48 protein-coding genes (2 of these 48 only partly in view) are annotated in these 57,671 nt (G+C 42.0%); 29 read left to right on the forward strand and 19 right to left on the reverse strand.

Annotated elements, in window-relative coordinates; all coding sequences use genetic code 11:
- The 3 genes from pstA to F0249_RS00770 form a co-directional block, all read right to left on the reverse strand.
- Nucleotides 1–244 carry the beginning of a phosphate ABC transporter permease PstA gene (pstA, locus tag F0249_RS00760; RefSeq protein ID WP_171755665.1) on the reverse strand. The gene continues 647 nt to the left of window position 1, outside the view, so the window shows 244 of its 891 coding nt (coding positions 1–244); the start codon lies at nt 242–244; its stop codon lies off the left edge, out of view.
- 44 nt (nt 245–288) lie between these two features.
- Nucleotides 289–1,218: a phosphate ABC transporter permease subunit PstC gene (pstC, locus tag F0249_RS00765; protein WP_113798463.1), complete on the reverse strand. Its 930-nt coding sequence runs from the start codon at nt 1,216–1,218 to the stop codon at nt 289–291.
- Nucleotides 1,219–1,300: 82 nt separating this feature from the next.
- Complete coding sequence (locus F0249_RS00770) at nt 1,301–2,122, reverse strand: phosphate ABC transporter substrate-binding protein (RefSeq protein WP_113798465.1); 822 nt, start codon at nt 2,120–2,122, stop codon at nt 1,301–1,303.
- A gap of 348 nt (nt 2,123–2,470) precedes the next feature.
- Here F0249_RS00770 and F0249_RS00775 point away from each other — a divergent pair, with 348 nt between their 5' ends.
- On the forward strand, nt 2,471–4,114 hold the full coding sequence (locus F0249_RS00775; protein WP_171755524.1) for a methyl-accepting chemotaxis protein: 1,644 nt from the start codon (nt 2,471–2,473) through the stop codon (nt 4,112–4,114).
- Nucleotides 4,115–4,189: 75 nt separating this feature from the next.
- Here the strand turns inward: F0249_RS00775 and F0249_RS00780 are convergent, their stop codons facing one another.
- Entirely contained in the window at nt 4,190–5,533 is a 1,344-nt protein-coding gene (locus F0249_RS00780) for a DEAD/DEAH box helicase (RefSeq protein ID WP_171755525.1), read from the reverse strand.
- 308 nt (nt 5,534–5,841) lie between these two features.
- Between F0249_RS00780 and F0249_RS00785 the strand changes: the two genes are divergently transcribed.
- On the forward strand, nt 5,842–6,111 hold the full coding sequence (locus tag F0249_RS00785; RefSeq protein ID WP_017054384.1) for an Lpp/OprI family alanine-zipper lipoprotein: 270 nt from the start codon (nt 5,842–5,844) through the stop codon (nt 6,109–6,111).
- Between the two features lie 26 nt (nt 6,112–6,137).
- Here the strand turns inward: F0249_RS00785 and F0249_RS00790 are convergent, their stop codons facing one another.
- From F0249_RS00790 to F0249_RS00800, 3 genes are all read right to left on the reverse strand, one after another.
- On the reverse strand, nt 6,138–7,052 hold the full coding sequence (locus F0249_RS00790; RefSeq protein WP_017054383.1) for a L,D-transpeptidase family protein: 915 nt from the start codon (nt 7,050–7,052) through the stop codon (nt 6,138–6,140).
- A 122-nt stretch (nt 7,053–7,174) separates the two neighbouring features.
- Nucleotides 7,175–8,038, reverse strand: coding sequence for a MerR family transcriptional regulator (locus tag F0249_RS00795; protein WP_171755526.1), 864 nt, complete (start codon nt 8,036–8,038; stop codon nt 7,175–7,177).
- Nucleotides 8,028–8,975: a DUF523 and DUF1722 domain-containing protein gene (locus F0249_RS00800; protein WP_113798475.1), complete on the reverse strand. Its 948-nt coding sequence runs from the start codon at nt 8,973–8,975 to the stop codon at nt 8,028–8,030. Before F0249_RS00800 ends, F0249_RS00795 begins: the two co-directional genes overlap by 11 nt.
- 312 nt (nt 8,976–9,287) lie before the next feature.
- Between F0249_RS00800 and deoD the strand changes: the two genes are divergently transcribed.
- The 10 genes from deoD to F0249_RS00850 all read left to right on the forward strand — a co-directional run bounded on the left by deoD (nt 9,288) and on the right by F0249_RS00850 (nt 22,258).
- Nucleotides 9,288–9,998 (forward strand): purine-nucleoside phosphorylase, encoded by a 711-nt coding sequence (deoD, locus tag F0249_RS00805; RefSeq protein ID WP_017054380.1) that lies wholly within the window; start codon nt 9,288–9,290, stop codon nt 9,996–9,998.
- A gap of 61 nt (nt 9,999–10,059) precedes the next feature.
- Nucleotides 10,060–11,529, forward strand: coding sequence for an IS1 family transposase (locus F0249_RS00810; RefSeq protein WP_113798477.1), 1,470 nt, complete (start codon nt 10,060–10,062; stop codon nt 11,527–11,529).
- A 206-nt stretch (nt 11,530–11,735) separates the two neighbouring features.
- Entirely contained in the window at nt 11,736–13,190 is a 1,455-nt protein-coding gene (locus F0249_RS00815; protein WP_113798479.1) for a hypothetical protein, read from the forward strand.
- A gap of 11 nt (nt 13,191–13,201) precedes the next feature.
- Nucleotides 13,202–14,788 carry a GGDEF domain-containing protein gene (locus F0249_RS00820; RefSeq protein WP_171755527.1) on the forward strand — a complete coding sequence of 529 codons (1,587 nt, stop codon included), beginning with the start codon at nt 13,202–13,204 and terminating at the stop codon, nt 14,786–14,788.
- A 247-nt stretch (nt 14,789–15,035) separates the two neighbouring features.
- Complete coding sequence (locus F0249_RS00825; protein ID WP_171755528.1) at nt 15,036–15,473, forward strand: DUF3302 domain-containing protein; 438 nt, start codon at nt 15,036–15,038, stop codon at nt 15,471–15,473.
- Nucleotides 15,473–16,603 (forward strand): HlyD family secretion protein, encoded by a 1,131-nt coding sequence (locus F0249_RS00830; protein WP_017054375.1) that lies wholly within the window; start codon nt 15,473–15,475, stop codon nt 16,601–16,603. The genes F0249_RS00825 and F0249_RS00830 overlap by 1 nt, the downstream gene beginning before the upstream one ends.
- Before the next feature lie 322 nt (nt 16,604–16,925).
- On the forward strand, nt 16,926–17,474 hold the full coding sequence (locus tag F0249_RS00835; RefSeq protein ID WP_017054374.1) for an ECF-type riboflavin transporter substrate-binding protein: 549 nt from the start codon (nt 16,926–16,928) through the stop codon (nt 17,472–17,474).
- A gap of 6 nt (nt 17,475–17,480) precedes the next feature.
- Entirely contained in the window at nt 17,481–19,184 is a 1,704-nt protein-coding gene (locus tag F0249_RS00840) for an ABC transporter ATP-binding protein (protein ID WP_171755529.1), read from the forward strand.
- Nucleotides 19,171–20,010: an energy-coupling factor transporter transmembrane protein EcfT gene (locus tag F0249_RS00845; RefSeq protein ID WP_171755530.1), complete on the forward strand. Its 840-nt coding sequence runs from the start codon at nt 19,171–19,173 to the stop codon at nt 20,008–20,010. Before F0249_RS00840 ends, F0249_RS00845 begins: the two co-directional genes overlap by 14 nt.
- A 259-nt stretch (nt 20,011–20,269) precedes the next feature.
- Nucleotides 20,270–22,258 (forward strand): bifunctional UDP-sugar hydrolase/5'-nucleotidase, encoded by a 1,989-nt coding sequence (locus tag F0249_RS00850; protein WP_171755531.1) that lies wholly within the window; start codon nt 20,270–20,272, stop codon nt 22,256–22,258.
- Nucleotides 22,259–22,388: 130 nt separating this feature from the next.
- On the opposite strand, the gene F0249_RS00855 is transcribed toward F0249_RS00850, so the two are convergent.
- A complete protein-coding gene (locus tag F0249_RS00855; RefSeq protein ID WP_171755532.1) occupies nt 22,389–23,576 on the reverse strand; it encodes an MFS transporter in 1,188 nt (395 codons plus the stop codon).
- Between the two features lie 129 nt (nt 23,577–23,705).
- Between F0249_RS00855 and F0249_RS00860 the strand changes: the two genes are divergently transcribed.
- A complete protein-coding gene (locus F0249_RS00860; protein WP_171755533.1) occupies nt 23,706–24,203 on the forward strand; it encodes a GNAT family N-acetyltransferase in 498 nt (165 codons plus the stop codon).
- An 82-nt stretch (nt 24,204–24,285) separates the two neighbouring features.
- Here the strand turns inward: F0249_RS00860 and F0249_RS00865 are convergent, their stop codons facing one another.
- Nucleotides 24,286–24,564: a GNAT family N-acetyltransferase gene (locus F0249_RS00865; protein ID WP_017054368.1), complete on the reverse strand. Its 279-nt coding sequence runs from the start codon at nt 24,562–24,564 to the stop codon at nt 24,286–24,288.
- 130 nt (nt 24,565–24,694) lie between these two features.
- Here F0249_RS00865 and F0249_RS00870 point away from each other — a divergent pair, with 130 nt between their 5' ends.
- Nucleotides 24,695–25,414 (forward strand): flagellar brake protein, encoded by a 720-nt coding sequence (locus F0249_RS00870; protein ID WP_136995067.1) that lies wholly within the window; start codon nt 24,695–24,697, stop codon nt 25,412–25,414.
- A gap of 78 nt (nt 25,415–25,492) precedes the next feature.
- On the opposite strand, the gene F0249_RS00875 is transcribed toward F0249_RS00870, so the two are convergent.
- Together F0249_RS00875 and F0249_RS00880 are read right to left on the reverse strand one after the other, a co-directional pair.
- Nucleotides 25,493–26,908 (reverse strand): diguanylate cyclase, encoded by a 1,416-nt coding sequence (locus tag F0249_RS00875; RefSeq protein ID WP_171755534.1) that lies wholly within the window; start codon nt 26,906–26,908, stop codon nt 25,493–25,495.
- A gap of 110 nt (nt 26,909–27,018) precedes the next feature.
- A complete protein-coding gene (locus F0249_RS00880; protein WP_171755535.1) occupies nt 27,019–29,379 on the reverse strand; it encodes a Lon protease family protein in 2,361 nt (786 codons plus the stop codon).
- A gap of 204 nt (nt 29,380–29,583) precedes the next feature.
- Here F0249_RS00880 and F0249_RS00885 point away from each other — a divergent pair, with 204 nt between their 5' ends.
- Complete coding sequence (locus F0249_RS00885; protein ID WP_017054364.1) at nt 29,584–30,078, forward strand: hypothetical protein; 495 nt, start codon at nt 29,584–29,586, stop codon at nt 30,076–30,078.
- Nucleotides 30,079–30,090: 12 nt separating this feature from the next.
- On the forward strand, nt 30,091–31,719 hold the full coding sequence (locus F0249_RS00890; protein WP_171755536.1) for an ABC transporter ATP-binding protein: 1,629 nt from the start codon (nt 30,091–30,093) through the stop codon (nt 31,717–31,719).
- Between the two features lie 119 nt (nt 31,720–31,838).
- On the opposite strand, the gene F0249_RS00895 is transcribed toward F0249_RS00890, so the two are convergent.
- Both F0249_RS00895 and F0249_RS00900 read right to left on the reverse strand, forming a co-directional pair.
- A complete protein-coding gene (locus F0249_RS00895) occupies nt 31,839–32,327 on the reverse strand; it encodes a hypothetical protein (RefSeq protein WP_171755537.1) in 489 nt (162 codons plus the stop codon).
- Between the two features lie 166 nt (nt 32,328–32,493).
- Nucleotides 32,494–33,393: a LysR family transcriptional regulator gene (locus tag F0249_RS00900; protein ID WP_017054361.1), complete on the reverse strand. Its 900-nt coding sequence runs from the start codon at nt 33,391–33,393 to the stop codon at nt 32,494–32,496.
- A gap of 222 nt (nt 33,394–33,615) precedes the next feature.
- On the opposite strand from F0249_RS00900, the gene F0249_RS00905 reads away from it, so the two are divergent.
- The 6 genes from F0249_RS00905 to F0249_RS00930 all read left to right on the forward strand — a co-directional run bounded on the left by F0249_RS00905 (nt 33,616) and on the right by F0249_RS00930 (nt 45,185).
- Nucleotides 33,616–35,307 carry an L-lactate permease gene (locus F0249_RS00905; RefSeq protein WP_017054360.1) on the forward strand — a complete coding sequence of 564 codons (1,692 nt, stop codon included), beginning with the start codon at nt 33,616–33,618 and terminating at the stop codon, nt 35,305–35,307.
- A 259-nt stretch (nt 35,308–35,566) separates the two neighbouring features.
- A complete protein-coding gene (locus F0249_RS00910) occupies nt 35,567–38,422 on the forward strand; it encodes an FAD-binding and (Fe-S)-binding domain-containing protein (protein ID WP_171755538.1) in 2,856 nt (951 codons plus the stop codon).
- A 419-nt stretch (nt 38,423–38,841) separates the two neighbouring features.
- On the forward strand, nt 38,842–40,119 hold the full coding sequence (locus tag F0249_RS00915) for a serine dehydratase subunit alpha family protein (protein ID WP_171755539.1): 1,278 nt from the start codon (nt 38,842–38,844) through the stop codon (nt 40,117–40,119).
- Between the two features lie 73 nt (nt 40,120–40,192).
- The gene (locus F0249_RS00920; RefSeq protein ID WP_017053805.1) at nt 40,193–40,846 is read left to right on the forward strand and encodes a transcriptional regulator; all 654 of its coding nucleotides are present in this window, start codon (nt 40,193–40,195) and stop codon (nt 40,844–40,846) included.
- A gap of 947 nt (nt 40,847–41,793) precedes the next feature.
- A complete protein-coding gene (locus tag F0249_RS00925) occupies nt 41,794–43,098 on the forward strand; it encodes a hypothetical protein (protein WP_171755540.1) in 1,305 nt (434 codons plus the stop codon).
- A gap of 320 nt (nt 43,099–43,418) precedes the next feature.
- Complete coding sequence (locus F0249_RS00930) at nt 43,419–45,185, forward strand: diguanylate cyclase (RefSeq protein WP_171755541.1); 1,767 nt, start codon at nt 43,419–43,421, stop codon at nt 45,183–45,185.
- Here F0249_RS00930 and F0249_RS00935 read toward each other — a convergent pair.
- A complete protein-coding gene (locus F0249_RS00935) occupies nt 45,182–46,057 on the reverse strand; it encodes a LysR family transcriptional regulator (RefSeq protein ID WP_040887283.1) in 876 nt (291 codons plus the stop codon). The two genes, F0249_RS00930 and F0249_RS00935, sit on opposite strands and share 4 nt — an antisense overlap.
- Nucleotides 46,058–46,225: 168 nt before the next feature.
- Between F0249_RS00935 and F0249_RS00940 the strand changes: the two genes are divergently transcribed.
- On the forward strand, nt 46,226–47,206 hold the full coding sequence (locus tag F0249_RS00940) for an aldo/keto reductase family oxidoreductase (protein WP_171755542.1): 981 nt from the start codon (nt 46,226–46,228) through the stop codon (nt 47,204–47,206).
- Nucleotides 47,207–47,304: 98 nt separating this feature from the next.
- On the opposite strand, the gene F0249_RS00945 is transcribed toward F0249_RS00940, so the two are convergent.
- Nucleotides 47,305–47,547, reverse strand: a complete 243-nt coding sequence (locus F0249_RS00945) for a hypothetical protein (protein ID WP_017053810.1) — start codon at nt 47,545–47,547, stop codon at nt 47,305–47,307.
- A gap of 173 nt (nt 47,548–47,720) precedes the next feature.
- On the opposite strand from F0249_RS00945, the gene F0249_RS00950 reads away from it, so the two are divergent.
- The 4 genes from F0249_RS00950 (at nt 47,721) to F0249_RS00965 (ending at nt 50,037) form a co-directional block, all read left to right on the forward strand.
- Complete coding sequence (locus F0249_RS00950; protein WP_171755543.1) at nt 47,721–48,257, forward strand: adenylate kinase; 537 nt, start codon at nt 47,721–47,723, stop codon at nt 48,255–48,257.
- A 101-nt stretch (nt 48,258–48,358) separates the two neighbouring features.
- A complete protein-coding gene (locus F0249_RS00955; RefSeq protein ID WP_171755544.1) occupies nt 48,359–49,120 on the forward strand; it encodes a ribonuclease H family protein in 762 nt (253 codons plus the stop codon).
- Between the two features lie 51 nt (nt 49,121–49,171).
- Nucleotides 49,172–49,654, forward strand: a complete 483-nt coding sequence (locus tag F0249_RS00960) for a GNAT family N-acetyltransferase (protein WP_017053813.1) — start codon at nt 49,172–49,174, stop codon at nt 49,652–49,654.
- A 137-nt stretch (nt 49,655–49,791) separates the two neighbouring features.
- Entirely contained in the window at nt 49,792–50,037 is a 246-nt protein-coding gene (locus F0249_RS00965) for a hypothetical protein (protein ID WP_017053814.1), read from the forward strand.
- Between the two features lie 113 nt (nt 50,038–50,150).
- On the opposite strand, the gene F0249_RS00970 is transcribed toward F0249_RS00965, so the two are convergent.
- Nucleotides 50,151–51,263, reverse strand: coding sequence for an NADH:flavin oxidoreductase (locus tag F0249_RS00970; protein WP_171755545.1), 1,113 nt, complete (start codon nt 51,261–51,263; stop codon nt 50,151–50,153).
- A 278-nt stretch (nt 51,264–51,541) separates the two neighbouring features.
- On the opposite strand from F0249_RS00970, the gene F0249_RS00975 reads away from it, so the two are divergent.
- On the forward strand, nt 51,542–51,871 hold the full coding sequence (locus F0249_RS00975; protein ID WP_017053816.1) for a DUF1840 domain-containing protein: 330 nt from the start codon (nt 51,542–51,544) through the stop codon (nt 51,869–51,871).
- A 140-nt stretch (nt 51,872–52,011) separates the two neighbouring features.
- On the opposite strand, the gene F0249_RS00980 is transcribed toward F0249_RS00975, so the two are convergent.
- The 3 genes from F0249_RS00980 to F0249_RS00990 all read right to left on the reverse strand — a co-directional run bounded on the left by F0249_RS00980 (nt 52,012) and on the right by F0249_RS00990 (nt 56,594).
- Nucleotides 52,012–52,164, reverse strand: coding sequence for a hypothetical protein (locus F0249_RS00980; protein ID WP_017053817.1), 153 nt, complete (start codon nt 52,162–52,164; stop codon nt 52,012–52,014).
- A 127-nt stretch (nt 52,165–52,291) separates the two neighbouring features.
- Nucleotides 52,292–53,443: a GGDEF domain-containing protein gene (locus F0249_RS00985; protein ID WP_171755546.1), complete on the reverse strand. Its 1,152-nt coding sequence runs from the start codon at nt 53,441–53,443 to the stop codon at nt 52,292–52,294.
- A 217-nt stretch (nt 53,444–53,660) separates the two neighbouring features.
- Nucleotides 53,661–56,594 carry an alkaline phosphatase family protein gene (locus tag F0249_RS00990; protein WP_171755547.1) on the reverse strand — a complete coding sequence of 978 codons (2,934 nt, stop codon included), beginning with the start codon at nt 56,592–56,594 and terminating at the stop codon, nt 53,661–53,663.
- A 262-nt stretch (nt 56,595–56,856) separates the two neighbouring features.
- On the opposite strand from F0249_RS00990, the gene F0249_RS00995 reads away from it, so the two are divergent.
- A protein-coding gene (locus F0249_RS00995) for a GGDEF domain-containing protein (RefSeq protein WP_171755548.1) crosses the window boundary here: on the forward strand, nt 56,857–57,671 show its 5' portion. It continues 382 nt past the right edge of the window; 815 of the gene's 1,197 nt are visible here — the first part of the coding sequence; its start codon is at nt 56,857–56,859; the stop codon falls past the right edge of the window.

The raw sequence follows: 57,671 nt of genomic DNA on the forward strand, positions 1-57,671 counted from the left end.
TCGTCGAGATAATCATCGGGAAAATTCCGTGTTCATCCCCTGTTCGCGTGTAGTCATCGGTAACAAAATTCCAATCAACATGCTGCAAACCATTTGAAAGGATGTACCACATGATCCAAAACAGGAAGCCTACGGTTAATGCTGAAGCGCCCCAAATAAAGACACTTAATACATTGTCTTTGAGCTGACGTTGTTTCTTGAGTTTTGCACTTTTCAACTTATCGGGTGCTGTTGACGCCGACATCGCTTTTTTCTCTGAGGTGGTCATATTTTGTGAAGTCATGATAGTTACCTCGCTTTTTCACGATTTAAATACAGTAAAACAGCGTTTAATGACATGATGAAAACCAGTAATACAACGCCAGTCGCATACAATGCATTCGCGTGGATCCCGCTGGCATAAGACATTTCGATTGCGATATTGGCTGTCAACGTTCGAGCAGAGTCTAAAATCCCTTCGGGCATCGCAGGCGCATTTCCCATCACCATAATGATGGCCATTGTTTCGCCTAGCGCACGGCCAATGCCAAGAATCACACCCGTCATGATCCCAGAACGAGCGGCAGGAACTAACAGTTTGAAAATAGTAAATATCTTTGATGCCCCTAGCGCCAAAGAGCCCTCTTTATAAACACTGGGAACAGCACGTATTGACGTCTCCGATACCGTTATAACGGTTGGCAGAATCATGATGCCCAATACAATAATTCCAGCCAAAATCGTATTACCCGCAGGAACTTGGAATATGTTTTGAATAAGAGGGACGATGATCACCAAACCAAAAAAACCGTATACAACCGAAGGAATACCTGCTAGTAACTCAACCGCAGGGCGAATAATATTAGCCAGTGGTTTTGGTGCAATTTCAGCAATAAAAATTGCAGTCAGTAAGCCAATGGGAACCCCAACCACCACAGCACCTAATGTTGAAACCACTGAGGCAACAATCATTGTTGCAACGCCATAAAGTGCAGGTGGGAGCCAGTTTTGTCCGAGAACGATGCCTGAAACACCTACCGCTTGAAATGCAGGGATACTCTCTTTAAAAATGAAATAAGCGATAACTGACAATGACACAATGCCAATAACCGCACTGGTTAAAAATAAACCGTGAAAAATACGTTCTTTCCAATCAACCCGCTTTTTCGTCCGTAATCCACGTTTCATTGAGATCGATGAGCTATTCATAAGCTTTTCACTATTTGTTGCGATGGTCATAACCAAATACTCATATGTCGATAATTCGATATGGGTAAAAAAGGCTCAGCCCGAAATGTGGGCTGAGCAATAATGATTTGTTTTAGTTGACTGAGATGTAACCTTTTTTAGCAACCAATGCTTGAGCTTCATCGGTAACCATCCAGTCAAGGAATTGCTGTGTTGATGCTGAAGGCTTGCCTTCTTTGTAAAGAACTAGGAATGGACGAGCCACTTTGTATGAACCATTCTTAACATTACTCACTGTCGCGTCAGTACCGTCGATAGGGAGCGCATGTACTGAGTTATCCACTGTACCTAAAGAGATATAGCCAATCGCATATGGGTTCGAAGCAACCATTGTTTTCAGTGCGCCATTACCATTAGCAACTTGTGCTCGTTGCGAAATAGCCGATACTTTTACACCTGAAATTTTCTTTTTCAATTTCATGATATCTTCAAATGCACCGCGAGTGCCTGATGCCGTATCACGAGTAATCGCAACGATTGGTTTATCTGCACCACCAACTTCTTTCCAGTTGCTCACTTCGCCTTTATAGATTGCTGTAACCTGTTCAGCCGTCAATTGTTGAATGCCGTTTTTAGGATTTACTACGACCGCAATACCGTCACGAGCTATTACCAGTTCTTTTAATTCAGGTTCCTTTTCAGAGCTTTTTAGATTTCGAGATGACATCCCTAAATCTGCTGACCCATTTTTTGCTGCTTTAACGCCTGCAGAAGAGCCAGGCCCCTGCACTTCAATATAAACATTTGAATTCGATTTCATGTATGTTTCAGAAAACACTTCCATAAGCGGTGTTACGCTACTGGAACCTACCGCAGAAATAGTTTCTTTTGCTGAAACTGAAGTCACTGTTAAAGCACCGAATAGAGCGATTGCGCCGATTACTGTTTTTTTCATCACAAATTCCTTTAGTGGCCTTATTGCCGTTGTGTTTCATTTGACGATGCTCACTTTAGGCAGGTTATGTGACAGTTGTGTTTCAGTTCGTTGAAGCCTCTATGACAACGATAACCTCTTCACCCTCTTAATTATTTTTTGTATTTATAGACCGAAACGAAAAATAACGAACATGAATGCGTTCAAATTATTGGGTACTGAACAAATTAGTGTTAGGGTGGCGTTTGACTTCAAATGGAAGCAAAATCACAGAGTTACCGCCGACAAAGACAAAGATCTTTGAGCCGATAACACTTTCGTTTCCAAACATTACACATATTTTTATTACAACGTTAAATAGAGGCTTTTATGCGTCAACTACTCAGTAATCTATCAATAAAGATACAGGTCATTGTTCCTGTTCTTTTCACAGTTGTTCTTCTGCTTATTGGAATCACGTTTGGTGGTCAAAAATTGGAAGAAGCATTCAATGACGTGACAACATCGACTGAAGGTGTCATCGTATATAAAGATGGGCTTAGTACCATTGTCGACAATACTTACGCCATGCGTATTAGCGCAATTTACAGCTTATTTGACCCAAATGAAGTCGAGTTGCTTTCAGGAAAATTGAAGACTAGTCAGCAAGCAAACTTTGAGCAACTTAATGTTCTAGACCGTATTTCATCTTTGAAATCAGAGGTTAAAGCTGTGCGAGAAGCGATGAATGCCTACGTCGATTACTCACAAAACACCATGATCCCTCTATTAAAGACCAAGCATTCCGCGACAAATTTATCGGATAGTTTCCAACAGCAATACAACCAAGCTTCTGCTGAATATCGCGATGCTGGTGCGAAGATGGTTAACGCGATTGACGCACTTTCAAATAAGTTAAACAAGATCTCTCTTGATGATTTACGCATCAATACCGAAAAACACACAAGTACTCTTAGCGCGATCACTATTGGCTTGATTGTTGTTCTTACCATTGCATTGATAAGCGGCTGGTTATTAGCAGGCATCATTGTGACTCCAATTCGCAAACTCCAAGATACGATGCGAGAGATCGCCAAAGGTAATCTTCGAGTGAAAGCCGATGTTGACGGTAAGAATGAAATTACCGACCTATGCCATGATGTCAATTCAACCGTTGAACAACTGCGTCATACCGTAGATTCCCTTATCCGCATCAGTGTTGAAGTGGCGTCTGCATCAACAGAGTTGGCGGCGGTCATGACTCAATCAAGTGCCAATTCAGATCAAGAGAAGCAAGAAGTGGAACAAGTGGCTTCTGCGGTCAATGAATTAGAAAGCACGGCATCTAACGTAAACAGCAATGCCGTAGATGCCGATGCAGCATCAAAACGAGCCGATGAAAGTGCTTCACACAGCATGAAGTTATTTGAAGAGAGTAACCGCGCAAATGTGAAAATGGCAGACCAGTTGGGCGACGCTGCGGGTGTCGTTAGCTCATTGAAAGAGCAGTCTGAAAAAATTGGTAATGTGATTGAAGTGATTCAAGGCATATCAGAACAGACGAACTTACTGGCGCTTAATGCGGCAATTGAAGCGGCTCGCGCAGGCGAAAGCGGCCGTGGATTTGCTGTCGTTGCTGATGAAGTTCGCTTACTAGCAGCAAGAACTCAATCATCAACACAAGAAATTCAGGCCATCATCGAAGAGCTCCAACATCAGTCTGGCTCAGCTAACGAGAGCATGATTTCAAGTTTAACCACGTTAGAAGAGAACCAACAGCTTGCAAATCAAGTGAACCACGCACTATCTGAGATTAGCGAATCAGTCGGTGATATTGCTTCGATTAATACTCAAGTTGCAACGGCAGCAGAAGAGCAAAGCCATGTAACAGCAGATATTAATCGCAACATTTCAAACATTTACGATTTGGTTAGTCAAAACGTAACTGGCGTCACTCAAGCAGCAGCGGCTAGCCATGAGCTATCCAACCTTGCTGAGAAGCAAAAACTGGAACTTGATTACTTTAAAGTTTAAGTAGTACACATAAGAAAAAGCTAAACACTAGAAACAAAAAAACCGCCAAATTGGCGGTTTTTTTTAATTCAAACTCTACTCTTCTGCTGGCTTATCTACCGCAGGCTTCGCAGGTTTTTTCTTTGGAATAAAGACAGAATCACCCACTGCAACATTCTTATGGAAGCTCTTATCACGTTGAGTTGGTTTTTTCGGAGTCTGTGCTGATTTCGCTTTCGCTTTACCTTTTGCAGGGCCACCTTTCTTAAAGGCAGGCTTACGCGGGCGAAGACCTTTGAATTTACCTTTCAATCCTTCTAGTACAGAGAAAGCTAAATCTTGTTGTAGGTAGGTTTCTACACGCTTGAAGCTATCCCAATCTTTTGGTCCAACTAGAGAGATAGCATCCCCTTTATTACCAGCACGGCCAGTACGACCTACACGGTGAACATACTCTTCCGTATGCTTTGGCATATCGAAGTTGATAACATGGCTCACGTTTGGAATATCGATACCACGAGAAGCGACATCCGTAGTCACAAGGATCTTAAAGACTGCACGCTCAAATTGGCTCATGATCACATTACGTTGAGTTTGGTTTAAATTACCACTCAGAGCGACGGCTTTAAGCTTCTTCTCGTTTAGCTTTTCAGTTAAACGATCAGTATCCACACGAGTTGCTGTAAAAATCATGACCTGACGGTATTCAGCTTCTTCAATAATACGGTCGAGGATTGCTTCTTTATGATCTAAGTGATCGCAAAGATAGAATTTTTGAGTAATGTCTTTATGTTCTTCGTTCGAAACACCAACAGAAATACGTTTTGGTGAATCAAGCATTTCAGATGCAATATCATTAACTTCCGCGTGATCCAACGTTGCTGAAAACATTAACGTTTGACGACGACGGTGTTTTGCCGCTTTATGAATGCGTCGTAATTCAGGTGCAAAGCCTAAATCTAACATACGATCCGCTTCATCAAGAATAAGCGTATCGACACCATCTAAATGCAAAGAGCGGTGCTCAAGGTGATCGGCAAGACGACCAGGAGTAGCCACAATAAAGCGTGGGTATTTGCGTAACGCTTTAACTTGATCGTTAAAGTTTTCACCACCAAGAATTAGGGTCGCATCATAAGACAATCCACCCAGCATTGAGCGCAACTCACCGTAAACTTGTTTCGCCAGTTCACGTGTCGGAGCCAAAATCACACCACGAGGATCTCTTGCAGAAAATGCTTTATTTTTGAGAGCCTTATGCAGCATAGGTAAAACAAATGCTAAGGTTTTGCCTGATCCCGTCTTTGACGAAGCCAACAAATCTTTTCCTGCAATAACAACAGGAATCGCTTGTTGTTGGATCTTTGTCGCTTTTTTAAAGTCGTAGTGTTTCAGATTTTTAAGTAAGCGATTGTCTAGGCTTAAATCTTTAAAGTGCAATGGACTCTCCAGTCTTAATGATTCGATATAAAAATTGGTTAACACGATATGATAACGCAAAAGCAGCCATTATAGATAGAGATCACATAAAAATTATATGGAATTGAAAGTACCGCCTTCAGCCTCCCTCTGTTGATTCTCAGATATAAGAATGTTCAATATCTGAACGATACTTACTTCAACTATTGAACTTTTTATCATCAGATAACTAGGTGTATTGATAATTAGTCGCTACAATCAAGGTGATGCGACTATATGATGAAGAATGTATAGCGCGCGATTCGATACTTATTGAACAAGGAGTTCCTATGAACAAAATGTTACTTGCTGCTGCAACAACATCAGTACTACTTCTTGCTGGGTGTGCTTCAGGGCCAGATGAAGCGAGCATGGCAAAGATGGATGAACTAAATAACAAAGTGTCTCAACTAAGCCAAGAAGTGGCATCTCTTAAAGGTGAGCAAGCTGACGCTGAAATGAAGTCAAAAATGGCAGCGGACGCGGCAATGTCTGCACAAGAAGAAGCGGCTCGTGCAAATGAGCGTATCGATAACATTGCACAGTCTTACACAAAATAAGCGTCCTTATTTTGTTCCAGCACCTGCTATTCAGTAGGTGCTGCTATTTCTACAGGCAAACCGTTTTGCGCCAAAATGACAGCCTTCGCTTTACTATCTGACAGTTGAAACTCTTCCAACCACCAATTTAGCTCAATAGGAAGGGTAAGAGGTTGTTGCGTTCCATCACTGCGAGTTAATGGCTCATGAGCCTCAATAAACACGCTCCGATCCGGTTCAAGGGCGATTTTAATCGGCTGATTGATCACTTTCACTTTCTCGCCTTTACTTACCTTTTCAAAAAGCCACTTGATATCTTGAGGTTCCATACGAATACAACCAGAACTCACTCTCAAGCCAATACCAAACTCTTTATTAGTTCCATGGATCAAATAATCTCCAGCGCCATACCCAAGCCTCAAAGCAAACTCCCCTAACGGATTGTTGGGACCTGCCGGTACAACCGCGGGTAGTTCAATGCCTTTTGCTAAGTACTCATTACGAATTGAAGTGGGAGGAGTCCAAGTCGGATTCGCTCTTTTCTGACTAATTTTCGTTTCCATTTCTGGAGTGTCGCGTCCAACCCTGCCAATACCAACGGGGAAAACATGGACTTGATTCAGGGAAGGTTCAAAATAGTAAAGCCTCAATTCAGCAAGGTTAATGACAATACCTCTTCGCGGAACTTGAGGAAGAATCAATTGTGAGGGGATAGTAAGTACATACCCTTCAAGGGGAAGGAAGGGATCAACGCCTTTGTTTGCAGCCATTAATGATAAAAAACCAACATCATATTGCTTGGCCACTTTGGCTAAGGTCTCGCCTTTTTCAACAACATGCAGTTGCAAACGACCAACGATATGGCTGTCATCTTCAGGTAACTCAAACGTGGCAGCATGGCTTCCATTTGTCACGCCTAAAATGAGTGTTAGTAGTAGCCCTAACGGTTTGAATCGCAGCATTTTTCGTTATTCCTTAGCACTTTATCTTTTACAAGGTTATCTCTCTTTCGACTGTTTTATCAACTATTGAGGCGAGATAGTTGATCTTACAAAGTGCTTCCCTGCATCCATACTGCTTAAATTCAGTCACTGCTCGCTATTTCTTCGGATGACAGATACAGCTTATCAATAACGTCAGATACCGAGACTTCCTGCTCAGCGTGACTCATCCACGCTGTCAATATTGCGACTTGTTTATCTGCCAATGCTCGATTAGAAAAAAAGTGTACATGAGAAAAGCTGGTAACGGTTTCATGCTTGAGTAAAGCAGATACACTTTCTACCCCATCTAGCATAACCATGTAAAAACCCATTTCACTCAATTTCAAGCACGAAAGCCATGCCGGTATACTGCCAATCGGATCCAAATTGACAAATAAACATTTCCCTTTATGTGCAGCTTTTCTCTCCGCCTCAATAATTGAGATCAATCGCGTGAGCATAATTGACTGAAACAGGCTTTTTTGAATGGTTCGCTGCGGGCCTTTGACAAGCTCCAGCGCATCCAAAATAGGGAATACAAATTGCTCGGTCACGATGTCTAACGGGTACTCTTTTAATACCATGCTAACGATCGATTCTGCCTTCCCATTATTTAAAGAGGCTAGTGCTGAGATCAATGTATCAACGTCTTCTAAAACCGGTGAGGTACTTGCTTGAGTTCCGGCCCCGGCATTATTTATCAGCTCAGATTCAAGCAGCGGTTTAACTTTCCCTATGGAAATGCCTTTCGCCAGCCAGCTTTGAATCGACTTAATAGTCTCTATATTACCCTGCGTATAAAGCCTATGCCCCTTTTCGGTTCGTTGGGGCTTAATTAAATTGTAGCGTCGCTGCCACGCCCGAAGTGTCACGGGTTTAACTCCTGTTAACTCAGACACTTCGCGTATGGCATACAACTTATGATCTTCTGTCTCACATTTTTCATGATCAGATTCATAGTGCATAGCGTAATCCTAGTTCTTGCGGATACGGTTGGAGATACTTTTGCTGTAGTAAATACGAGTCAGGAAACGCCTCTAAGTAGTGATTAATTAGAGTTAACGGTGCAAGGATCGGAAGCAAGCCGGTTCGGTATTGATCTATCACACGGCACAGTTCCGCTTTTTGCGTCCCAGTAAGCAGTGTTTTGAAATAGCCTTGGATATGCATCAGAACATTAGTATTGTTTTTCCTGCTTGCTCGATTTCTTATCGCTTGCATGAATTCAGTACGATAACGTTGGTAAAACTCATTCTCATCGTAATCTTTAATATGTGCCACCAAACGACCTAGTGATTTATATGACTCAGGATGGTGAGCCATCAAGCTCAATTTATAGCGAGAATGAAAAGCAACTATTTTTCCGGGCGTTGGATCGCCCCCCATCGAATCATAGAAATCTCGCAAGCTATAGACTCGTGTAATGAAATTCTCGCGTAATACAGGGTCTTGTAACCTTCCATCTTCTTCTACAGGCAACCACGGCATTTGCTCCATCAACTCTTGTGTAAATAAGCCAACACCATTTTTTTGCGCTTGGTTACCTTGGTAAACTTTTACACGCTCCATGCCGCATGTCGGAGAGTTAGCGCATACAACATAACCGCACAGCTCTTTTTTACCAAGATCTTGAACTTTCTGTTTCGAAAACTGAATCATATTGTCGGTATGGTCTTTCGAACTGTCTTGACTTTGCAGTAAGCGAATTCGCTCTTCGTCAGAAACCAACCGTATTGCCGGTCTTGGTGTCGGCATACCTATAGAAACTTCAGGACAAACGGGCACGAAAGAAAAATAGTCAACAAGATCCCGAGCAAGAAAATGATTTAATTTACTTCCTCCATCAAATCTGACTGGATTTCCAATGATACATGCACTCACTCCGATCTCAATATGCGACATAAACACCCCCAAAACTATACAAAATTAACCTACGTATAACTTATAGCATGCCAAAACTGATTGTACAAAAAATATTTTCGTACAACCACTATTAATAATTCACATAGCAAATCGATTGCCTTACAACTTTCAACAAAAAGAGTTATCAATATTGGCAATGTAGTGCACCTTGCACTATTCTGTGATGAATGTCTCAAGGTAGGCCGTGATATCTAGCTATTATTGCTTCAACAGACAGAAACAGATTCAACAGAATTGGTGATTTGAATTTTAAATCCTTGTCACCACGATAAAAACTTTGGAGATACAACTATGGCAACCCCTCATATTAATGCTCAAGCTGGTGATTTCGCTGAAACAGTACTAATGCCAGGTGACCCACTACGCGCTAAATACATCGCAGAAACTTTTCTTGATGATGTAAAACAAGTATGTGACGTTCGTAATATGTTTGGTTACACAGGTACTTATAAAGGTAAAAAAGTATCAGTAATGGGTCACGGTATGGGTATCCCATCGTGCTGCATCTATGTTCACGAACTCATTGCAGAATTCGGTGTTAAAAATGTAATCCGTGTAGGTAGCTGTGGCGCTGTACGTGATGACGTTAAACTAATGGACGTTGTTATCGGTATGGGTGCTTCTACAGACTCTAAAGTGAACCGTATTCGTTTCAACAACCACGATTTCGCTGCAATTGCTGATTACGGTCTTCTAGAAGAAGCAGTAAGCCAAGCTCGTGCACAAGAAGTTCCAGTTAAAGTTGGTAACGTATTCTCTGCAGACCTTTTCTACACTCCTGAAGCTGACCTATTCGGCAAAATGGAAAAACTAGGTATCCTAGGTGTTGATATGGAAGCAGCGGGTATCTACGGTGTTGCTGCTGACTTAGGTGCAAAAGCACTGACAATCCTTACCGTTTCTGACCACATCATCCGTGGCGAAAAACTAAGCTCTGAAGATCGTCAAAAGTCATTCAATGACATGATGAAAGTTGCTCTAGAAACAGCAATCAACATCTAATAAAAATTCATTTTGCTGCTGAGGTAAAACTTGGCAGCCTGAATATCCCGAGGGGGCGATCGTGTCCAACGGCAAACTGCCAAAAGACGCAGATGGTTTACAACTCAACTTTTGTAAAACATTGGCGTGTGACAACTTTGGATTGAGCGACGCAAAACGTTACGTTTTGCAACATGCGAACCCTAAGCGTCCGGCGATGGTTTGTCGTGAGTGTGGAGCTTTCCCCCCCTTACTTAACAACCAAGAAGTTCTTAACGAGTTACATAGGTTAAGACAACTTCATAGTGATGGCCTTCCCGCTTGTCGTAACGGCGAGTGTGAGAATTTTGGTCTATCCGTTCACACCCACAAACACCTCTACCATGCTTTTGGTTTCAGTGGTGATCGTCAGCGATACCGTTGCAAACAGTGCCAATCCACGTTTGTTGACAAGTGGTCTGGTATCAACAAAAAATTAGCCTTTCAAGAAAACTTACTTGGGTTGCTCTTTATGAGTTACTCCGTACGTGAAATCTGCCGAAAACTCTCAATCAACCCAAAAACGTTCTACGACCATGTTGACCATATTGCAAGTCGCTGCCGTCGTAAACTGGCGATGATCGATGCTCGTTGGGTAAATCATGCAGAATCATTTGAATTTGCTTCTCACTATATGCCACTGCAACCTAAAAGCAGTAATGGCGTATTATGGATTGCGACAGGCGAAGCGCACTCTGGCTACATTTTATGTCAACACGTAAACTACTCTTCTGGTGAAGAACCTGAAGGTTCAGTCGATCATGACCCTTACAGCACACCTTCACGGTTTGTCTCTCGAGACCACTCTTCAGAAGCGAATTTACCAACACCAGCACCTTCACCTCTATTACGTGAAAGAATAGACCAACAGTATCAAACCATTTTGGCTCGTGGAAATGTCGAGGACCCAATGGGGAACCTCACAATCTTCAACTACCCATCGAAAGGGGCGCTTATTCGACCGCCTTATACGTCATATGCACATTTTTTACATGTGCTAGATATGTGTAACGAAAATAAACGTGTTTCGATTTATATGCCACAAGATCCTGTTCTTCGTTCTGCCGCTCTTAGCGTATGCTTACCGCGAATATTGAGTCAAAACGTTGACTTAATGTATGTGGAAGAAGATAACGGCTGGAGCAACGATACTGAATTTGAAAAAACAGATATCGTGCATATGGGATGGTGGCGAGATCGTTGGGCAATATCCAATCAAGGCTCTGCTCATAAAGGCATTTGCTATCTTGCGGGTGAAAACCATGCGCCAAAACATTGGCTTAGCAAGGCGTCAGTAAAACAGACTGAGTTTTACCAGCAACGCTTCCAACTTCTTTTTGATAACTTCATAAACGAGCCGAGACGCAAGCTGCGCCCTGGAGGATTACTTCCTCTTCTCGATATATTCAGAGCTTGGCACAATTTATGCTACCAAGATAAGCATGGGCTTACAGCGGCACAAAGATTAGAGCTTACAGAGCATCCTCTTACATTAAAACAGCTCCTGTCTTAATACTTTAAGGCTAGAATCTAATGATATGGCGCAAGATTGCCGCTATCTCAATTCGTCACTTTGCTGTATTAAGTGTGAGTCGGCACTAATTATTGTTGCTTAGACATCAAACTTTACCTTTATAAGTCCATAAATAGTGCTAATCGAGGAGCACGCTAATATAATGATCACATTATCAATATGTTCGGTAGTCATGGATATTACTTTTGGATAAAAATCAGTCTCTTTTAGAAATCGAAATAGAACAACTGAAATCACGCATTGATTCAGAGCCTAAAGATGCATTACGTATCGCTGAACAGTGCCTAGTTCGTTCAGAGCAGATTCTTTTTCAAGAAGGCGCTATCCAGTCATTAATGATTATGGCGCGATGCTATTGGTCTTTGATGGATTATAGGAAAGGCTTGAAAACCATCAAAGAAGCTTATTCTAAGCAAAGTCGCCTCGATACTGATAACTACCTCCCTGAAATCCTACACGTACATGCCTTGCAATATTGGGGGCAAGCCAAATACTACTCTGCGCAACAATTTTGGATTAATGCGTTAGAGCAATCTGCCCTTGTTGATGAAGTCGAAATTCAAATTGAATGTCTTATTGGGCTGGGCAACGTATGGCGAATCACTAACGAACATAAACTGGCCAGCTCAACCCACAAGCTTGCTGTCACCGTTGCAAATAGTGCTCGAATTGGCTGGCTTGAAGGTAAGGCTCGCATTCTTCTCGCATGGGACTATTACCTACTCAATAATTACGTTGAAATGCTATCAGTACTTGATGGTGCCCAGGATGCTTTGGAAGGTCATCAAGACAAAACATGGCAAGCTGAAGTATGGGATTTTAGAGGCTTAGCTTTACTTGGTCTTGAGCGGCTAGATGATGCTGAAATTGCAACGAAAAAAGCTCATGACCTTGCTCTGAAACACAATTTAACATGGATTAAAGCTCACTCATTTATCAGCAGAGCAAGGCTTGAACTATTAAAGAAGAAACCAAAAGAAGCTACAAAATTACTTTTGGATGCTGAACAATCGGCCTCTCTTTTTGATAATGGTGAACTTCTCAGTCAAATTTGCTTTCAACAATCTTTAGTCGCTGAAAAACAAGGTGATTTTGAAGCCGCACTGATCGCCTTTAAAAAATACCGCCAGCACTCTATTAAAATGCTGAATGAACAAACCATTCGAGTCAGCTTAGATAAAGCTCGAGGTTCGAAGCGCCAACTTGAGCAGCGTGCACGTAAGCTAATTAACAGAATCCGTGGTCAATACGAATATGACCCACAGAAACATTATTCAAACGTTGTTTCTGAAACATTCTGGTGGGAGCAATTGGTTCTATTTAAAACAGAACTTAAACACTCCAATCACGCCATAATTATGCTTCAACACTCTGATCCGGCTTATTTAGACGTATGTACAGAGATTGCTCATACACTGTGTAACCACAATGATCTGCTCTCTCGCTTAAGTAGCAAGCGCATTGCGATGCTAGTCTCGGAGAAAGGTGACGCGGCACACCAGCTATTTCTCGTTCTCAGTCAAATGATTGAAATCTACCCTTGGCATCGTAAAGGTTTAACAGGCGAACTACCAAAATTGACACTACAAGACATTCTCACTTTTCCATTCACCCTTGAGCAATTAGAAGAAAGCCAATAGAAGGTACTATCATGGAAACGCTACTCAACAAAATTTCCGATGCTGGCTTAGATCCTTCTTCCGTGTCTGGTGAAAATGCCATTATATTTTGGGAACATATCTGTAAACATATCGCAACGACAGATAAAGAACGTGCTCATTGCTATTTAATCAGCGCAGAATACCGCGCAAAGTTAAAGCAACATAGCACCAGTATTGATGAACTTCGCCGTGCGCTTAACTTACTCAATATTCCCGAAGACGTCGATGATATCCTGACAATAAAAGCGAGTCTCAGTGAACGTTTAATGGATATTGGTGATTACACTTCAGCACTATCTGAATACATCAGCATCTCTAATATTGCTGTAGAACATGGTTTTATTGACGATTATGTCGCATCAATTTTAGGTATGGGGAACTTGTGCGATGCTTATGGTGACCACAGCCGCGCACTACGTTATTACCAAAAGATTGACAGTATTGATCATGCAATAAGTAGTCGCTCATTGAGACTTCGATACAAACTTCATATCGTTGCCTGTTACATCAACCTAAAACGCATCAACGCAGCCAACGACTTACTCTTAGAGTGTGAAGAGCTCAGTATTCTCGTCAGTGACAAAATTTTAGCCGGTCAAATTCGTCTCTACCAAGCCAAAATCTGTCGTCAGAAAAAACAGTATCACGATGCATTGCTCGCCCTATCAAAAGTCCAATACTCGATAAGCAGTGCTTCATCTAGTTGGTTATCCTTGATGATTCGTTTAGAGTTAGCATTATGTTTAAACTGCATAGATGGTAAGCAACAACTGGCCACTATCGTATTGAATACCACTCATAAACGTATAAAAATTCAATCTTCATCGGCGGTTGTAAAGAAGTTTTATGACACATTAAGCCACATCAGTGCCAGCCAAAGTGAGTATCAAGAAGCACTTGAATATGAAAAAAAAGGCTACCGCATTGAATCTGATTTAATGAAGCATATTCCTATCAGTGAACTGGGAGCGACTCAGTTACGAAGGCTGTCTCGCTTTGAATTACAACTCAAGTTGATTCTTTCTGAGCAAGAAAACCGTGAGTTAAAAGAAACCACTGAAAATCAAAAGAATGCCGTTGCTCAACTACAGCAAGATGTATTTACAGACCCTCTGACAAATTTACACAACCGCCGTTGGTTAGATGTAAAACTAAAAGATTTACTCCTACACGACACTACGTTTTCATTAATGGTTGTCGATATTGACCATTTTAAGTCCATTAATGATGAGTTGAGCCACTTAGTCGGAGATAAAGCGATCGTCAGTGTTTCTAATGAACTCTCCTCCTACTTTAGATTCAGCGGTGCATCATGCGTTCGTTTTGGTGGAGAAGAGTTCCTTGTGATTTTAGAAAACGTCAACATGCAACAAGCCGAAATGCATGCCGAGAACTACCGTGAACGTATTTTCCAGTATGGATGGCATGAGATCCTAGGTGAGCGAGGACTCACTGTCAGTATCGGCATTACCTCGCACCGTGAAGGTGAAAATACACAACGCACCTTCTATCGAGCAGATAAAGCGCTATACAGAGCGAAAGCGAATGGGCGTAATCAAGTCTGTTTAGAAGAGTAAGGCTGGGCCTAGGATCAACTGGGTTCTAGGCCTTTCATTCACATTGCTCCGTTTCACTGATTATCTCCATACTCCGCCCCCTAAGCACCCACTGACATATCACCGTTACTATTTTTCTTCTACCCAAAATATGAATTAGCGCATATGTCACAGTTCTTTTTGTTGATTATTTATATTTTACAACAAATACTTAACTAATATTATGTGAGACGTTTTCTTACTGTTTCACTAAACACAAGGATGCTGTATGTTTTTAGACTATTTTGCCCTTGGGCTCTTGATTTTTGTTGCTCTTGTGATTTTTTATGGTGTCATCGTCATACATGACATCCCATATGAGATTGCAAAAGAGCGAGACCACCCACACCAAGATGCGATTCATGTATCAGGCTGGGTAAGCCTATTTACCCTACATACGATTTGGCCATTTCTTTGGATTTGGGCAACATTATGGCGCAAAGATCGAGGCTGGGGATTTGCAAAAATAAAAGAAGAGCAACAAGATATTCATCACCGTGTAGACGTGTTGATAGATCAAGTTGCGGCACTTGAAAAAGAGCTCTCTGATATCAAAATCGCCCAATTCGCACCCTCGCAACCTGACTCGCAAGAGCGAGCCCAAGATTCTAAGCAAACGACCTTAGCATCATCTCAAACCGCACAACAAAATCAGGAGGATAAATAATGGACTTACTTCTGATAATGACCTATGCCGCTCTGTGTATCACGATATTTAAAGTATTTAAAATCCCACTAAACAAGTGGACGGTACCCACCGCGGTACTCGGCGGTGTCGTATTAATCGGTACTCTAATTTTGTTGATGAACTACAATCACCCTTTCACCCAAGTTGGTAACCAAGTGTTCACCACCACACCTGTCGTGTCTGGTGTTCGTGGGCGAGTTGTGGAAGTGCCAGTATTGCCGAACCAAGAGCTTAAACAAGGAGATGTTCTATTTAGAATCGATCCCATTCCTTTTGAGGCTGAAGTGGCGAAAATTGAAGCCCAGATAAAACAAGCAAGCCAAGGTGCTCTGGGGCTAAAGTCTGATGTCTTTGAAGCCGAATCAGCAAAGATCAAAGCCGTTGCTGAAAAAGACAAAGCCAAGCGGGAGTTCTTACGTTATCAAAAAGGGTACGATAAAGGCGCATTCACTGAACAACAACTTGATACCCGCCGCCAAGCTTATAAAGCGGCCGAAGCGGCTGTAAACGTCACACAAGCGAAACTTGATCAAGCTGAAATCGCGCTTAGCTCAGAGATTGGTGGTGAAAATACCGCTGTTGCAAAATTACTGGCCGACCTTCAGCAAGCAGAGTTCAATTTAGATCAGACGATAGTCAGGGCACCCACAGACGGATATGTGACTCAACTGGCCCTAAGACCTGGTGTAATGGCGGTTCCTCTGCCTTTGGCACCCGTTGCAACCTTTGTCCACACTGAAGACAAAATCTATACTGCCGCCTTTAGACAAAATTCATTGCAGCGCCTACAACCTGGTTTTACTGCTGAGTTTCTATTCAGAGCGCTTCCTGGAAAAGTCTTTCAGGGTGAAATTATTGATGTGCTCCCAACTATCGGAGAAAGCCAATTTCAAGCTCGTGGAACTTTGGTAGGAACGGAAGCCTTACGCACCAATGGCCGCGTACTGGTGAAATTGAAAGTCAATGATGACCTGTCAGATTACCATTTACCGCTCGGTACCGCGGTCGAAGTGGCTGTTTATTCCGATAGCTTTACTCATGTCTCCATCATGCGGAAAGTGTTAATACGAATGAAAAGCTGGCAAAACTATTTGTATTTAGACCATTAGTTGCATTTAGACCATTACTTGTATTTAAGACATTAGTGACGTCTAGACCACTAGCGATGCCTAAACTACTTGCTACGCCTCTCGGTAACTCAATCGGTTTAAATACAAACATTCTGAAAAAATGTATACGGCAGCTGACATTCAGCTGCCTTTTTTTATTTTTAGACATCTAGACACATAGGTTCCCTTGGGTGTCAGTTGTCCTGTATAATGCGCGGCTTATTTTTCTATTTGTTTATTATTTAATCTCAATAGAAAAATGCAAATAAAAGCAGATCCATTCCGCTCTTTAAAAAGAACATTTTAGTAATTAAGGTTATCTATGAATCTTTCAGCAAAAACCGTGGTTGTTATCGCAATTGGCGCAGCCCTTTACGGTATTGGCGGCTTGCCAATGTTTGGCGTACCAGTCTTTGCCAACACTACACTTAAACCAGCAATGGCAGTTTTAGCCCTTTTCTCTGTACTTTTTGGGCCATTAGTCGGTTTTTTAGTTGGGTTCATCGGTCACTGGGTCACTGACCTTTTTGCAGGTTGGGGCGTCTGGATCACTTGGGTTCTTGGCTCAGGCATTGTTGGTTTAGTCATTGGCTTTTTCCCTAAATTGACTCAAAACCGCATTGAGAAAGGCGACTTTAATCATAAAGATTTCATTCTATTTGTTTTACTTGCTCTAGTTGGCAACATCGCAGGCTACGGATGCTCAGCATTCCTCGATACCATTTTATATGCAGAACCATTTACTAAAGTGTTTACTCAGTTATCGATTATTGCTGCTGGGAACACCGTTCTTATCGCTATCGTTGGTTACTTCATACTTAAATCTGTGGCGAAAAGAAACAAACAAAGCCGTAACCTAACTGAGGCGTAAACGGCAATGACAATAGAATTTTCGAACTTCTCTTTTAGATATGAGTCGCTGGATAAACCGACGCTAAAAAATATCAATCTACGGATAGAGCAAGGGGAGAAAATCGTCATTATTGGTCCAAGTGGTAGCGGTAAATCAACACTTGGCCAATGTTTAAATGGTCTGATTCCACATGCAATAAAAGGCGAGATCTCGGGCAAATTATCGCTCAATAATAGGGATACTCGTCATTTCGACATGCATGAATTTACCGAACAAATTGGAACGGTATTACAAGATACGGATAGTCAGTTTGTAGGTCTTAGTATTGGTGAAGATATCGCATTTGCTCTGGAAAACCAGCAGATGGCGACCAATGAAATGCACAGTGTTGTCACCAATACTGCGAAAATGGTCGATCTCGATGAGATGCTCGATCACTCTCCACATGACCTTTCTGGTGGGCAGAAGCAGCGAGTTTCACTTGGTGGTGTTCTCGTTGACGATGTCGACACGCTTTTGTTCGATGAACCATTGGCAAGCTTAGATCCAAAAACGGGTAAAGCGACGATTGAAATCATTGATCAACTGCATAAGAGCACTCACAAAACCATCATCATTATTGAACATCGCTTAGAAGATGTCTTACATCGCCATGTTGATAGAATTATATTGATGGAGCAAGGTGAAATCGTTGCTGACTGCACGCCGAATGAGCTGCTTGCTTCACCTCTTTTAGGGCAACATGGTATCCGTGAACCGCTCTATTTATCAGCACTAAAAGCGGCAAACTCTTCAATTAGTGCTGACGAAAACTTATCGTCACTCGTGTCATTCAATATCGAGAAACACCAGCAAACACTGAATAATTGGTTTAATGCTCGCCCAGAAACAACACCTACGCCCTACACTGAGCCACTCCTATCGATTCAAGATCTGACTTACTCTTATGATGGTGAGAAGAACGCCCTTCAAGACGTTTCCTTTCAAGTCAACAGAGGCGAGTTTGTCTCCATCTTAGGCAAAAATGGATCAGGGAAGTCCACGATAACTAAGCTTATCATGGGGGTTATCGATCCAGATGAAGGCAACATATCACTTAATGGGATCAATCTAGATACGCTATCTATTTTTGAGCGAAGCCAGAAAGTTGGCGTAGTCATGCAAAACCCAAATCATATGATTTCGCACCATATGATCGTCGATGAAATTGCTTTCGGTTTACGTAACCGAGGAGTGAGTGAAGAGCAAGTTCAAGAGAAAGTCATGCACATATTAGAACTATGTGGATTAAGCAAATATCGCAATTGGCCAATCGAAGCTCTGAGTTACGGACAGAAAAAGCGTGTCACTATCGCGTCTATATTGGTTCTTGAGCCTGAACTTCTGATTTTAGATGAGCCAACCGCAGGTCAAGATTATCGAAATTACACCTCAATGCTGGCATTCATTCAAAAGCTAAACCGTGAGTTGGGTATTACTGTGGTTATCATTTCTCATGATATGCATTTAGTTTTGGAGTACACCACCCGCTCTATCGTATTTTCTGACAGCAAACTGATAGCAGATGCTCCAATGACACAAGTGTTCAGCCAACCAGCGCTACTGGATAGTGCAAACTTAGCAACAACGAGCTTATACGAACTCGCACTTAAGGTGGGTATCACCCAAACGGACGCATTTATGCAGCACTTCATTCAACATGAAAGAGGTCAGCATGAAAGCATCTAAAATGAAATTTGGTATTAACTACATTAATACCAACTCCCCTTTGCATGCTCTAAATGGCATCACTAAATTCATCCTATTTTTGGCATGGGTAACGGTAGTTCTCACTACATTTGACTTGCGTATGATCACAGGCTTGTTAGTGGTTGGATTGGGGTTATTAAAAATGACCAAAGTCCCAGTACAAGTATACAAACCACTTCTCATAGGCACGGCGAGCGTATTGCTACTCAACGCCCTATTTATGTATTTGCTCGCACCGAGTCAAGGGACTGAATTCATGGGCAGTGAAACCATACTGCTTGCTCTACCGGGCGGTTATTCGCTGACACAAGAGACACTGTTTTATTTATTAACGGTGACTCTAAAATACTTCAGCATGTTCCCTATCGCTTTGGTGTTTGTGTTTACAACCCACCCAACGGAATTCGCGGCAAGCCTAAATCGCTTAGGTGTGCCATACAAGATTGCTTATGCCGTGAGTTTAACGCTGCGTTATTTGCCAGAAGTAAAGAAAGACTTTGTCAATATTATGCATGCTCAGCAAGCACGTGGAGTGGAGTTATCGAAAAAAGCCCCCTTTTTCACTCGAATGAAAAACGTGGCCAAAATTCTGGGTCCGCTGATTTTTTCTAGTTTAGACAGAGCAGATGAAATATCGAATGCGATGACACTACGTGGGTTTGGTCGTCACAAGTCACGGACATGGTATAGCCTGAAAGCCATGACTAAAACCGACTATATTCTATTGGCTATAATCGGCATTACCGTTATGTTAGCCATTACCAAACGAGTTATCGATCCAACCCTATTTTGGTACCCATTCTAATGGCGTTCGCTCCATCCTTATAAGAACGAAAACAGGCCGTATAAACATGCGGCCTTTTTCATACGCCTTCACTTTGCATGCCTCCTTTAAGACTGTTCAAACATCATCCAATGCTTACTCTTATTATTGAAAGCAAAACTTTCATCGCATTTATAAATGAAAAATAGAGTAAACAATCAAATTTTTACTACCTCGATCACTTTTTAATGTAACTAATTGATTTATAAAAACGCCATTATTAAATCAATAAGGTTCTCTGATGAAACTCAATCACACTCTTCTTGCATTATCTGTTGGCTTTTGCCTGCATGGCGCACAAGCTATTGCCCAAGACTCTTTTGAGCTCACTGTCGCGCACGTCAACGATACTCACTCTGCATTTGATGCGGTTAAATCAAGCTTCAAAGTAAATGAAGAACTTGTTTACAATGAATTTGGTGGTTACCCACGAGTTTACCAAGAGTCACTCGCTTATAAGCAACAAGCAAAAGACGCTAACGATAGCTTCCTATTTCTTCATGGTGGTGATGCATTCCAAGGCAGTGCTTACTTCAAGCTTAACCACGGTGCGATGAATGCCGATTTGCTTAACAAGATGGGCATCGATGCAATGGCTATGGGTAACCATGAATTTGATCTTGGTACTGAAAAGCTCGCTGAGTTTGTTTCATCAATCAATTTTCCAATGCTAGCAGCCAATATCGATATCGAAGGTGACGAGTATTTAAACGGCAACAAAAATATCCAGCCGTACCTTATTTACCAATTCGATGGTAACAAGAAGACTCAAATCACGGATATGGCAACCATTAAAAGTGGTGACAACTTAGTCGGTGTTATTGGCCTGGCTCTCGATGATATGAAAGATATCGCCAGCAAAACGGGCGGCGTTGAATTTTCAGACATGGTGATATCGGCTCAAGCAAGTGTCGATAAATTGAAAGCGATGGGCATTACTAAAGTCGTCGCGATCACTCATATTGGCAATGCAAAGGATGTTGAATTAGCGTCAAAAGTTAACGGTATTGATTTAATTGTCGGTGGTCACTCTCATACTTTACTTGGTGATTTCACAAACCTAGGTAAAGCCGATAACGGAACATACGCAAACCTTGTTGCTAACCCTGATGGCGGTAAAACATGTATCGTTCAAGCGGGTGAATCAGCGCAGGCTATCGGTCTTGTAAAGGCAAACTTCAATGATCAAGGTGCCATCACCAGCTGTAATGGCCACAATACTCTATTAAGTAACGATGAGTTCTATGGCGATAAATATCGCACCAACAAACTCGCGGCCAAAGAGACGAAAAAAGTTGAAACATTCATCGATAACACCAAAAACATTACGATCACAGAAGAGAACAGCGAATTACGTAAGCTGATTGATCAAAAATACCAACCTCACCTAAATGAAGCTTATGGTGATGTGATCACTTTTGTTCCAGATACAATTAACCACGAAAGACGTCCAAATGATGGCGGAACCGATGCTCATGGTTCAGATGTCGCACCGATTGTAGCGTGGGGTCAATACGCTTGGGCTGCTTCTGATAAAGTCGCTAAGGTTGCTGGCATCAAAGCTGATCTATCACTAGTCGGTGCAGGTGGCGTACGTCAGGACATCGCATTTGGGGATTTACGCGAAGGAAATATCTCTCTTGAACTGCTTCCTTTCTCTAATGCTTTATCTATTGTTCCAATGAGCGGGGAGAACATTAAGGCATTGATCAGCTCAAGCATTACAGCAACCCTTCCTGAAGGTGCACATGCTGGTAAATTCCCTTACGGCGGTAACCTTCGTTACACCTTCGATGAAACCATCTCTGGTGTTGAAGGAAAGCTGAGCTCAATTGAAATCAATACTGGTACTCCTTCTTCACCGAAATGGACAGCAGTGCAAGACAAAGAGACCTATAACGTCGCGATGGATGCTTACCACGCTACAGGTAATGACGGATGGGGCATTGTATTTGATTCTCAAACAGAGAAATCAGGGCGTGTTGATCTCGCTTACGTAGACGGCAACTTAACCGCTTTCCCTGTCACCAAACTAGAGCTTAAAGAGAAGATGAAAAAAGGCAAAATGGTCATGAGAAAGTCAGTCGTGTACCAAGGCCAAGCTCTTAACTGTAAAGCTGAGAACGTGAAGTGTAATACCGATGCTCAATCGGTTGTTGAAACCCTAACACCACTCAAATCATTAACGCCATTAAGCTACGAAACCGTAACTTTCAATCGCGCTAAATAACAATACAGTCACCACGCGGAATAGTTTCACTTTCGCCATGCATTGACTGTTTGATACAAAAAAACCAGTGGCATAGGTCACTGGTTTTTCTTTGCTCAAATAGTAATTGAATCGCAGCCACCCGATCTATTTAATTCCAACTAAACCGTCTTACTTCATTACCTACTTTGGGGTGTACAGGAATATTCAAAGAAAGAATCAGTGACAAACCAGCCATAACCGCACCGATATAAAAAACACTTGATGGCGATACCAGCCAAATTAAACCAAAAGTGACAGGAATAACTACCGCTGCAATATGGTTTATCGTAAACGACACCCCTGCCGTCGAAGCCATGTCTGCTGGATCAGCAATTTTTTGGAAGTACGTTTTAATCGCTAAAGCCAAAGCAAAAAAGAGGTGATCGACCACATATAAGGCCGCAGCCCACTCAGCGCTCTTAACTAATCCATAGCCGATGAACACAAAAATTAGCCCTATATACTCAAACATTAGCGCTTTTCGCTCGCCGACAATACCGATTATTTTACCGATTTTCTTAGCAAACAGAAAATTGAACAGGTAGTTAATCAAAAATAGAAGCGTAATATCAGCCGCGGAGTAACCAAACTTTTCGACCATCAAAAATCCAGCAAAAACGGTGAAAATTTGGCGGCGAGCCCCACTCATAAAGGTTAATGCATAATAGAGCCAATAACGCTTTCTCAAAACCAACTTCTTATTCTGTGGTGTTTCTGTTTTAAACTCAGGAAAACTAACGGCAATCACAACCACCAGAATGAACGCGATGCCACCAGTGATCATATAAACCCACTTAAAATCTAGCTGAAATACTTCAAGCATCACCCATAGCGCACCATAAGTGCATAGCGAAGCCAAAGCCCCAATAGAGATGAGCTTACCCAACATTTCGGGAGCTTCCTCTTTCGAGAGCCATTGCAGCGACAACGACTGTTTCAATGTTTCGAAATAGTGAAAGCCCACAGACATCAGTAGTGTCGTACAGAGCAACCCGGTCACCGATGGAAAGAGCCCTGTAATCGCAACGCCAACCGCTAACATCATCAATGCGATGATCATAAATTTCTGTTCACGTAGAAATAACAGCACAAACACTGCGGTAAAAGCTAAAAAACCTGGGATCTCCCTGACACTTTGCAACAGACCAATATCAGCGCCGCTAAAGTTTGCACGTTCAATAACAAAATTATTCAGCAGCGCCATCCAACTAGCAAACGCGATAGGGACAATAATTGAGATGATTAAGAGGAAATTTTGTGGCGTTTTCCAAGTGGCCTGTTGAGGAGGGCTATGCATGACTCTTCCTTGCTTTAAAAAAATGATCATACTCTCAGTAACGAATAATTAACAATGCTTATTTAACGCTATTCATTTCATCAAGTTATCGCTACATTATTGGTTATTTGATCACTTTGGAGCAAGAATATGGAAATAATAATTCGTCCTAGCGACATCAAAGATGCATCTGGACTATGTGAACTTTACTCACAACCGCTTGCTCAGAGCCAAACCTTACAATTGCCACTTCCAACACTGAGTTCATGGCAAAAAAGGCTGACCGATATACCGGAAGGCATTTACAGCTACGTTGCAGAAATTGATGGCAAGATAGTAGGTAATATTGGATTCCAACACTCCCAAAGACCTAGGACTAAGCATTGTGCGAGTTTTGGACTTGGTGTGCATGATGACTATCACGGCTTAGGGATTGGACGACAACTCATTGAAACCGTCATTGAGCTGGCAGATAACTGGCTCAATGTTCATCGAATTCAGATCGAGGTCAATACTGACAACGAGAAAGCCATTGGCCTATATAAAAAATTAGGCTTTGTGATAGAAGGAAAAGCTATCGATTCTTGCTTCCGTCATGGGGAATATATTGATACTTACTTCATGGCAAGAGTAAAGAACAAACTCTAGCCATACTTTATCCCCCCGTAGGTCATCCTATCGGGGGGAGCACTCATTTTTATTACTTCAGTTCTTATTACTTCGGTTCTTATTACTTGGCTAGCAAGTGAGACCACTGAGTGTGCTTATTCATATAATGAACCACATAGCTACATTCAGGAATCACCGTCAGTCCTAAACGCTCAATTTCCGCCAGTACACTTTCCATCATCACCTTGCCATACCCCTTGCCTTGTAGCTCATCAGGGACTCTTGTTGACGTGATCGTGATGACACTATTGTCTCGTTTGTACTTAACCGTTGCGTGCATTCCTTGCTCTAAATCGACCAAAAAGCACTCACCATCAATATTATGTGTCACGTTATGCATGCTAAACCTCCAAGTTTTATAATTTATCGAATGCGCTTATTGTAAATATTCGTGTCAAAACTTAATATCAATCAGCTTGAGTATATAAAAATGATAATTAAAGCGCATAGCAAAAATGGAGACAGGCTAGATGAATTCACCGCTAATGAAACCGCAAGTTCACAACAAGACAGTATCAACACTCAATAGTACCGATGCGCTTGGGATGGTTGAACATAGCAGTGAATTAACGCTTAATATTTCCACCCCGGTTGGGACTAAGTTTCTGACGACCACCAGCTTCATAGGCACGCATTCCGATCAGTGTATCCTTATTGAAATACCCAAAGTGTCAGATGATGATTTAGAGTTCTTTTTCCAACCAGGATTTTGGGTCAACGTTAGAGCCCTTTCTCATCGTGGTGAAGGTGCGATCATTCATTTTCGCTGTCAGCTCTTGCATAAGATATTAGAACCTATCCCACTCATTATGCTCAGTATCCCGAATACGATGCAAGTAACTCAGTTACGAAAAGAGATTCGATATGACGTTAACCTTGCTGCTAAAGCGTTTGTAAGTGGACATAAAGTTGAGTGTGAAGTCCGTGATCTGTCGAAAAGTGGTTGTCGGTTTGTAACCCCACCGGTAGGAAGACCAATTCAAATCGGTGATGACATCTCAATAGAAATCATGGTAGGTGCTCGCAGAGGTCAAGTATTTGCGCCATTAAAAGGGCGGGTATGTAACTTACAAAAATCGACTCACTACTCGAAATATGGCCTAGAGTTTGATGATAATGGCAAGGTAAATGCCAAAAACCTATTGAGCCAGCTCAAGTTCGATGGGGCTAAATTAGTCTTGCGTAAATAACCTTCAGTTAAACGTCGTTAACGATTGATCGTGATAACGACGTAACTCCCCTATAAAAATAGCAATTCCAAAAGATCATTAACCCGTTTCAATACAATTTTTTCCTCGCCGCTTCGCTTGGTACATTAGCTTATCCACTCGCATCAAAATATCTTCAAAGCGATCATTCGGATGAAACTCCGTAATCCCCACACTTAGAGTTAGATTAATCGCGGAATCGGTTTGTATTAGACAACTATTTTTCAAGCTGTCTTGTATTCTTTTAATCTGTAGCGATGCGCCATGAAGATCAGTCTGAGGTAAAACAGCCAGAAACTCTTCTCCCCCCCATCGTCCATAGCAGTCATTTTTACGACAATGGCTTTTCGCAATGTCAGAAAATAGCCTTAATGAGTCATCACCGACGGTATGCCCGTAAGTATCATTAATTGCCTTAAAATCGTCGAAATCAATCAATGCCACCGACATATTGGATCCAAGCGACTGACAATATGATAATTGTTCATTAAGTACCTGTTCGATACTTCGTCGGTTTGCCAATCCCGTTAATTCGTCAGTGCTTGCCACTTTAACCAACTTTGTATTGGCAACTTCCAGTGCAAATAGATCTTTATTTCGTGCAATTTCATGTCCAACCCATTCAGAAAAAAGACGTATTAATTCGTAATCTTGACGAATAAACGAACGTGTTTTTGTCACGCTAGAGAAATTCAATGTACCGTAACGCTCCCCATCAACAAAAATGGGAGCCCCTAAATACGCTTCTAATCCAAAATTTTCATAACAAGGGTGTTTTGCAATGGAACTCTGCGCGACATGATGGAAGCCTTGAACATCATTTGCCTTAAATACGTGGCAACAATAGGTTCCCGTCAAATCGAAAACCATTCCTGCCGACAAGGCGTCATCGGGGTGAGTGGCATTTTGCACTTCGTAATGGTTGCCGGAAATCTTACTCACAATACCAATTGGCAGTTGAAAGTGCGTACACCCTAATTCCAAAATGGCCTGAACCCTTTCGGAATAGTTTAAGTCACGAGATGAGGTCACTTTATGCAGCTGGTTCAATGTCTCTTCAGCACTAAGCCGATAAGATTCATCTAAAATAATACCAATGTAGAAAGCGTTATTCCCTGAAATATTTTTTATCGCACCACCAGAAGTTTGCCCTTGAAAAATACGCCCAGACTTACAACGGTACTGCACATGAGATGCTTCATTTTCTTTTTTGGCCGTTGGGTTAAAACGGTCTTTACCTGTTTTGTAAAAATTACTTTCGTCTGCATAGAGCATCCGCGTACTTTGGTTTAGCAGCTCCTCCTCGGAATAACCAAAAAGCGATGTTGCCGCCGCATTGACCATTACAATTTTCCGAGAAAGATCCGCCACAATCACCGCAGAGTTGATATGCGCGAAAGCTTGATTCAACATAAAAACATCGAGATCATCCAAACGACTGCTTGGTAAATTTTCACTGATAGAACCTTTAAGCATTACAATTCCTTTTGATTGCTCAGCTATTATCTATAGCACACTATACGCATATAATGTAATTCACAGGCTCAATTATGCCGTCCCTTGCATTTTAAACCCTTTACTTTCTATTACTTACGCAGTGCATTGAGTTTAGCTTGTGCGATACCAAAGATAGTATTAATCGGATAGCTACCCTCTTCGCTTGCGATACCTGCTTCTTTACCAGTGAAGATCTCAATCGCTTCCGTCACATGCTCAATTGCCCAAATATGGAACTCCCCCTTCTCAACCGCTTTTACAATGTCAGGTCGTAACATCAAGTTATGAATATTAGATTGAGGGATAATCACCCCTTGCTCTGCTGAACGCCCTTTGATCACACAAACGTCAAAGAAACCTTCAATTTTTTCATTTACGCCACCAATGGGCTGAGACTCACCAAATTGATTCATTGAACCCGTGATCGCAATATCCTGTCGATTTGGCTGCTTTGAAAAGGCGGACACTACCGCGCAAAATTCAGCCATGCTGGCACTGTCACCATCGACTCCACCGTAAGACTGCTCAAACGTAATATTGGTAGTCAGTGGTATTCGTGCCGTTTTACCAAATACTGATGAAAGATACGCAGACAAAATCATCACACCTTTAGAGTGGATACTTCCTCCAAGATCAACGTTTCGCTCAATATCGATCACTTCACCCTCACCATAGGCAGTAGTTGCGGTAATTCGGTTAGGCGCGCCAAACATATGATCACTGGTACTTAGCACCGACAATGCATTCACCTGCCCTATCGCCTCGCCGGAGGTGCGTATAAGCGTTGTGCCATTGACAAATGTCTCCATCACGCTGTCTTGCAACCTACCGACTCGCAACTGCTGATTATCCAGCGCTTGTTCTACATGACTAGAGCGGATCAGATTCGATTTAGCGGTTTTAGCCACATAATTAGACTCACGCAATAGATTGGCAATGTGAGCAGAATGAAGTGATAACTTGCTTTGATCACCCGCTTGGCGAGAGCTGTGTTCAATGATCCTTGCGATAGCTTTACGATCACAATGCAGCATATTGTTGTCATGAACGATACTCGAAATGAATCGCGCATAGTGAAGTTCAGAATCCGGTGTACGCTTCATTTCATCTTCAAAATCAGCCGTCACTCGGAATAGCTCACCAAATTCTGCGTCATAATGTTGAAGTAATTGATAAGTGCGGTAATCACCAAACAGAATAATTTTCACATCAAGCGGAATAGGCTGAGGATCCAATGAGACCGCTCCAGTCAGCGTGACCTCTTTCTCTAATGAGGTAAAGCTTAGCTGTCTTGAACGTAGCGCGCGTTTCAGCCCATCCCATACATATGGTTGCTCAAGTACTTTGACCGCATCCATCAATAGAACGCCACCATTTGCTTTATGCAGGCTCCCCGCACGAATCAATGAGAAGTCGGTAAATACCGTCCCTTTAAACGTCGCGGTCTCAACATAACCAAACAGAGAATGATAATTTGGGTTCTCTTCGACCACGATAGGATACTTGCCTTCGGCCTGACTCACGAGAACATTCACCTTGTAGCGTCGAGGCAATTTCTTATCCAAAGAAGCGGTGGCAATTTCAGCTTGCTCATTCCCCTCTTCAAGGAAAATATCGGCATTTTCAACAATGTCTTTTTGCAGTTCAGTGAGGTGTTTTTTTATCTCTGGATACTGACTGTAATCGGCTTTTAGCTGCTTAATAAAATGGGTAATCACATCGAGCGTTACATCGTCATTCAGCTTTTGAATTTTTTCAGAGAAAGTCTCTTCAAGCTCCGTTAAATCACGAGACATATTGCGTAAGCTGACTTCAAGGAAATCAATGGTCTTATCAAATTCACTTTGCTGCTTAGGCGATAACTCATCGAAGCTCTCTTCAGTATGTAACTCCTCACCATTCATGGCGACAAACTGGTAGTCCCCTTGGTTCGTCAGAGTTAAACTCACACCTTTGTTTTTGGCTTCATTGCTGATCCCTTCCAGAGCAACTTGTTGTTTTTTATCAAGTTGTGTTTTCAGTTTATCCGCACGACTGAAGTACATTTCATTATCAAAAGCCAAAGGCATCGCCTTGACCAGTTTGGTCATCAACCTTTCAATATCTTGCTTCAGCTTTTTCCCTACGCCTTGTGGAAGCTTCAATACTTTCGGCGTACGCACATCATCAAAATTAGTGACATAACACCAGTCAAACAGCTGCTCGGTTTCATGTGGATGACGATTCAAGTAACGCAAAATCATGGTGCGTTTACCGAGGCCATTTTGCCCAATTGCGTAAATGTTATAGCCTTTCTCTTTGATCGACATCGCGAATTCAACCGCTTTTTGGGCGCGTTCTTGTCCTACGATTTCATCAATGGGGGCCAGTTCTTTGGTCGATTTACACGGTAGCATTTCAAGATCTGCTACTTGATATAACTGCTCTGAAGATAATTGTTTAATCGCCATTACCGCCTCCTACATCCTGTAAAAATACTTCATATAAGTTCAGTGTAGATGCAATTCATAAGTATTTTAGTGACTTAGGCAACATTCGCGTTTAACTGAACATTAATTAGACAATTCACTTTCAATAAATGTAATGATAACCATTTGCAATTGAGATTAATTTGCATTCTAATAAGCGCAGAATGAACGATGGAGAGACTCAATATGGAATTGCAACAGTGCTGGACTCGCTACTTAAAAGCCGAGCAACTTATGGAACAGGGACACTGGCCCGAAGCCCATTATTTGTATGAAGATGTCCTACACCACCTGCCGACTCATATTCAAACTGCGGTGAATGATCACCATGTTAAACCTTGTCAATTTGCTTGTTTACTTTCAGGTTTAAAAGATGCCGCCGTGTCTCAATCCCAAATATATAATCAACTTGGGCGTCCTAATCAGGCCTTTACATCACTCAATCAATCCTACGCTCTGTTACAGTTTTTATCGATAGAGCCTTCGAGAATCATTGCTAGCGTCCACTCTGCCCTTTCTAAACATTGTGATGATCTACTCCATCATATGGCCGTGTTCTGCCATGCCCAACGAGATGCTCAATGGTTAGTGACGTTCGGCGAAATTGAACAGACACATCAACAATTTAATAAACTCAAAATTTACTCAGACCTACCACCCCGCTCATGCGTGATTAATTGATAAGGATATTCAATGCTGTCTCATGCTCTCTTAGAAGTTCGTAATCTCTCCGTAAGTTTTACGACTAATGATGGTGTAGTTAACGCTGTAAATCAGATCAGCTTCGACCTCAATAAGAATGAAACACTCGCGATCGTCGGGGAATCAGGATCGGGGAAATCGGTGACCAGCAGTGCGCTTATGCGTTTGTTGCCAGGCAATGCCATTGTCGCTCCTGAATCGAGCCTTATGTTTGAAGGTGAACCTTTACTTGCAAAAAATGATAAGCAGATGCAAAAGATACGCGGAAACCGAATTGGGATGATTTTTCAAGAACCCATGACATCACTGAATCCGTATATGCGCGTTGGTATTCAGGTTGCAGAGGCGATCATGTGTCATCGTTCAATCAATAAACGCCAAGCAAAGATCAAGGTCTTAGAACTGTTTGAACTCGTACACCTCCCTAGGCCCGAGCAAGCTTACAGTAAGTATCCACACGAGTTTTCTGGCGGGCAACTGCAACGAATCATGATTGCGATGGCCTTAATCAACGAGCCTGATTTGCTCATTGCAGATGAACCGACAACGGCACTTGATGTAACGGTGCAAGCTGAGGTTCTTAATTTAATCAAAGAGATTCAGCAGAAAATGGGAATGGCGATTTTGTTCATTACCCATGACTTAGGCGTCGTTAAACACTTTGCCGATCGAGTGATCGTGATGTGTAAAGGGGATGTGGTTGAAGAAGGACACACTCAAACTCTATTCCAAAACCCCACCCATGAATATACGGAGATGTTAATCAACTCGATCCCAAAAGGAAATAAATCTCCAGTAGAAACAGGGGCTCCAATGTTGCTTTCTGCTGAAAATATTCGAGTTAAATTTCTCATAAAACCTCATTTCATCGAAAGTAGAAATCAATATTTTGAAGCGGTTAAAGGCATCTCGTTAAATTTGAAGCAAGGCGAAACTTTAGGCATTGTTGGCGAATCGGGTTCAGGTAAATCAACACTAGGACGAGCTCTCATTGGCTTACTCCCCTCTTCAGGAAAGATTCAATTCAAGGGTCAAGATGTCAGTTTATTAACAGACAAAGAGCGTTTTTCTCTGAAAAAAGATATTCAAATGGTTTTCCAAGATCCATATGGTTCACTGTCTCCACGTATGACTGTAGGGGAAATCATCACTGAAGGTTTAATGGTTCACCAGCCACACCTGTCAAAATCGGATCGTCTATTAAGAGCATGCAAAGCCCTAGAGGAAGTTCGCCTCGAAACGAGTGCCATCAATCGTTATCCACATGAGTTTTCTGGGGGGCAGCGTCAACGAATCGCCATCGCACGCGCACTCATTCTAGAACCCTCTTTTATCTTGCTTGATGAACCAACATCAGCCTTGGATCGTTCCGTTCAACTTACCGTGATCGAGCTACTTAAAGAGATTCAATTGAAACACAATATTGGCTTCTTATTCATCAGCCATGATCTTAGTGTCGTAAAAGCACTGTCCGATCGTGTATTGGTGATGCAAAAGGGAGAGGTCATGGAGCAAGGAACAGCAGAAGATATTTTCAATACGCCTCAGCATGACTACACCAAACGCTTGATTGATGCGTCATTTGATCTGGATGAAAGCACGAATGAGGATGCTGCGTAATCGGCAATATTTTGAATCTCGATCTTACTGAATTCTCGCCACTATTCTGTTAACACTCGGTTTGGCCGCCGACCAAACCACCGCATGGACGCGGTGGTTTTCTCTTACAAAAACTTAACTCAAAACGCAAACACATACCCGTGAGCACCCGCTACCGCGCCAACTACCGCCACTAAACTCAACGTCAGCAGTACCTTATGCATTAAATGCAGCATGAAAAATGATTTGTCGCTGTCAGTTTCTGCTTGTTTATGAAACCACTTATGCAGCACTAAAGGCTCCAACACAAACAATACCAGAGTGAAAATAGCCCAGACAAACGTCATAAGATGCATCCACCAAAATTGAAGGTGCAAATATCGGTCCCACGCATTCATCACTTCAAGCATGTAGTAACCCGATAACCCGGTTAATAATGTGGTGATCTTAGCTTGAAAACTAAACTTGCCTTCCAACTGCTCAAACAAGGCTAGCCTGCTCTCTTTCTCTGGCATTTTTCTAAGAGCTGGGATTAAAACGGTAGTAACAAATGCTACGCCTCCAATCCAAAGCACAACCGCAAACACATGCAGCGCCCGAGCAATGACAAAGCGGTCAAATTCATTCATTTCCTGTTCCTATATTATTAAGTCAGTGAGGATCTCAGAGCACCTTCGGCTCTCGACAAATCCTTATACCCTCACAACACACAAGGGTAAATGAGTATAATTATCATCTAAATGCAAAATGATAACTATCAACAAGATCAATTAACAATAAGAAACCACCTAATTTCTAGAAATAGTGCGAAATGGTGAGGTATCGTGTCCGTATATGCTCAATCAGTAGCTTTACCTTATTAGGCGGTTGTCGCGTAAAAGGGTATACCGCGTAAATCCCAAGTTTTTTACCGACAAGATCAGGAAAAATATCCACCAGCTGACCGTTACGAATGTCGTGATACACCAAGCATCGAGGTACGTACGCCACGCCATGGCCACCAAGTGCCGCTTTTCTTAGCGCAGTCGCATTATCGGTCGAAAAGCTCCCTGATACATGCACAATGTAATTGCCCTTTTTCCCTTTAAACTCCCACTCTGACGCTCCCGTGGTTTGATAAGCATACTGAAGGCAATTATGTTCCACCAAATCTTCTGGCTTTAATGGTTTTCGGTTCTTCGCAATATAAGAAGGTGAAGCACACACCACCCATTGAGAATCAATGATATGCCTTGCTTTTAAACTTGAGTCTTCCAAGTAACCTGTTCGAATCACTAAATCGAAGCCACCATCAATAAGATCGACAAACTTATTATCTAACGACATGTCTACACTCAAACCTGGGTGCATATTGCAGAATTCAGCTACTGCATCCGCCAAGATCAAATCTCCCGAAATACTTGGGACAGACATTTTAATATGCCCTGTCACATTCTCCCCAAAGCCTGAAACTGCTTCCATAGCCTCACCAGCGGCGAGCTTCACAGTTTTCGCACCATGCGCCAGCGCTTTACCCGCTTCGGTAAGCGTTAATTTACGCGTTGTTCGGTATAATAATTGAACCCCTAAATCTTCTTCAAGCCGCGCAATTCTTTTGCTAACTACTGAATTTGTAAGGTTATTCTGCTCTGCCACCCTACTAAAAGTGCCCATCTCTACCACTTGGGAGAAAAGGATTAAGTCATCTGCTCTCATTCTATTACATCACTTTTGGAATCAATCTTTTTCATTATTTCCCTATATCAATAAAAAATAAAGGGGTAATGTCACCTGAAATTAACAACCCAGTCACATTTGTTAAATTAAGTGTGAATAATTCAACAATAAACATTTTGCCCATAACGACAAAAATTAGATCTACCCATAACGATAAAAACAATAATAGTCCGATAGGAAATGTTGTACGAGGAAGTACCCATGAGTGAAACAATATTAGCACTACTCGCCTTTTCGCCAATTGTCATTGCGGCAATTTTACTTGTTGGCCTTAATTGGCCCGCCAAAAAAGCCATGCCCGTCGCCTTTGGTTTGACGGTTATCATTGCCCTCGTCTTTTGGGATATGTCCGTTAACCGTGTGTTAGCGTCTGTCTTTCAAGGTTTAGGTATCACCGTATCAGTACTCTGGATTGTGTTTGGCGCTATCTTTTTATTAAACACTTTAAAACACACCGGAGCCATCACCACCATCCGTAACGGTTTTACTGATGTCTCAACCGACCGACGTGTGCAAGCCATCATCATTGCTTGGTGTTTTGGTTCGTTCATCGAAGGGGCTTCTGGTTTTGGAACCCCTGCGGCTATCGCAGCACCTTTACTTGTCGCGATTGGTTTTCCAGCTCTTGCAGCGGTATTGATGGGCATGATGATCCAATCCACCCCGGTTTCATTTGGGGCAGTTGGAACACCAATCATTGTTGGGGTAAACCGTGGGTTAGACACTCATGGAATTGGGGAAGTGCTGGTTGCAAATGGCTCAACTTGGGACATTTATCTGCAACAAATCACCTCTAATGTCGCGATGATTCACGCCACTGTCGGGACATTAATGCCAGTACTAATGGCAATGATGCTGACACGATTCTTTGGTAAAAACAGAAGCTGGACGGAAGGATTAGACATTCTACCGTTTGCTCTTTTCGCTGGTCTTGCCTTTACGATTCCATATGCGTTAACGGGCGTTTTTCTTGGGCCAGAGTTCCCTTCTCTAATCGGTGGATTGATCGGCCTTGCGATCGTCGTTACCGCAGCTAAAAAAGGCTTCTTAGTACCTAAATCAAAGTGGGATTTTGAAAGCGAAGATAAATGGCCAGCAGAATGGTTAGGATCACTTAAAATCGACCTTAATGATGACAAAACAAAGCCAATGAACATTGCTGTCGCATGGGCACCTTATGTTCTTCTAGCCGTCACGTTAGTCGCGAGCCGCGTCAGCCCTGAGTTCAAAGGATTACTAAAAAGTGTCAGTTTATCCTTTAGCAATATTCTTGGTGAAACAGGGATCAGTGCAGCCATTCAGCCTCTCTATCTACCCGGTGGAATCCTCGTCTTTGTCGCTCTTGTCGCGGTGATATTCCAAGCTCGTAGTGCTGCGCCACTGGCTAAAGCATTTGGCGAGTCGAGTAAGACATTGATCGGTGCCGGCTTCGTTCTTGTGTTTACCATTCCTATGGTGCGAATCTTCATTAACTCGGGTGTCAATGCCGCAGATTTAGCCAGTATGCCTGTGACAACCGCCAACTTTGCTTCAGGGCTAGTGGGCGAAGCGTTCCCAATGCTCAGTGCCACCATTGGTGCATTAGGTGCCTTTATCGCAGGCTCGAATACCGTCTCTAACATGATGTTCAGCCAATTCCAGTTCGAGGTAGCTCAAACCCTGTCTATCTCAAGTGCGGTGGTTGTTTCATTGCAAGCCGTAGGTGCCGCAGCAGGTAACATGATTGCAATTCACAATGTGGTAGCCGCATCGGCAACCGTTGGACTGCTTGGTCGCGAAGGTGCCACTTTACGCAAAACCATCATCCCAACCTTCTACTATTTAATCGCAACAGGGTTAATTGGTTTAGTGCTTATTTATGGCTTCCACTTAACCGATGCATTAATGAACTAATCGAGTCATTGGCACATAAGCTGAGAAAATGACATTAGGGCCTGTTTACCCCGACACTTGTTTTGTTTCTTGCTTTAACCAAGTGAAGACACAAGGCAGACCTTAGGCCTTAATGTCACCCCTTTTGGACTTAACGACACGCGATCATCGGGGCGACTTGCGGGGCTCACGGATTTAACTCACAGACCGTGTTATTACTAGAATATAAATAAACAACAATCAGTCTTTAAACTGAGAAACCAATACACAGGAACTTAGCATGAACAAACCAGAGACGAATGAGCAACGAGATCGCTATTTGACTTTAGAAGCGTTGCTTGCCACGCAAATAGACTCTAAACGAATTATCACTCAAGAAGCGAAGCGACTCGCTTATGGCACTGATGCCAGTTTCTATCGTCTCATCCCAAAAATTGTTCTGCGGTTAACCCATTTAGATGAAGTTATTTTTGCTATTCAAAGCTGCCGTGATTTAGACATCAGTTGCACATTTAGAGCCGCAGGCACTAGTCTCTCAGGCCAAGCTGTCTCCGATTCCGTTTTAATCACACTAACTGACGACTGGCGAGATCACAAGATCCTCGACAATGGGAACAAAATCATCCTCCAACCTGGCGTTATCGGTGCTGATGCAAACAAATACCTTGCGCCATACCAGAGAAAAATAGGCCCTGATCCGGCCTCAATTAATACCTGTAAAATTGGTGGTATTGCAGCAAACAACGCCAGTGGTATGTGTTGCGGTACTGCACAGAACTCTTACCGAACGGTCGATAGTATGAAAATCGTATTTAGTGATGGCTCCATCCTAGATACCGGTTGCAAAGAGAGTATTGCCGCATTTAAAGCGATTCGTCCTGAGCTTATTGAAGGACTAGAAAACTTATGTGCGGAGACAGAAAATAATCCCGCGCTAACAGAACGCATTCGTCATAAATATCGTTTAAAAAATACCACGGGTTATGCGCTTAACGCATTAGTCGACTATAGCGACCCGATTGAAGTCATCGAACATTTGATGATCGGTTCAGAGGGCACTCTCGGATTTATCGCCGAAATCACTTATAACACCGTCATCGAACACTCTCACAAAGCATCAGCTTTATTGGTATTTGCGAATATAGAAGAAGCAAGCCAAGCCGTAACCAAACTTTCTCACGCCCCTGTCGCGGCAGTTGAGATGATGGATGGTCGAGCAATGCGTTCGGTAGCAGACAAACCGGGAATGCCAGCATTTATTCAACACCTAGATATAGAAGCGGCCTCTATTCTTGTGGAGTCTCATGCCAGTGATCAAGCAGAGTTGGATTTACAATGTAAATGCATCATGGAATCTCTGACTGAATTTTGCATCATCGAATCGATTCCATTTACCTCCCAAGCTTCAACCGTTGCTACCTTGTGGGGGATCCGAAAAGGCATGTTCCCTGCGGTGGGGGCTGTTCGAGAAGTAGGCACAACCGTTATCATTGAAGATGTTGCCTTCCCAGTTGAAAACCTCGCCAATGGTGTGCGCGATCTACAGGCTCTATTTGATAAGTACTATTACAATGAGGCGATTATTTTTGGTCATGCTCTAGAGGGAAACCTACACTTTGTGTTCACTCAAGGCTTTGACTCACAAGAAGAGATCGATCGCTATGGTTGTTTCATGGATGATGTTGCTGAATTGGTTGCCGTGAAATATCAAGGCTCACTGAAAGCAGAACATGGCACCGGTCGTAACATGGCTCCTTATGTAGAATTGGAGTGGGGAAAAGATGGTTACTCGCTCATGCAGCAGATCAAAGCTTTATTTGATCCACAAGGCCTCCTGAACCCAGGCGTTATCATCAACGAGGACCCGCATTCGCACATACAAAACCTTAAACCCATGCCAGCAGCCGATCCACTTGTCGACCGCTGCATCGAGTGTGGTTTCTGCGAACCCGTATGCCCATCAAGAACTTTAACTCTCTCTCCTCGCCAACGTATTGTTCTTTATCGGGAGCTTCAGCGCAGACGAGCGGCAGGAGAGACGGTTGAAGCCAGCGAGCTCGAAAAGATATTTGAATACCAAGGTATCGATACCTGCGCAGCAACTGGACTTTGTGCCGAACGCTGTCCAGTAGGAATCAATACTGGTGATTTAGTCAAACAACTACGCACCGCCAAATATCAAAAATTTACACCTATTGCAAAATGGACTGCCGATCATTTTGAGACCACCACCACGTTAACTAAAGCGGGTCTTAAGAGTAATCAAATTGCGACTAAGATCATCGGGAAAGCTGCCGTTGGTAAGCTAACCAATGGTGTTCGCTCCCTGACTAACGGTAAAACACCGGTTTGGCTACCAGAGTATCCGCAATCTAACTCTCATGATATTTCAAAATCAGCATTTCAGCAGAAAAACACGACGGAAGAAAACGAAGATAAGAAAGTCGTCTATATGCCCTCTTGTGCGAGCCGAACCATGGGGCAACAACAAGATGCGAGTGATCAACGCCCTCTCACAGAGGTTACACTGTCACTACTTAAAAAAGCCGGCTTCGAGGTTATCGTTCCAAACCAGCTTAATGATCAATGCTGTGGTATGCCCTATGACAGCAAAGGAATGAACGATGTCGCGCAGCAGAAATCTCAGCAGTTAGAAGCGTCGCTATGGCAAGCAAGTCAGCAAGGGAAATACCCAGTATTGATGGATACCAGCCCTTGCGCCAAACGTAGCATTAAGCAATTCACCCAGCCGATGACGATTTTAGAACCCACAGGATTTGTCACTCAATACCTACTGCCACATCTCAACCTTGCCCCGATTGAAGAGACGGTGATGTTGCACGTGACTTGTAGTTCTCGTCGCATGGGACTGGAATCTGATATGTTCAAACTTGCCAGCGCATGTGCCTCTGATGTGATTGTTCCTGAGCATATTCAATGCTGTGGTTGGGCTGGAGATAAAGGGTTTACTACGCCAGAGCTCAATCAAGCGGCGGTTCATCCGTTAAAAGAGCAAGTGCCTGCACACTGCACCCGCGGGTTTAGTAATAGTAGAACCTGTGAAATTGGCTTATCTCACCACAGCGGTATTCCTTATCAGTCTATTCTGTATTTGGTCGATGAAGTCGCACAGTAAATAGAAACCCAACAGATCAAAGCCAGAGGTCCTCACTTCTGGCTTTTTTATCTTCTTATCTTCTTATCTTCTTATCTTCTTATCTTCTTATCTTCTTATCTTCTTATCTTCTTATCTTCTTATCTTCTAGAAAGCTATAAACCCAAGCGAAATCAGGTTCAACGCCTTAAGTCATTTCTCATCTAATATTGAGGAAATAACACGAATAAGCCTAAATAATGCCAACAATCAAAAAAATTCAACTATTTATGATGAAAATATCAAGTTTACTTGAGGAAAAGCACAAAACCATTCACTACAACGGGTAAGATGTCGCCCATCAAACAGCACATATTAGGGAAATAAGTGACTCATGGAATCGTGCTATAAAAATCCCTTAAGCAATTACAAATAATGCTTACTTTATGAAGGCGTCGATCATGAAACAAGAATGGCAACAGTACATTCAAATTATCAAGCAAGTCGTTAAACCCGCTCTTGGTTGTACCGAACCAATTGCTGCTGCTTATGCCTCTTCTTTAGCTGTTCAAGAATTAAATGGCGTTGTGCCAGATGCCATTGAAGTATTGGTATCGGCCAATCTCTATAAAAACTCAATGGGTGTATTTGTCCCTGGTACTGGAAAAATAGGTTTACCGATCGCGGCGGCCTCAGGTGCCATTGCTGGTAACCCAAATGCTGGTCTAGAAGTTCTCGCTGGAATAACACAAGATCAAGTCGATGCTGCTCAAAAGCTAATAGATAGCGGAGCCATCAGCGTAAAGAAAATTGATACGGAAGAGTTTATTTACTGCTCAGTGACCGCACGTCACGCTCAAGACGAAGCTTGCGTAACGATCAGCGGTGGTCACACTAACATTCTTCGCAAAACAGTAAATGGCACCGTAACCTTTGAAGCGCCACTGACGGATAAAATAGCCACTGCATCGATTTGTGATGGAGTTGATATTAACATCAAAGCCATTTACGAATTCGCCCTATCGGCACCGTTTGCTGACATTTCATTTATATTAGATGCGGCCGATCTCAACGAAAAACTGGCCAATGAAGGGATGACCAACCCCTACGGCTTAGAAATTGGCCGAACGTTTCAGTCAAACATATCCAATGGCATTATCGGCGAAGATCTGATGACTAAAATTCAGATGTACACCTCTGCCGCTTCTGATGCGCGTATGGGGGGAGCAACTCTACCTGCTATGAGTAATTTTGGTAGTGGCAACCAAGGGATCGCGGCAACCATTCCCGTTACGATCGCAGTCAAAGCCTTTGGTAAAACAGAAGAAGATTTAGCGCGCGCACTGATTTTAAGCCACCTTGGTGCTATTTATATCAAGTCACACTACCCGCCACTATCCGCTTTCTGTGGTAATACGGTAACCAGCGCTGCCGCTTCGATGGCGATTGTTTATCTTGCCGGTGGATCATTTGAACAGTCCTGTTTTGCGATTCAAAACGTGATCAGTGATAGCTCAGGAATGATCTGCGATGGGGCCAAATCCTCTTGCGCGATGAAAGTTTGCACATCTTCTTCAACGGCCGTTCGTTCATTTATGATGGCGATGAATAATAGTTCAGTTCAAGGGCAAGGCATTGTGGCAAAAGAGGTTGAGCAGACGATCAAAAACGTGGGTTCAATGGTAAGTTGCGGCATGACGGCAACCGATAGCACCATCATCGATATTATGTCGGCATAGCAACTCGCTCGTCACTCAGCAATGGTCAGCCAGTAAAATAGATTGGTATAACAAGCATTTAAAGGTAATAACATTGGAAATCACGGCTTTTACTCAAAATGATTACGATATTCTTAACTCGATGTCTAATGTGGTGGATGGGATCGCACGGATGTATGGGGAATACACGGAGGTGGTACTGCATAGCCTCGACAGTGAGAATCCATCTATAGTGAAAATTGCCAATGGTCATGTTACCGGAAGAGGTCACGGCGCTCCCATTACCAATCTAGCCTTACTCAAACTAAAGGAAGGGAAAGATATCTCTGACTCTTACCTTACTAAAACCTCTTGTGGGAAAACATTACACTCAATCACCACGATAGTAAGAAACCCGCAAGATGTTCCCATTGGCCTATTGTGCATAAACGTGGACATGGATGCGCCAGTACAATCTTTCCTACGCACGATGCTCCCTCCAAGCACTGCTTGCTGTGATATTTCACAATCGCCAGAAACCTTCGCGCAAAATATCGATGAGACCATCACCAGTACGATTAGCACCATAAAAGAAGAGACCTGGAAAAACGACGAAATTGCACCTTCAAAGCGTAATCGCGAGGTCGTCACTAAACTTCACGGGCTCAACATTTTCAAATATAAAGACAGTGTTCAACTCGTCGCTGAAGCATTAGGAATATCTAAAGACACGGTTTATCTGTATTTAAGAGAATTAGAAAATAGCTAGGTGAGAACCTAAAATCAGCTGAGTCAGCACTAAGGAGATAACAGTTATCAGTTCGTCTCCTTTTTTATGCCTACTCCTTTCCTAAATCGTTTACTGCATTTCCATACATCTGTACCACGTCTCTATACCACTACGATAAAATAGAATTATCGAACGACTAAAACCTCTCCCCCTTATGAGAACTTCATTGCACATAAGGTTACTACAATCACATAATTTTATTAGGGTTATTGCGAATAGCTAACACCTAGAGTAATTATTCAGCTTATAAAATAAAGTCAAATTATCACTTTTTTATATAAGGATGTAAGCGTGAAACATAGCATTGTACCAATACTCATCTAACCTCTTCAATTGCAGGATGTGGAGGCGGCGGTGGCAGTAGTAGTGGTGGTAATACTGGTGGCGGTAGTAGCGATACTTTAGCGCAGCTTTCTCAGCAAAATGCCACATTTGCAGCAAATAGCCTAGAAACCCTTGAACAACCCGTTGCGTTATCAAATGTTGTTATTAGTGTACTCCATCAACTCAATCTAGAAGATGGAACAACAACAGCAGAATGCCTTTATGATAGCAACGGTACTGGCACCTATACCGCAACACTAAACAATCAAACACTGAGCATTACATTTAATAGTTGTAACGTTGAAGGGCTTGGCGATATCACAGGTCAAACGACAGCAACATTTAGCTCTCTGCAAAAAAACAATCATTACTTAGAATTTGAAGGGGATATTAGTACCGTTGATTTAAAACATACTGCCGATGGAAATCCATATACGGCAAGTTACGGTGCGCATATTCAACAAACAATTACTTCCGAAAATAATGTTGAATATAGGATGAGTTTGACTGGGGATGAGAGTATCTCCATCAACGGAGCCCACTTATACTTCAAAGATAACGAAATTGTCAGGAGCCTAAATTATAATCAAGGTACCTACAGTATGACTGCCAAGGCCAACTTATCTCAACCAGATCAGTTCGATGGCGATATTTGGTTACGCACAACCTTACCGCTTAGTGGTTATATTCATAGCTACCCCACAGCAGGCCACTATGAAATACAAGGGGCGAATGGAGACAAAGTAGTGGTATCTCCTAACTATTCAAATATTGCTGAGATTGACATAAACATTCAAGGGGTTCGTGACATACAAAATGTATCTTGGACAGATATGATGTTGGGATCCGCGATTAGTTTCCCAGCAAGACAAGGCATTAAATCGGGTGATATTTTTGATAATTTCAGCAAACGTTGGTACTTCAATGAACAATCACCAAAGATTAAACATACCAATTCAAATCCACTTCAACCAAGTCAAACCATTTTAGTCATGCCGGCTCCCGCACCCCAAGATCTAAAGAATATTGAGTTGCGAAAATCGAGTTTAGGAGAGTTACTGCAAGATGACATGTATACCATTTCGGCAGATGGCCCTTGGGTTACGATCAACTTCACCAAAGATCTAGAAGTCGACAACAGCTATAACGTAATGCTATTTGATGAAAATTCTAATCATTATGCATCATTTGACTTTGATACCACGCTCGCATTCAACATTGCAGTAACGCAAGATCAACTCCTTACAGAAATGTCTCCATTTACTCTTGGCATAACACAAGTTTCCGATGCCTCAGCACCAATAGCGATCGAGTGGAGCCACGTAAGCGGAGGTATGCACTTCATTCCAGTAAAAAAACTCAGTGCGACGACTGCTTCAATCGATCCACAAGACATGGAACCTGGGGAAATCTACGTATTTCTCGCAAAAATAACTGACCCATATAATCGCAAAACTGAGTCCCGAGTCAATTTAACGGTAAAAGATCCAATCAATGGTAATAGCTACTTATCTATTGAAACAGATTCAACTTATCCAAAACTGGCTAATCGAAATGTAACGATCGTCCAAGACTCGACCAGTGCCATCACAGCAACCAGCTTAAAAGTTGAAGATGCTTTTAACTCAAATGATGACAATGATTTTTTACTGGATGTCTCTGGTTTATATAACAATTATGTTAACACCAATATTGGAAATAAAATTGATTTAAAAATAAAGAACCTTGATTGGACTTATTACTGCAACACCAAAACAATGCAGCTAGAAGTACTAGAAAATGAGCAAGTCGAAGAACAAAAAGAGACATATGTAGATTACTATCAAAAAGTGGCTCTAGACTTTACTATCAATTGCGATAGCGTAACGCTAAAAGGCAAATACCGTCACCGTTCATCCATCGAATAGACCAGCATAAACTTAATCAGCTGAACCATTCAGCTGATTAAGTTTTTACATGAACAACAGACACTCCTCCCAGATCCTTTTGATGTATTTAATCCCTTACCAATCACCAAATCTCATTACTATAAATCAACCTCTTAGATGTAGATTGCCGTTCCATATGTAAGCAATTTATTGCATTAATGTGATCACAAATGATACAAGTTGCCTTCAACACACTACACTGAAATGATATGCCGTAAATCATTCGGCAGCTCTATCATTCAATAGAGACAGGTTGTCATAGAACAATCGAGGAATATATCGCTAGGCTAGGAGAGAGTATGAACACAACGTCATTTGGTCGATTTCAGTATCTTCCAATATTCGCCTTGATTGTATCCATGGTTTTTGGTGGGTACCTATATAATCAAACCCTCAATAGTTGGCTCACAAAGATCGTCAGCGGCTACATGTTCAGCTTAGTTGATGACGTCACTCATGAAATTAAAGAGAAGCAGATCGATCTTTACGACATGTCAGAGACAGAAGTCGACCAATTTCTCAATACCTTATCTCAAGCTAAAACAGGCCGCCGTTTTACAATTATTCACAGCTCAGGAAAAGTACTTGGTGACTCACAACTGACTCCACGTGAAGTATCACAACAAGATGATCACAGTAATCGCCCTGAAGTCATCTCTGCATTAAGTGGAATCAATGGGTTATCACAGCACTACAGCCCAACTCTTAACCAAGAGATGTTGTACGTTGCCAAGAAAATTGAACTCCCACTGGACGATCATGACCACGACTCTAGCTATATTCTTCGACTCGCAATGCCAATGACGACGCTTTATTCAATGGCAAAAGATCTCGAATATATCGTTTTTGCTCTGATGGGAAGTTCATTTCTCACTCTGCTACTGTTCTCTTGGTACAGTAATCGAAAAATCCTCCATTTAGTCAAACAAGAACGAAGCAAACAAGAAGATAGGATCCGCCAAAGTACACAAGAGATTGAGCTATTACACCGATTAGCCAATATGCTTGCCGCTTGTAACAACATCAATGAAGCACAAGCCGTGGTTTCCGATATTATTCCTAGGATCCTTGGGGATATTAACGGCAGCGTCTCTATCATGCGAGAATCACGTAACCAACTAGAAGTTAAACTCGACTGGGGTGGCGAATGGCCAGCCAATAAAGTATATGCGCCACACGACTGTTGGGCCCTAAGAAAAGGCAGGTATCATTTATCTCATGATGACTACCACCAACTTCCTTGTAACCATATGGATAATTGCCAACAAGAAGGACGGACACTGTGCGTACCTTTAACGGCTCATGGAAACACTATCGGCATGTTTCATCTCTATTTTGATAGCAGTGATGAGCTAATCCCTGAGGAAACCAAACAGTTAGCCTTTACTATTGCAGAGCATTTGGGCTTAGCATTAGCCAACCTAAACCTACAAGAAAAACTCAGATCTCAAGCCTTAAGCGACCCTCTTACAGGGCTATTTAATCGTCGTTACTTTGAAGAAACCATCGACCAAGAGTGGTTACGCGCAAGCCAAGACAAAACACCAATGTCTTTGCTAATGCTAGATTTGGATCACTTCAAACGCTTCAATGACAACTTCGGACATGATGCTGGAGATTATGTTTTAAAAGAGGTTGCCAGTTTATTGAAAGATGATATTGATCAAGAGCATGTAGCATATCGTCTAGGCGGAGAAGAGCTAGCGGTACTCAGCCCTAACTGTTCTGTTGAGGAATCCATTGAACTTGCCAATTCGATCGTTAAGAAAATCCACAACCTACATCTTGATATGAAAGGATTATCTTTAGGACAACTTGGAGTCTCGATTGGCGTGGTCACCTATCCAGATATGAATGCTCCCACAGAGGCACTTGTTAAAGCCGCAGACACAGCATTGTATGAAGCGAAAGCCAATGGTCGCAACCAAGCAATACATGTAAAGCAGTCACAGTCACCTAAAAAGAAACAAGAGAACAATGGTTCAAGCTCATCTCCTGAAACCGGCTCTATTACTGAGATTTCACCTCAAAAAAAAGCTGACAAGGTGAAAGTGAAGAACGCTTAAATGCTTGAAAAATAATCACGAACAAACGTAATAAAGGTTTTCAATTTCAGTGATGGGTATATCACTTGAGGATAAAGTAAATAAAGATGGTTTGGCTCGGGTAGTGTCTCTAATGGCAATACCCAGCTTAACTTTTCTTGCTTTATCTCCTCCTCTACGTAGTACTTTGCAATCCGAACAATCCCCTTTCCTGCCAGCGCTTGCTTCTTCAATAGATGATTTTCGTTCGTCGAAATCCAACCATTGACCAATATTTCTTGATTTTTTAATGGCCAATATTTCTGATGTAACGTCGTCAAACACTGGTGGTCTTCAAGATCACTCACCTGTTCAGGTATGCCATAAGTACTTAAATATTCAGGGGAAGCCACCAACACATGCTGATATGGAAACAGCTTCACCGCCACCATATTATCAGGAGGCAGATTCGTCGCTCGAAATGCGAGGTCAATTTCTTGTTGGTTTAAGTTGAATGTGGTGTAGCTAGAATTTATCTCAAACTGTACATCAGGATGAAGGCTTCGAAACTGAGCACACAGCTCAAATAAATAGGTCTCTGCAAACATTTTAGGGGCGGTCAGTCGCAGTAGGCCGCTAATTTGGTTGTGGTCTTGAATGATATTCCGTTCAAGATCGATGACCTGAGAGCGAATCGCCAAGCCTTGAGCATAAGCATGCTCACCTTCTTGAGTTAAACGAACACTTCGCGTTGTGCGAATCAACAGTGGGCACTGTAACTCTTTCTCAAGCAACTTTATCTGCTCAGAAAGATACCCCTTGGATATACCTAACTGTTGAGCTGCCTTAGTAAAATTGAGTTGCCTTGCTAGCTCCACAAACAACATTAACCGTTGAATCCTTTTATGTTCCATTTTTTATATATACCTAGTGACACATCACTCCTACTTTCGTTGGCCTAATATTACCATCCACAAAAAATTTGTTCGATATACAAAACAATGAATTCTTTTTACGCCTCTTCACTTTAAATCACCGAACAATAGAATAACCATAAACCTCTGCAAAATGGACATGCCACGATGAGCACTGAACGAAACACCCCGCTAACAAACCCATTATCCAAAACCAGTCAAATTGCGTATGGCTGCATGGGGTTAGGAGGCGGCTGGAATAACAACCCTGTGACGAATGAGCACGTTCAACAAGCGAATGAAGTTATTGATACGGCATTAGAGTCAGGTATTACTGTTTTTGACCATGCTGATATCTACACCTTTAATAAAGCAGAAATTGCTTTTGGATCTGTCTTGAAACAAACCCCCTCTTTACGTGATGACATGTTCATTCAATCCAAATGCGGCATTCGATTTAAAGACGAATCCGCCCCAGGACGTTACGATTTCTCCAGTGAATGGATAACACATTCAGTCAATGGCATCCTAAAACGACTGCACACTGAAAAACTCGATATGCTACTTCTTCATCGCCCTGACCCTTTGATGAATTTGCATGAACTCGCAACATCATTAGAACGTTTGAACGCTGATGGAAAGTTCGATTACCTTGGAGTATCAAATATGAACTTGCATCAAATTCGTTTCCTACAATCCGCACTAGACCTACCAATTGTCGCGAATCAAATCGAAATGAGCTTGGCTAAACTTGATTGGTTAAATGATGGTGTATTAGTCGGAAGCGAAGGCAGCCAGCATGTTAATTTCGTCAGTGGGACATTAGAACACTGCCAAATGAATAACATTCAAATACAAGCTTGGGGGTGCTTAGCTCAAGGACGATATTCTGAGGTAGGGCTTCATTCGGAAGACGCCAATATTCGTAATACGGCACAACTTGTCTTAAATTTAAGCGAGAAACATCAAGTGCCAAGTGAAGCGATTGTTTTGGCTTTTTTACTTCGTCACCCTGCCAACATTCAACCGGTTATTGGCACAACAAACCTTGATCGAATCAGAGCTTCTGCTCTCGCAACAACGGTTACCCTTTCTCGTGAAGAGTGGTACCGCTTATTTGTCACTTCTCGCGGCCATGCATTACCTTAGCCACAATATAAAAAGCACGGATACTATTCATTCAACAATGAGTGTATCCGTGCTTTTTTATCTCTATGGCATCCAGAACTCATGCCACCGAAATGCTATTAATAAGCTTTTGCTTCTTTTACTCTAATAGTGTTTTTCGCTATTTTAGTCATATTCAGCGCTTGCATTGCTTTTGTTGCTTCTTCAAATTCCGGCATTTCTACAAAACCGAATCCTTTCGATTGACCAGTTTCTGCATCAAGAACTAGATTGCTAGAAACAACCGTGCCGTGCTCTTCAAAAAGTGCTTTCAATTCTTCAGCGGTCGTTGTGCGAGCAAGGTTGCGAACTAATAGTTTCATGGGTGCCATATCTTATTTAAGTGGTTATTTGTCCTCAAAGATTATCACAGATGCGCGAGCAGAAACCAAGTAGCGATTAACATCACAACTTAACGTTATTTTTCCACTCTTCACTGGTGCTCATAAAATAGTCATTTATAATTTCGCCCCCTTTATTTCCCGTGGAGTCGCACATGCATAAAATCAACGTGATTGGCACAAGTGGTAGCGGAAAAACGACCTTCAGCCAACAACTTGCCGCTATACTCGACTACCCTTACCTAGAAATGGACTTAATTTACTGGAAGCCACAATGGCAAGAGCCCAGCGATGACGAATTCTTCGCTGCATTACGCCATAAATTAGTTCAGCCAACATGGGTTTTAGATGGTAACTACAACCGTACCGCAGCAACGAAATGGAAAGATGTGGATACGATTATTTGGATAGATTACTCTTTCTCCCGCACTCTCTACCAAGCGATTACCCGGGCAATCAAACGCACCTTAAGTGGAAAAGAGCTATGGCCGGAAACCGGCAACAAAGAGTCGTTTCGTAAGTCATTTATGAGTTCAGATTCCATTATTTTATGGACGATTAAAACCTACTCAAAAAATAGAGATAGATACCTCGCAATAATGAATGACAAGCGCTATCAACATATCAATTTCATTCAGATCAGATCGCCAAGTGAAGCGCATCAATTTCTTGAGCGTTATTCAAATAAGTAAACCGCGTTATAAATGAACACCTGCACGGCCGTTTCGCTCTTTTGCTTTGTCAACGTAACCTTGCACGTTATATTGAAGTCATCAACGAGACAGAGGTCAGCATGGCACAAAAATTTTATGTAGTATGGAAAGGGCGACAAACGGGTATTTTTACCGATTGGGCAACGTGTAAAAGTCACGTCGATGGTTTCAATGGTGCTCGATACAAATCGTTCAAGACTCGCTCAGAAGCAGAAAATGCTTTTGGCGGTAAAAGCAGCGCCACCAGCTCTCGAAGTAGTACAGCGAAAAAACCGACAGCAAATAGTGTGAAAACCTATACTGCTCAAGAGATTTTGGCTTTAAACGCCGAGGTAAAAATATTCACTGATGGCGGCTGCGATCCAAACCCTGGCAAAGCGGGCTCTGGAGTGGCAGTTTATAGACAAAACCAACTTGAATCTCTTTGGCTTGGGTTATTCAATCCGAATGGCACCAATAATACCGCAGAGCTCAATGCGTTAAACCAAGCATTAATCATGGCTAAAAAAGAGACAGAAGCGAACCAAAGCACGGTGATCTTTTGCGACTCTAAGTATTCAATCCAATGCATTACTCAATGGGCAGCGAACTGGGAAAAGAAAGGATGGAAAAAGGCAGGTGGTGAGATTAAAAATCTAGAGCTTATCCAAGAGATGTTTGCGCGTTACCAGCAACTAAAAAGCAAAATTATGATTTTACATGTCAATGGGCACGTGGGCGTTGAAGGAAACGAGCTTGCCGATCGCATGTCGATGCTCGCGATCAAATCGAAAGAAGTCGCTTTCTCTCAATACCATGACACGCTTGATGTTGAAACCATTCTCGCAATGCAAGCAGGATAAACCGCCTTTAACCATTGCGCTCTCATAGGCTCAGACAATCGAAGGGAAACAATGCTAACCATTAGACATTACCGTGACGACGATGCAAAAGCGACATGGGCGCTATTCTTCTACACAGTCCGAAATATTAACTGCCGTGACTATTCTGATGAGCAAGTGAGAGCTTGGGCCCCTGACGATTTTGACTTCAAAATTTGGCAAAAACGCATGAAAACCTTAAAGCCTTTCATTGCCGAATACGACGGAACGATAGTTGGATACTCTGATTTACAAGAAAATGGATTCATTGACCACTTCTTTTGCCATCATGAATATCAAGGGAAAGGGGTTGGGCGCGCGCTTATGCAGCACATTTTTACCCAAGGAGAAAGACGAGGAATCACTCGCTTCCATTCTGAAGTCAGTATTACTGCTCGACCTTTTTACGAACATTTTGGTTTCATTGTCAAACACTCACAAATCATTGAAGTTCGTGGGCAGAACTTAACCAATTATGTGATGGAAAAGGTTACCGATCTCTCATCAGTACACTGAGCAAAATGCTTTATATCAATAACAGATTACAGAAAAGATAGCCTCGTCGAATTTTATAAATAAGCTTAACTCTTTTCCGTACAAGCCCTTTTCAATCCATTAAGTTGTATTTTTCTTTGCTACTAATGGATTGGATTATGTCGTCAATGGCGATTTCAAACTATCTCGGTTTGTTCATCTTACTCATGTTCACCCACCCATTTATGCTGGTGATACTCAACATGTTGATCTGGGATAAGGCTACCCGTGCTCGGTATTCAAGTCGATTTAATATCGTCTGTGCGATTTTGGCAGCTTGCTTGATGATAATGCACATGCAAACGGAAGTTGTGTATGGAAAAGAGTTGCTTGATCGCTGGTATTCGATGAACCCGAATGGATAACATTATCTCCTGTCAGGACTCAGATCACTCTAAGCCCTGATCGTTCTTACTCTATTCGTTTCCTCTTCTACTCGCTTCCAGTCTTACGCGCATTTAACCACTCTAAATCTGATTTATAGGCGAGCGAGCTGCTGCTTTCTCTCTTTATTCACCACACAAAAATTACCACGTTTCGTTCGACACTTTGAACATCGTTCACATTCAACGGTTGAGCGATCTCCCTCTTTCCAGCGTTTAATTAAGCTCGGTTCAGAGAGTAACGGTCTCGATAGTGCGAAATACTGAATGCCTGTGTTATTGGCAATCTCTTCTATCGCATTAATATCGGTTAGACCTCCGACAGTAATAACCGGAATATCCACCTCTTCACTAATCGCATGACCATATTGGTGAAAATACCCCTCTTCTTGAATGGTATGCCCATCAAAATGTTCGCCAATTAATGTGTTGGCTTTACCGTGAATATTGCCAGAAATGATAATGGCATCCACTCCGATTGATTCTAACTTCTGACAAATAAGCCGCGTCTCATCAAAAGTAAGCCCACCGTCAAAGAACTCTGAGGCCGTTAATTTCACTAGAATAGGAAATTCATCGCCAACCAGTTTTCTTGTTTCAGCATAAATTTCAAGCAAGAATCGCATGCGATTATCTAGGTTACCACCATACTGGTCCTCACGGCGATTGTAGTATGGGCTCAAAAACTGGTTGATCAAATAAGTATGAGCAGCATGTATTTCTATGCCATCAAACCCTGACTCTTTTGCTCTTCTTCCCGCCTGCGCAAATGCTTGGACGATGTAACCTATCTCCTCTTGAGTCATCGCCTTGCCAAGAGTTTGGGTACCTATTTCGCATACATCACTCGGGGCGTAAATTAGACGCTCACCAACGTTGTATGTGGTTTTCGTTCCGCCATAAGCAAGTTGCATCACTATTTTTGAATCATAGTGATGGACTAAATCCGTCAGTTTCTGGTATTCATCGATAAAGGAATCATTGTACATCCCCATCATTCCAGCGTTAGGCTTCTCTTCTTCTACAATATTGGCGTAACCCGTCACGATTAAGCCGACTTCACCTTTCGCTAACTCTTCATAGATCGCATATAACTTATCCGTCATATGCCCCTCTTCTGTCGCCATGTTTTCCCATGTCGCACTACGAATGAAACGGTTTTTTAAAGTCATGCTGCCAATTTGGCTTTCAGAAAACAAAGTGCTCAAACTCAACCCTCTCGACATTTATTGTCATAATTTCCGGATATTAAAAGGCAAAAAAGAACAGCCACGTATTCGCATAGCTGTTCTTTTTTGTTCATTTTTGCTGTGTCAATCAGCAAGCGAGGATGTTATCAATAATATTAATGATAAATGTTAATCCAGATTAAGAACATCACACATAAATGCCATGAAACGGCGGTATCCCATACGTTGCATCATGGATCAAATATCACTAGGATGAATAACCATCGTATTTTCCAACCACAAAAAGGATGATCAATATGCTCATTATTTTCAGTTGTAAAGCTCATGCAGATATCACCATGTTTGGTGACGTTGGATTACAAATGTTAAAGATGATGGGGCACAGTGGAACCGTTCCAGGAGCGATTCAGGCATCGGAAGTAGCCACTGCACTCTCTCAATTAAAAGCAGCAGTCGCAAAAGAACAGAGAGCATCTGAACTCAACGATTCAGAACTCGATGACAACGGTGATGACCTTATTGAGCAGAGCGTTAGTATCAATAATCGAGCACTACCGTTAATTGCATTACTCACTGCGGCTGACAAAGAAGAGTGTCATGTCATGTGGGAATCTGTCGGAAAGTAACCATGACAGCAGTCATCATTACAGCAGTTAGCCATCACAGCAGATAGCAACAGATAGCCAAATACAAAAAAAGGTAGCCATTGATAGGGCCACCTTTTATTTATCAGCATAGTACCTTTCTGGAGAAGTAGTCCGGTAAATTATGCCGCTTTCAAGTCGCGTGTTGGGTAAGTTAATTTGTACCCATCAACTTGAACGTGCGTGTAGTTGCCACCACTGCTTTGACCCGTTACAACCATTGGACCTAATTCCACACCTTTAGTCGCGACAACTTGATCATCTATTGCAAACATTTTAATACCTTAAATCGACAGATTAAATTACAAAAAATATCTGCCAGTATTAAATCAGGATCGCCATTTATCGACTAATCAGGTTTTTAATCGTATGGATAAAAAATTTGCAGGTTCGCTTCGGACATCAAACCATAACAACGTTTCCCGAGAACGTGATACTGCCTTTTTTGATCGCCTTTGATTGATACATCGCCGCATCTGCTTTTGTCAGTATATCTTTCTCGCTTTGATTACCCGGTGCAATCATATGCACACCAATACTGCTCGACACCTTAATCGTATGCTGTTCATATTGGATAGGTATATTCACGAGCTTTTGCATCTTCAAGGCTAGTTTCTCGGCCTTCTCTTTCGCTTGCTCCTCAGATTTGCCTAAATGTGTGTGCAATAAGGCAAACTCATCCCCGCCTAACCTTGCCAACACTTCATGCCTTTGGGCCGATCGCTTTAACCTTGCCCCAAGTTCCACAAGCACTTCATCACCAATATAGTGCCCAAGTTGATCGTTTATCGGTTTAAACCCATCCAAGTCAAAATAGATAAGAACACCAAAATGGCTAGTGTGTGCCATATAGTCCAAACCGTTCGTCAATTTACTATCGAACATACGCCGATTATATAAACCAGTAAGAAGATCCGTATTGGATTCTTTTTCTAATTCAATTTGCGCTTCCTCTGTGTAGCTCAATAACGTAAATACGCCAACGGTAGTACAAAAAGCAGGCCAAATGATTTGTGAATAGAGACTCGAACGCGCAAATAAGTCTGGTGATACTTCAAGTAATATTGAGCGACCGATGATCACCACTGTCATGAAAAGGAAAGCGTAACCGACAATAATGTCCGATGGGTGACGTTTCACTTTCAATTTTAAAAACATATAACTAATGGCACAAAATGCGATAGGAAGAAATACGCTACTGACATGCAGATAACTCTTTAAATCTGAAACCATCAACGCATATATTTGAGCGAGCACTTGAAGACAAAACATGCCCACAGGAACAACCCAAGGCAAGTTGACACCACATCGCCTCGAACTAAAGACCACCATTCCCCACACAAAAATTGAAGCAGACACTGCCGCTAAGATTTCCAAAAATATATTTACTTCAAATACGTAAATAAACCAACTCACAAAATACGCAAGAAAGGAGATCATAAAAAATTGAATTGAATGGGAGTGGCTTTCAAGCTCTTTAACGCGAGTTCCAGCAAGAGCAAATACCAAGTTTATCAACGCAACACTGAAGTAATAAGCTTGCTCAACACTCATTTATTTTGGAACTCCTTTCTATAAGCCTTTTAGCTTCATTGCTATAAAATTAGCGGCTGTAATGTAAGAACACCTGGTTCTCTACTAATCTGACCAGTATCGCACAAAATAACCACAACATGGCAACCTGCACTCAAACAAATTAACTATTCATACCTTTTTTTAGCAATAAAAAACCTTATTATCAATTAAAGTTCATGTTTATTGGATATCAAGCTTATTGGATATCGAGTTTATTGAGTAGAGACGGAAAACCCCAGCCATCCTCACCCACCACAATCGGTTCTCCAGTTAAGTACTCATACAGAGTTGGCGCTAATGAACCATTCTCTTCTATCGACAGTGGTGTTGCTTTCTTGCCAATTGGCTTCCCCCAAAAACCAAGAAACGCATCTTTTTCGAGATAATCTTCACCCGCATGACGACCTGGCACTTTGGTATTAAATCCAATACCCGACTTGGGAAATAGATTAATTGTGCCCGCTCGTGACTCTTCATAAATGGCGGCTAATTGATTCACAGAATCTGGCTTGATACTAAAACGGGTCAACTCACGCCATTGTTGCTGGTTACACCATGTCGTCACATCACTCTCTTTCGCACGATACAGACATTGATCAACCAATTGGGCATAGTGGTTAAATGCCTCTTTTGAAGGCGCTGAGATATATGGATTCAGCTGTTGGATGCCTAACAGACGAGGAACCTGAGCTGGCACATTTTCTTGTGCATGGTAGTAACGCTTATCGCCGATCCTAGTGATAAACTCATCCACTCTTTTTCCATTGCGTGTTGCGACCAACCTGACTTTGCATCGGTTTAAATCGCACGGTTGTTCTCGTATCACCATATAATCAAGAGTCTCACTCAAGCGCTGAGCAACCTCGTTGACGATATCGATACTTTCACCATTGGGCGTATTAGCCGCTTGCCATTGAGTCAATTCTTGGTAAGTCGGTTGTACTTTCCATCCTTCTTGGGAATTGAAGAAATCCAACATAAAATTACCACCAGCCGTTGATGCCACAATCACATCATGCTGTTTGCTGCTTGGGTAATTCAAAGCATTGGTGAATTTAGGACCTTCACCTTCATCAGAAGATATTTTCATGATATTCAAATCGTATCCAAGATCTTGAGCCAATTCATCGAACACCACTTTCTCTGGATTTAAGGCATAAAATACTGGCGTGAGGCCATGATCGCCCGCCATTCCCCATAAAGTTTGATCATAAATACCCGCCTCTTGATAGGTTTTTTCAATTTCAGACAACCAGTAATCCAGACGATTCAACTCACCTGTGGGCATAATGACTTCATCACTGAAAGGTCCGGTGAAATGAGCAAAGTGATCAGGCCACGGGTTATAAATCAGAGTAAAATCAGGCATACCTTTACCATCTTGTTGCGCCAATCGTTTAATGCTCTGCTCAACTTTCCATTTCATGGTGAATTTTGTATAAAAATCAAACGTCGAAATGCTTTCGTATGCTTGAATATCTTCCAGTAACTCAGTCCTATCTCTGCGTAATTGAATTTCAACTTTCGACCGCTCTTGCAGCTCGCGAACACACCGTTTTTCTCCATAATCTCGTTGTGATTCCCCCAGACCAAGGTTCATCAAGCCGTCATAGGTTGTATGAGCATTCCAATCATACTGAGCATTGCAATTGAGGGTTTTAAGATAATCCAAGCGGTCAAACATAGTTTTCACCTGATTATCCGTCATTAGCCGATCAAGCTGTAAGGCATCATTACCAAAAAAGTAATAGGCACGATCTTGTTCTCGATCGACAAAATGGAAATTTGGGATCCCTGTGCCTTTATCTCCTGAAACCTTAGCGCCTGTTTTTATAATTGGTAAATTTCGCACGCTAATTGTCGGAGTAGATGAGACCCCGACCTGCACAATGGAGTCACGGTAGTCAGTATATAATCGTTTAAAAAATGGCAAATAATTCGGATCTTGATAACTCTGCTCGGCCAATTTCTGCATAAATTTAACTTGCTGTTGATGCTCAGGCTCAATTGTTGGTTCTTTCACAGGTTTCACATCAATACGCTGTTGGTGGGCTTTGTGAGCTTCTGAGATGAACGGAGAGGAGGAGTCAACCAAACCTTCGAGTAAACCTTGCTGTAACCCGTCTACTGTCACCTGAACGGCAAACCGACGCTTCTGTTGAGATTCAAGAAAATCAGTTAACTGAACAGGATCATCGTCGAATGCTTGCTGCATCCAATTATTGAGAGCCTCTTCACGCTCCTGCTGATAAATAAATTGCCGATACGCTTTCAAGACATTCAATCGCACAAAATCAATCAAAGTTACGGTCAATGCCTGAGCTTTATTATTCACTTTACCCACGTTTTCCGGCAACGCATCCTGCAATACCGCTTTCACTGCGGCTTTCATATCCCCCTCACCCATTCCAAGTTCTGCTTGTGCTAACAAATCGATAATAATGGGTTGGATTGTGTTAATAATGTTTAAATCATCATGACTGTTCGTTAAATAGGTATAGCTATCAGGCAAATACTCTAATTTTTGCCACTCTCCAATCTGAACCAGAGCATCATAAATAATGACCATCGAGGCGATAAATTGCTCATCGATTTTAAGCCCTTGGTGATGGCTCGAATCAGATTCAGCATGCAAGCTTTGATCTGTTTCAAGCTCTGAAGAATCGGATAATTGAAATAAGCTATGTTCAAAGTTGGCGAGAGTCGATTCATCGTAACGTGTTTTTAAATAGGCTTTGAAGACATCATCAGAGCTGAGCCCTGCATAGCGATCGTAATAGCTATATAAAAAATACCCAAGTGGGATTGAGTAGGTGGGATCGGATAGTTGAGCCATCACTCTGGCTTTGGTTTTTACATCTAACGGCAATGTGAGGATATAAGTATCAAGCGTCACGCCTGCGATTGTAAATAAAGCAGCATCTCGACTAAAACGAGTCGAATAAGTGATAGATGAAACCACATGATTTTTAAAAACTTGAGCTGAATTAAAGACACCTCCAACAACCGGAACCGTTTCAATATTTGCAGCGTTAGCCAGCGAGGTTGCCAATACCAAGGGAGAAAGTGCAAAGGTAGAGACTGCCAATATTGACCTTCCCTGTTGCCAAAACTTAGATTTATTTTCCATATCAGACTCAAATTATATAAAACCCATTTATTGTTCCACTTACAACCTATAAGTCAAATTTTCATCTTACACCTTAAAAAATAAGTTAATTTTACACATTGTTAACTATATGAATTTAGTGGCTTATTAGGTTTACCTTATAATGTTCTGCTCAAACAATGAGATCTATCACATATGAAATATTGTGAACTGCGCCCAAAATGCTTAACTTGATACAAACTTCAACCCAACAGTTTTGCAACAAAATAGAGATCAAAAGGATATGACTCACCTTGTAGGAAGACATTTAGAAGAGATGGCCGATATTCGTTCTACACGAAAACGAAAAATCGTATTGATATGTTCAATTGCATCTTGTTGCCTTTTTTTTATCTATAGCGTTCTTTACTTCACAGCAAACAATTATTGGTTTGGAACGTTTGATCTTATCTGGGCAGGAATTGCATTAGCGAATAGCATCTACGTGCTCCGGAAAAAACAACCTGCTTATGCCGACCTTATTTTAAGCAGCATTTTATTGATCCAAGGCGTTGTCCTTTTTCTTTATAGCCAAACTGTATCCGATCACCTGCTGTGGCTATACCCAATTCTCGCCGCCGTTATCTTTATCAACGAATTTCGTATCGGCTTAATGTTAAGCTCGTCATTCTTTGTTCTCATATCGTCCATCACTGTGCTCTCAGGTGTGATTGAGATACCGACCACTTATGCGGCTAGTCGGTTTTTATTTAGCCTTCTAGCAATGTGTGTGATTTGTCATACTTCCGCTTATTATTACGCAAAAATCATCAGCTACATACAGAGCCTTTATCAAGAAGGGATTGAAGATCTTGCCTATATGGATCAGCTCACAGGCCTTGCAAATAGATGGAGTTTTGAGAATTGGGCAAAACAAAAGTTAACTAAGATTGAAGCGAATAAAGGCATTACGGCACTCATTTTTATCGATATCGATGACTTTAAGGTAATTAACGATAACTATGGTCATGATGTCGGTGATCGAGTGCTACAACATTTTGCTAAACGTTTAAAAAACAACATTAGAACCAAAGATAGAAAAACTGACAATCAAGATTA

It is taken from the genome of Vibrio sp. 03-59-1, assembly GCF_013114135.1.
Taxonomy (GTDB): Bacteria; Pseudomonadota; Gammaproteobacteria; order Enterobacterales; family Vibrionaceae; genus Vibrio; species Vibrio cortegadensis.

What these genes read in the sequence shown, in the direction of transcription:
- pstC (WP_113798463.1), bottom strand. Translation starts at nt 1,218, where the DNA reads ATGACCATCGCAACAAATAGTGAAAAGCTTATGAATAGCTCATCGATC.
- F0249_RS00770 (WP_113798465.1), bottom strand. Translation starts at nt 2,122, where the DNA reads ATGAAAAAAACAGTAATCGGCGCAATCGCTCTATTCGGTGCTTTAACA.
- F0249_RS00775 (WP_171755524.1), top strand. Translation starts at nt 2,471, where the DNA reads ATGCGTCAACTACTCAGTAATCTATCAATAAAGATACAGGTCATTGTT.
- F0249_RS00785 (WP_017054384.1), top strand. Translation starts at nt 5,842, where the DNA reads ATGAACAAAATGTTACTTGCTGCTGCAACAACATCAGTACTACTTCTT.
- F0249_RS00790 (WP_017054383.1), bottom strand. Translation starts at nt 7,052, where the DNA reads ATGCTGCGATTCAAACCGTTAGGGCTACTACTAACACTCATTTTAGGC.
- F0249_RS00795 (WP_171755526.1), bottom strand. Translation starts at nt 8,038, where the DNA reads ATGCACTATGAATCTGATCATGAAAAATGTGAGACAGAAGATCATAAG.
- F0249_RS00800 (WP_113798475.1), bottom strand. Translation starts at nt 8,975, where the DNA reads ATGTCGCATATTGAGATCGGAGTGAGTGCATGTATCATTGGAAATCCA.
- deoD (WP_017054380.1), top strand. Translation starts at nt 9,288, where the DNA reads ATGGCAACCCCTCATATTAATGCTCAAGCTGGTGATTTCGCTGAAACA.
- F0249_RS00820 (WP_171755527.1), top strand. Translation starts at nt 13,202, where the DNA reads ATGGAAACGCTACTCAACAAAATTTCCGATGCTGGCTTAGATCCTTCT.
- F0249_RS00825 (WP_171755528.1), top strand. Translation starts at nt 15,036, where the DNA reads ATGTTTTTAGACTATTTTGCCCTTGGGCTCTTGATTTTTGTTGCTCTT.
- F0249_RS00830 (WP_017054375.1), top strand. Translation starts at nt 15,473, where the DNA reads ATGGACTTACTTCTGATAATGACCTATGCCGCTCTGTGTATCACGATA.
- F0249_RS00835 (WP_017054374.1), top strand. Translation starts at nt 16,926, where the DNA reads ATGAATCTTTCAGCAAAAACCGTGGTTGTTATCGCAATTGGCGCAGCC.
- F0249_RS00840 (WP_171755529.1), top strand. Translation starts at nt 17,481, where the DNA reads ATGACAATAGAATTTTCGAACTTCTCTTTTAGATATGAGTCGCTGGAT.
- F0249_RS00845 (WP_171755530.1), top strand. Translation starts at nt 19,171, where the DNA reads ATGAAAGCATCTAAAATGAAATTTGGTATTAACTACATTAATACCAAC.
- F0249_RS00850 (WP_171755531.1), top strand. Translation starts at nt 20,270, where the DNA reads ATGAAACTCAATCACACTCTTCTTGCATTATCTGTTGGCTTTTGCCTG.
- F0249_RS00855 (WP_171755532.1), bottom strand. Translation starts at nt 23,576, where the DNA reads ATGCATAGCCCTCCTCAACAGGCCACTTGGAAAACGCCACAAAATTTC.
- F0249_RS00860 (WP_171755533.1), top strand. Translation starts at nt 23,706, where the DNA reads ATGGAAATAATAATTCGTCCTAGCGACATCAAAGATGCATCTGGACTA.
- F0249_RS00865 (WP_017054368.1), bottom strand. Translation starts at nt 24,564, where the DNA reads ATGCATAACGTGACACATAATATTGATGGTGAGTGCTTTTTGGTCGAT.
- F0249_RS00870 (WP_136995067.1), top strand. Translation starts at nt 24,695, where the DNA reads ATGAATTCACCGCTAATGAAACCGCAAGTTCACAACAAGACAGTATCA.
- F0249_RS00875 (WP_171755534.1), bottom strand. Translation starts at nt 26,908, where the DNA reads ATGCTTAAAGGTTCTATCAGTGAAAATTTACCAAGCAGTCGTTTGGAT.
- F0249_RS00880 (WP_171755535.1), bottom strand. Translation starts at nt 29,379, where the DNA reads ATGGCGATTAAACAATTATCTTCAGAGCAGTTATATCAAGTAGCAGAT.
- F0249_RS00885 (WP_017054364.1), top strand. Translation starts at nt 29,584, where the DNA reads ATGGAATTGCAACAGTGCTGGACTCGCTACTTAAAAGCCGAGCAACTT.
- F0249_RS00890 (WP_171755536.1), top strand. Translation starts at nt 30,091, where the DNA reads ATGCTGTCTCATGCTCTCTTAGAAGTTCGTAATCTCTCCGTAAGTTTT.
- F0249_RS00895 (WP_171755537.1), bottom strand. Translation starts at nt 32,327, where the DNA reads ATGAATGAATTTGACCGCTTTGTCATTGCTCGGGCGCTGCATGTGTTT.
- F0249_RS00900 (WP_017054361.1), bottom strand. Translation starts at nt 33,393, where the DNA reads ATGAGAGCAGATGACTTAATCCTTTTCTCCCAAGTGGTAGAGATGGGC.
- F0249_RS00905 (WP_017054360.1), top strand. Translation starts at nt 33,616, where the DNA reads ATGAGTGAAACAATATTAGCACTACTCGCCTTTTCGCCAATTGTCATT.
- F0249_RS00910 (WP_171755538.1), top strand. Translation starts at nt 35,567, where the DNA reads ATGAACAAACCAGAGACGAATGAGCAACGAGATCGCTATTTGACTTTA.
- F0249_RS00915 (WP_171755539.1), top strand. Translation starts at nt 38,842, where the DNA reads ATGAAACAAGAATGGCAACAGTACATTCAAATTATCAAGCAAGTCGTT.
- F0249_RS00925 (WP_171755540.1), top strand. Translation starts at nt 41,794, where the DNA reads ATGACTGCCAAGGCCAACTTATCTCAACCAGATCAGTTCGATGGCGAT.
- F0249_RS00930 (WP_171755541.1), top strand. Translation starts at nt 43,419, where the DNA reads ATGAACACAACGTCATTTGGTCGATTTCAGTATCTTCCAATATTCGCC.
- F0249_RS00935 (WP_040887283.1), bottom strand. Translation starts at nt 46,057, where the DNA reads ATGGAACATAAAAGGATTCAACGGTTAATGTTGTTTGTGGAGCTAGCA.
- F0249_RS00940 (WP_171755542.1), top strand. Translation starts at nt 46,226, where the DNA reads ATGAGCACTGAACGAAACACCCCGCTAACAAACCCATTATCCAAAACC.
- F0249_RS00945 (WP_017053810.1), bottom strand. Translation starts at nt 47,547, where the DNA reads ATGAAACTATTAGTTCGCAACCTTGCTCGCACAACGACCGCTGAAGAA.
- F0249_RS00950 (WP_171755543.1), top strand. Translation starts at nt 47,721, where the DNA reads ATGCATAAAATCAACGTGATTGGCACAAGTGGTAGCGGAAAAACGACC.
- F0249_RS00955 (WP_171755544.1), top strand. Translation starts at nt 48,359, where the DNA reads ATGGCACAAAAATTTTATGTAGTATGGAAAGGGCGACAAACGGGTATT.
- F0249_RS00960 (WP_017053813.1), top strand. Translation starts at nt 49,172, where the DNA reads ATGCTAACCATTAGACATTACCGTGACGACGATGCAAAAGCGACATGG.
- F0249_RS00965 (WP_017053814.1), top strand. Translation starts at nt 49,792, where the DNA reads ATGTCGTCAATGGCGATTTCAAACTATCTCGGTTTGTTCATCTTACTC.
- F0249_RS00975 (WP_017053816.1), top strand. Translation starts at nt 51,542, where the DNA reads ATGCTCATTATTTTCAGTTGTAAAGCTCATGCAGATATCACCATGTTT.
- F0249_RS00980 (WP_017053817.1), bottom strand. Translation starts at nt 52,164, where the DNA reads ATGTTTGCAATAGATGATCAAGTTGTCGCGACTAAAGGTGTGGAATTA.
- F0249_RS00985 (WP_171755546.1), bottom strand. Translation starts at nt 53,443, where the DNA reads ATGAGTGTTGAGCAAGCTTATTACTTCAGTGTTGCGTTGATAAACTTG.
- F0249_RS00990 (WP_171755547.1), bottom strand. Translation starts at nt 56,594, where the DNA reads ATGGAAAATAAATCTAAGTTTTGGCAACAGGGAAGGTCAATATTGGCA.